Raw genomic sequence first — 56703 nt, 5'->3', positions numbered from 1 at the left:
TGGCCCGCGAGGGGCTGGCACATCTGGTGGCCATCCCCAAACCGGGCGACGTCATCTCGCTGCAGCAGCTCACCAGCAGCGACGCCGACGAGGACATCATCGCAACACGATTGGGCGCGGACACTGTCCAGACGCTGCCGGTTTTCGAGGACGCCGAGCACCGGCGCTGGCTGGACGAAGACCACAGCGTGCCGCTCCCCGAAGCCGGCGACGCCCCCGGCGGACGCTTCTCCCGGGCCCTGGTGCGTGAACTCCTGGGGTACGTCGTGCCACTGGGGCACGGCGAATGGCGGCAGGACTGCACCGCCGCCAATCAACCACCCGCCGGATGGCAGGACGAGGCCAGGCTCGCCGGAATCGTCCTGCTACCCCACACCACCGGGCCGAAGGGACCGGCGGGTCCGGCCCTGGGGAAGCGACGGCTAACGCTTCACCACGAGTTGGGGCTGGTGACCGAGCGGCTGTCTTGACCGCACGGCGTGGGTGACCCCAATCGCAATCCGGCAGTGTAGCGCCGCACGTAAGGACCTTGAGGAAGTTTTCCGAAGCAGAGCATCTGCGACCAAACAGACGGCTAGCATCTTCCTTGTCGCGGTCCTCCTGACGGGTAATCAGGAAGACCGCGACCACCCCCGCTCGCGCGGGGAGTGGAACGTCGAGCGGTGAGTCACCCGCGCCACACGTCCGGACCGGGCCACCTCCGCTATGCGGAGAAGCGCGCACTCCGTTCGGTGCGTGTCTCGATCCGGCCTCGTACTCGCCTTATACCAGCCTGCCTCATACCAGCGATGGGACATCATCCCCATGCCCGCCGAGCCGTTACCCTCTTCTCCCGACCTCTACGACCTCCGTACCGAGCCGTGGTGCCCGGTCTCAAGGCTGCCCACCGCCGACGAGCCGGCGGGCTCACGCAGCGTGGGCTTTCTGGAGCTGTTCCTGCAGGCGCACCTCTTCAGCGGCCTCGCCGTCGCGCTGCCACCCGCGGCTTCGGGACTGTTGAGGGTGCTGTACGCGATCGCTGCGCGGATTACGGGCCTGCACGAGGCGGAGGGCGTGGAGGAGTGGACCGATCGGCGTTACGACCTGCTGGACGGTGAGGGGCGGTTCAACCCGGAAGCGGTGAGGGCGTACTTCGCCCGCTATGGCGACCGGTTTCGCCTCTTCGATTCCGAGTGGCCGTGGATGCAGGATCCGAGGCTGCGCGGTGAGTGTCCCAGCAGTTCGGGCGTCAACAAGCTGGTCTTCGCCCGCCCGGCAGGTAACAATCAGGTCTTTTTCGGGCATTTCGCTGATGGTGAACAGGTGCCGCTGTCCTCGGCGGACGCGGCGCTGCACCTGCTGGCACAGCTCTACTACGGGCCTTCCGGCCAGTGCACGCCGCGGACTGTGGCGGGTCAGCGGTTCGGCAATTCCTACGCCGGTCCGCTGCGGAAGGTGCTGTCCTATCATCCGGTCGGGCGCTCGCTGTTCGAGACATTGCTGCTGGGTCTTCCGTATCCGAACCGGTGGCCGCCGGAGCGGGGCGCGGCCCCGGACGCCTGTCCGTGGGAGCGCGACGAGCTGCCCGATCCGCTCGCCGTACCGACGGCGCCGACCGGTCCGCTGTCGGCCCTCACCGAGCAGTACCGGCACGCGGTTCTCCTCACCCCTGCTCCCGGGGGCCGCAGCGTGGTGGATGCGCACATCACGTGGGCACTGCGCGTCAACCGGCCCCCGATCGAGGACCCGTACCTTCTGTGGGACGAGGGCAAGGACCTGCTCAAACGCCCCCGGGAGGCCGACGCGGACCGGGCGCTGTGGCGCGATCTTGACGCGCTGGTCACCGAGACCCGCAACGACTCCGGCCACCGGCCCTACGCGCTGAGCGACCTGAGAAGCCAGCTGCCGCCGGAGGTCGAGGACTCGGTGCGGGTGCAGTCCCTCGGTTTCGATCAGGACGGCCAGACGCGCGACCGCACGTACTTCGCCAGCTCCACCCCGCCGCTGTTCAACCTGCTGCGGGTGTCGGACGACCCGGCGGACCACGCGCTCAGGAATGGTCTGCGGGAGGCCCGCGACGCTGCGGAGAAGGCGGCCGGCCGACTGGAATACGCGTTGCAGACCGCCTGGCGGGCCTACACCAGCCCGTTCGAGAAGGAGCGCCCTGGTGGTACCGCCAAGGACCGGCGCAAGCGCGGCGGACCCTGGCCCGCGCCCGCGCTGGCCGCGTACTGGCCGGCGGCCGAGCAGCAGTTCTGGCAGTCGCTGGGCGATGGGGTCTTCTCCGGGAGCGCCCAGGTTTACGGGCGGATTGCGCTGCGCGAGTACGACGCGGTGACTCTGCCGATCGCCGCCACCCCGCGCGGAGCGAAGGCCCGCGAGGAGGCTCGCGGGCTGGTGAGGAGCCTGCTGCGCGCTCCCGACAGGCCCTGAGTCCGCACGTGTCAGCTCCCAGTAGCTCCGGCGGCGCCTGACCCCAATCGTCCTGGCCTTCCGAACGCCATCTCCTCGCCGGTGACCACCGCCTATGCGGCGACCCGTCCGGCCAAGCCCTGCAGTGTCCCGACCATTACACCCACGGTGGAACCGATGAGCGCAACGACCCCATCCCCGAGCCGTGCCCCGGCTGATTCCCAGACCGAGAAAGTGACTGGAGCGCCCGCTGAGGAGCAGCCCCGGCCGAGGGATCCCGAGTTGGTGAAGTATGACGAGTTCGCGGACCGGGTGCGCCGGTTGTGCCGTGAGTCGCCGGGGGCGCAGTCCGCGCTGCGGGCGGGGCTGGGGAAGCCGGTAACCGACGTCCCCGCCCGTATGCACGCTGCACTGCTGCGCCCCGGGTTAATCCGCGAGGACCCGGAGCGCCGGGGTTACGCGGACAAGGAACGCGCGTACTACGCGGTCGCAGCACTCATCGCCGCCCGCCCGAGGGCTCAGCGCCTTTCCCAAGCACCCGGTGGACCGGACACCGGCACAGCAGAAGACAGCCTTCGCGACGGCGCCGCCCCGGTGGTCTCCTCGGAAAACGGCGGGGACGGCACCGAACCGGCTGCGCTCAACACCATTCCGGATGCGGCCAGTGCGGCGTTCCGTCCGCACGGCACCAGTCTCGGTGAGAGTTTCGCGCTGGCTGTCGGCCGTCGCGATCCTGATCAGCTCAAGTCGGGCGCAGCCGAATCACGGCTGCATCTGCTCGTGCGTCAGGACCTTGACGGTGCCCACAGGATGCTGCCCAGCGTCTTCCGGTGGCTGGGATCGTCCGGTGTCGTCCCGGACTACGCCTGCCTGTTGCACGATCTTGCGGCGTGGCGTTATGGGCGCGACGCGATTTCCACGCGGTGGCTGCAGGAGTTCTACCGGTCGCTTCGCCGTCAGGAGGCCGCGGCCGAGCAGAATTCCGCGCCCCCCGGCACGTAGGGAGCGGACAGGAAGTTGGCCGGCTGCCGTCTTCTGCCGACCGCGTGTTGGCCCGGGCCCGGATCAACCGCAACCGTAGCCCCGACCCAGCCCGAATCCGTACTCGCACCGAATCCGTACCCCTGTCTCCGTTCCGACCCGAAGGAACTCCGCGATGTCAACCAGCTCCGCCGCCACCCCTGCCCAGGCGCCCCGCTTTCTGGACCTGCATGTCGTGCAGACCCTGCCGTACAGCAACGTCAACCGTGATGATCTCGGTTCGCCCAAGTCGCTGACCTTCGGCGGCGTTACCCGTACCCGGGTGTCCAGCCAGGCGTGGAAGCGGCCGGTGCGGATGGCGGTGGAGGAGACCATCGGGGAGAAGGCGCTGCGTACCCGGCGACTGCCGGAGCAGGTCTTTCGCGAGCTGGTCGGACGGGGCTGGCCGGAGGACCTGGCCGCGCTGGCGGGCGCACAGGTGATCCGTTCGACGGAGACCAAGCTCGCCTTGGAGAAGGGCGACCGCACCACCGCGTCGCTGCTGTTCCTGCCCGACAGCGCCGCGCCCGCGCTTGCGGACATCGCCGAGGAGCACCGGGAGGCACTGGCCAAGGCCCTTGGCAAGGCCGCTGCCGCCAAGCCGCTGCTGCCCAAGGACGCCGTCCACGAGGTTCTGCGCTCCCGCAACGGCTCGATCGCACTGTTCGGGCGGATGCTCGCGGAAATCCCCGGAGCCGGGGTCGACGGCGCGGTGCAGGTCGCGCACGCGTTCACCACGCATGCCACCTCCGTCCAGGCGGACTTCTTCACCGCCGTCGACGACGTCAACCAGTGGGCCGAGGACGCCGGCAGTGCCCATATGAACACTGGCGAGTTCAGCACCGGCGTCTTCTACCGCTACGCCACCCTCGACCTGCGCGACCTCGCCGCGAACGTCACCTCCCTGACCGGCCCGCAGGCCCCCCAGACCACACCGGCCGGGACCGAAGAGACCGCCGACCGGGACCTGGACACCCTGCGGGAGCTTGCCACCGCCTTCGCCACTGCGTTCCTGGGCACGGTGCCCGGTGCGAAGAAGACGTCCACCGCGCCGCACACCCACCCGGACCTGGTGTATGTCGCGGTACGGCCGGACCGGCCGCTGTCGCTGGCCGCCGCGTTCGAGGAGCCGGTACGGGCACGCGAGCACGGCTGGGGCCTGCCGTCCCGGCAGGCGCTGAGCGAGTACGCGGCCCGTATCAACCGACTGCTGGGCACCACCGAACTCCCCTACGCCGCCCACGCCGGCCTGGACGACAAGTCCCTGCCCGGTCTGGGCGCCGTGGCCGACTCCTACCCGGCCCTGATCGCCGGCGCGGTCGCCGCCGCCTACCCCGCCCGCGGCGCCGTCGAGGCGGCAACGGCGTGACCGGCTTCCTCCTCCACCTTGCCGCACCCCTGCAGTCCTGGGGCGAGCACAGTGCCTTCACCCACCGCGACACCGCCGCCCACCCGACCCGCTCCGGGCTGATCGGCCTGCTCGCCTCAGCTCTGGGCATCCCGCGCGCCGAGGCCGTCGCAGACGGAGCGAATGGCGAAGCGCTGTTCGCCCGGCTGACTCGGGTCCGCTTCACCGTGCGGGTGGACCGGCCCGGCACCGTCATGGGCGACTTCCACACCGTCGGCGGCGGCTACCCGCAGCATCTGACCGTGCCCACGGCCAAGGGTGCCCGGCGGGGCGCTGACGCGGCGACCATCGTCTCCACCCGCCACTACCTGTCCGACGCCGCGTTCACCGTCGCGGCCGACTTCACCGACGGTGATCTGGCCCAGCGTTGCGCCGACGCCGTGGCCGCGCCACGCTGGCCGCTGCATCTGGGCCGCCGCTCCTGCCCACCCGGCGGCCTGTTGCTGCTGCGGGCGGGCCTCGACGACCCGGCCGCTGAACTGAGCCGCGTCCCGCTCGCCCGCCGCCCCCCGTACACGACACCGCCCTCCGGCACGGTCGACATCCGGTTCACCAGTGACCAACCGTTCCCGGACGTTGAAGCGGACACCGCCGCGGCAGCCGGTCCGGTACACCTCGGCGGCTCTTCGGCGCCCGTCACGGTAACCACGCTGAACGACGAACCGGTCCGACTCACCGCTCGCGACCGCGTCCACCGGGCCCGTCTCGCCCACAGCACTACCCGGCCGCTGCCCGTGGATCTGTGCAAGGGCTACGGCACCGCCTACCTCGACGCCATCGCCGACTACCTGCACCCGCAAGGAGCCACGCCGTGACCCCCACCGACACCCCGACGGCAACCGCCGTGCGTACCGCGGCTGCCGTCGATCCGGCCACCGGACAGGCCTGGCTGACGCGGTTGCTGCTCAACCCCCGCAGCCGCGCTGTACAGCGCGATCTGCGCAACATCGCCGACCTGCACCGTACCGTCATGAACATCGTCCCCGACGGCCTCGGCGCAGCCCCCCGAGCACAGGCCGGAGTCCTCTTTCGTCTCGAAGCCGACGGCGCGGGCGAACCCGTCCTCCTGGTCCAGACCCGTACCCGGCCCTCGACCGACCGGCTCCCCGCCGGTTACGCCCGCGCCGAGGTACGACCCATGGACGCCCTGCTGACCGCACTGCGCCCGGGCCTCCTCGTGCGCTACCGACTCGCCGCCAACGCCGTACGCCGCTGCGGACCCAACAGCACCGCCGGCCGCTGGAAACAGGCCATCCCGCTGCACGGGCCGGAAGCCGACCAGTGGTGGACCGACCGCGCGACCGCCGCCGGCCTGGCCGTACGCACCCTGGTGTCCAGGTCCGCCGACCCCGCCACCACCTGGCACGCCCCCGGCCCCCGTACGATCCCGGTCCCCACCCCACCCTCCGCCCCCGGTACGAAGCCCGGCGCCGGGAGGCGTACCGACCGCCGTATCGACCGGGCGATCACCCTCTTCGAAGGGACCGGGGTCGTGACCGACCCGGACACGCTGCGCTCCGCGCTCCTGAACGGCATCGGCCGCAGCAAGTCCTACGGCTGCGGCCTGCTCAGCCTCGCCCCCGCTCACCCGGGAGCCTGAATTCCGCCATGGCTGCCAACCGCACCCACACCCCAGACTCAGCGCGCCGCCGCGTCGCCTCACCCACCCTGGCCATGCTTCCCCGCGTCGGGGACTCCCTGTCCTTCCTCTACGCCGACATCGTCCGCATCGTCCAGGACGACACCGGCGTCTGTGCCGAAACCACCAGCGACGACGGCGACATCACCCGCGTCTACCTGCCCACCGCCTCGCTCAGTTGCGTGCTGCTCGGCCCCGGCACCTCCATCACCCAGCCCGCGCTGGCCACCTTCGCCCGGCACGGCACCACCGTGGTCTGCACCGGCTCGGGCGGCGTCCGCTGCTACTCCGGCACCGTCTCCCCCTCCCTGACCACGCGCTGGCTCGAACACCAGGTTCACCAGTGGAGCGACCCCGACCGCCGACTCGCCGTCGCCCGGCAGATGTACACCTCGCGCTTCCAGATCGCCGTCCCCGCCACCACCACTCTTGACCAGTTACGCGGGATGGAAGGCCAGCGCATGAAGGCCCTCTACAAGCTCCTCGCCCAGCAGCACCGCATCGGCCGCTTCCGCCGCGCCTACGACCCCGACTCCTGGGACAGCCAGGACCCGGTCAACCTCGCCCTGTCCTCCGCGAGCACCTGCCTGTACGGGATCGTCCACGCCGCCCTGGTCGCCCTCGGCTGCTCACCCGCCCTCGGCTTCGTCCACCAAGGCACCCAACTCGCCTTCGTCTACGACGTCGCCGACCTCTACAAAGCCGAACTCACCGTCCCCCTCGCCTTCTCCCTCCACGACTCTCCCAACCCCGAAGCCGCCGCCCGCCGCAGCTTCCGCACGCAGCTACGCCTCTACAGACTCCTGCCCCGCATCGTCGCCGACGTCCAGGCACTCCTCGCTCCGGGCGAAGCCGAGCCCATCGCCGACGGCCACGCCGTCGACATGGTCGACCTCTGGGACCCGGAAGCCGGCTCCGTGCCGGCCGGCGTCAACTACGCCCCACAGGAGACCCCCGATGGCCCATGACCAGGCCCCGCGTTCCAACGGCGCGACAGCCGAAAGGGCAGAGCGACCATGCCGACCATGACCGTCCTGGCCACCACCGCAGTCCCCGACCACGTACGCGGCGCCCTCACCCGCTGGATGATCGAACCCACCCCCGGCCTCTACGTCGGCACCCTCTCCGCCCGCGTCCGTACCGAACTCTGGGCGGTCGTCTCCGCCTCCATCGGCCCCGGCGCCGCGGTACTCATCCACCCCGAAGCCAACGAACAGGGCTTCACCCTCCACACCGCCGGCGACCGCCGCCGCACCCCCCTCGACTTCGACGGCCTCACCCTCATCGCCTTCCGCCCCCAAGACGAACAACCCCCACCTTTGGGACCTGCCGACCACTGACCACGCTCCCCAACTGCCAACCGCAGGCGGGCAAGGTCCGCAGTGGGACTTCTGGCTCATCGGCTTGGCGCCCCACGCGGGGGTAGAACTCCGTCGTGACGGCGTACCCGTAGTCGCGCTCCGTCGGACCACCCCCGCCTGCGCGGGGAGAACTCGCGGTGGTGCCAGATCTGCCTGAGCTGCGCCGGACCACCCCCGCCTGCGCGGGGAGAACTCCAACGCGGCCTACATGCGGCGTGCGTTCGTCGGACCACCCCCGCCTGCGCGGGGAGAACTCGCCTACATGGCGAACGGCCCGTGGAACACCCGGACCACCCCCGCCTGCGCGGGGAGAACCCCGCGGCGCCAGCGGGCTTGCGGTGCTTGGCCGGACCACCCCCGCCTGCGCGGGGAGAACAGACTGCGGTTCCGCGACGTCGACATGCGGGACGGACCACCCCCGCCTGCGCGGGGAGAACGCGACGTGGCGCACCAGCCAGGCCAGGCGGGGCGGACCACCCCCGCCTGCGCGGGGAGAACGAACGCGACGGGATTTGAACCCGCGGCCTCTCCTTCTAGCGGGCCCGCCCACGGGCGGCCCGGGCGCCGAGCGCTCTGCCAAGCTGAGCTACGCATTCCCTGGGCGGCACGATACCGGGCCGGTCAGTGCGCCATGCAGAAGCAGAAGGATCCGAAGCATGTGTAGCAGGCCGGCCGGTCACGGCACCGGCACGACTGGCCGCAGTCGACGGGCTCCGTGTGCTGGGTGACCGCGGCCGGGTCGGTCGGGTCGTACGCGCTGTGGCAGTTCCGGCAAGGGACGGGATCGGCGGCCGTGGCATCGAAGCGCACCAGGTGCTCCGGCCTGTCGGCTACGGGCGGCTCCTCGCCGGCGAAGACCGGTTCGCCGACGCCCATCACGCGGTACCAGCCGGGCCGGGGTGCGATCCATCGCTCGCTGCTCATGGGGCCAGTATTCACGGTCGCGGGCAGCGGCCGTGGTGGGTCGTCAGGTGTGACCGGCTCACTCATCGCTGAGGGTCTGCATGGGCAGGTTGAGGGTGCGGGTGGGTGGCGGGTAGTCGGCGTCGGGTCCGCTGGCGAGGAGGGCGAGCGTCCAGGTGGTGACGGTGTGCTCGAAGTCCTGGCGGGTGCCGTGGTAGTCGTCGGCGGCGGCCGTGATGTAGCGGGTCATGGCGGTGCTGTAACGGGTGGCCTGGGCGGTGCAGGTGAGGCCGTCACCGAGGAGGGCGTCGAGGGCCAGGTACCAGGTGTGCAGGTAGCGGGCGTACTCGCGGAGCATGACGCGGGTGGCGCCCTGACCGAACTCGGTCTCGTGGTCGCGCGCGGACTCCACGGTGAAGGAGTCGAAGCAGTCGCGGATGCCGCTGCCGGCGACTGCGGCTTCGTAGACGTGGATGGCGACCAGCTCACCGGTGGTGAGCGGGGTCGTCTCGAACTCACAGGTGCCGATGTCCAGCACGGTCGGGGTCCTCACTTCTCGGTGGTGCGGTCGGTGGGTTCGATGCCCTTGAACCGGAGTTCGGCGTAGATGGTGGCACGGGACAAGCCGGTGATGGCGTGGATGCGGCGGATGTTGTGGAGTCCCGCGAGCCAGAGCTGGACGGCGATGCGCTGGAGGGCGGTGGATGCCTGGTCGCGCTGGTGGCGCCACTCCTCGGCGCTTTCGGTGAGTTCGGAGATGCGGTCGTCGGCCGGGCCGGCCCAACCGGTGGCCTTGTCCCTGAGTTCTTCGGCGCGGACCGCGCCGCACTGGACGATGAGGCGGGTGTAGATGTCGGGGAAGGGGACCTCCTCGCCGTGCTGGTCCTCCTCCTGGGCGAGCAGTTCGGCCAGGGCCCAGGATTCAGTGGGCAGGCGAACGTCGAGGTGGTCCAAGCCACGGTTGGTGCGGACGACGTTGATGTCCGCGTTCAACCGGCGGCTGGCCGCGATGGAGCGGAGGCGTTCAGCGTAGCGCTCGGCGTTGGTGGGGGCGATGAACGGGCCGATGCGTACGGGCTTGGCGCCGGGGATGTTGATGGCGACGGCCGTGGGGTCGAGCATGGTGCTCCTGTCGTAGGGGTGGGGGACGATGCGGGCCGCAGTCGGCCGAGACCGTCGGGGCGCAGAGGCGTCGCACCTCTTCTCCCATGTTCACAACGATACATGCATTCCGTAATACACATCAACCGACTGCATGGATGCAGCATCCGGCCGGGTATGCGCAACTCAGCGTTGACGGTGATCCGGCGCACGGTCGGGGCACCGCGCAGAAGCCGAGATTGATCTAGTAGTCCTCGCCGGTCGGCTCGCTGCCGTCGCCGTCGTCCTCGTAGAGGGAGTCACCCATGTCCTTCAGGTGGGCGTCGTCCATGGCGTTCAGGATGGCGTCCTCCACGCCGGGAGCGAACGCGCTGCCGTGGTGGTCCATGCCCTTAGTAACGAACTGGCCGGGGCGGAGGTGTGCCGGGTTTGGCGGTTCGTCAGGGGTGACCGCCGGTAGCCTTCTATAATTTCCCTTTATAGCAGTCTCCCTGTCCTGGAAAGGATATCTCCCGTAGTGAAGGTCAAGCAGATCACTTTGGATGACGAGGAGATGCCGGAGCGGGTCCTGCTGGACTGCTCACACGACGAGGCCGTGCTGATCGCCGCCCTACTCGGTAGGCAGGACGCGGGCGACCTGGCAGCCGTGGTCCCCCACGGCGGCCGCCTCGGCGCCGAGGTCTACGACGCCCTGGCCGGCTCGGTGTTCAACCGCTTCTACGACGACGGAGTCGCCGGCGCCGTTGATGCGATCCGGCGGCGGCCGTGAGCGACGACGGCGAGGTGGTCGACGCGGAGCTGGTGCCTGACAGCGAGGTGCTGCCGGCCGACGCCGTGGTGCTGGCGCCGCAGCCCGGAAGCCGACCGGCGGTGGACCGGCACACGATCCTACGGCCGGGGCAGGCACTGCCGACCGAGGCCGACCAGCCGACGTACACCGAGGCGGACCTGTACGTCAGCGAGGAGACCGCGCGGCTGCTGGATGAGGAGAGCGAGGCGGCGAACACCGTCTCGACCTACAAGTCGCAGCGCAAGAAGTTCCGGGAGTGGTGCGCGGCCAACGGGAAGGTCGCCTACCCGTGCACGACCGCGGTGTTCGTCGACTATGTCGGGCACCTGATCGAGGCAGAGGTCGCGCCGAACACCGTGTCGGTGGCCATGTCGGCGGTCCGGACCTGGATGCCGGAGGACAAGCAGCCCGGCACTCGGGAGGCCCGCGGCATGCTGCGGAAGTACCGCAAGCGGTGGAACAAGATGGTCGGGGTGAAGAAGGCCCCCGCGATCACCGACGCCATGATGCGGGATATGCTGGCCACTTGCGATCTGCGGCACCCAGTCGGCCTGCGAGACGCGTGCATGCTCGTCCTGGGCCGCGGCGCGCTCAACCGCCGGATCGAGCTGGCGGACCTGTCCATCGCGGACGTCACCATGGAGGACGCTGGTGTGGAGCTGCTGATCCGCACCTCGAAGACCGACCAAGAGGGGCGCGGCGAGAAGACGTTCATTCCCGCCGAGGACGATCCGCTGCTCGACCCGGTGCGCCGCACCAAGGAGTGGCTGGCCATGCTCTACGCCCTGGGCGTGCGGGAAGGGGCGTTCCTGCGCGCGCTGACCGTGGCTGGCACCCTGCAGTCCCGGGCTACCGCCAGTGTCCGTGGCGACTACGTCACCGGTGCTGCCGTCAACGGCTGGGTCCGCGGCCGCGCCTGCCGCGCCGGCATCGAGGGCTGGGAGAAGGTGACCGCGCACGGGCTGCGGCGCGGCGGAGCGCAGGCCATCGCGGACGCTGGCGGCGACCCGACCAAGCAGGGCCGGTGGAAGGCGGGCTCGGCGGTGGTGAAACGCGAGTACCTGGACCGGGCTCAGTCCCGGGCGGAGAACCCGTGGCTGATCGTGCAGGAGGCCAAGCGCCGCGCGGCCGAAGGCAACTGAACGCCTCGGTCGCCGGCGCCGCCCTGATCTTCGGGCGGAAGCTCCTATAGATCGTCAAGCGGTCTGTGGGAGCGGTTTAGTGGTGTGGATCATGTGGGGTAGGTGGCGGTAGACCTCGCGGGCGACGAACCGTTTCAGGCATCGGATGATGTCCTTCTTGGTCATGCCCTGAGCGATGCGGCGGGCGACGTACTCCTGGGTGCGCTGGTCGTACTTCATGCGGACCAGCACGATGGTGTGCAGCGCATTGTTGGCCGCGCGGTCTCCGCCCCGGTTGAGCCGGTGGCGGTTGGTGCGGCCGGAGGAGGCCGGGACCGGGGCGGCCCCGCACAGGTGGGCGAAGGCAGCTTCCGAGCGGAGCCTGTCGGGATTGTCACCCGCGCTCGTCAGCAGCTGCCCGGCGGTCTCGGGTCCGACTCCGGGCAACGCGACAAGCCTGGGGGCGGCCTGGGTGACCAGCGGCCCGATCTCCCGGTCCGCTTCCTTGATCTCCTCATCAAGTGCCTGGTAGCGGCGGGCAAGCCGCCGCAGTGCGGTCTTCACCGCACAGGCAGGATCGGCCAGCTCGCCTGTGGGACGGGACCGGGCCAGCGTGTCGACCAGTTCGCGTGCGGACAGACCCCGCAGCCTGTCCCGAACGCTGGAAGGAGCCGTGACGACCAGGGTGCGGATCTGGTTGATCGTCTGGGTGCGGGCCTTGACCGCGCTCTTGCGGACCACCCGCAGGACCCGGATCGCCTCCACGATCCCGTTCCTCGACTTAGGCACCCCGCCCGCTCGGCCGGACACAACCGCGGTCGCCGCCGCATAGGCGTCGATCGGGTCCGACTTGCAGTTGTCCCGCCGTGCCTTGCGGTCCGGCCGGTCCACCTCCACCACGGTGACGGCGTTGGCGGTCAGGAACCGGGCGATCTCAGCGCCGTAGGCACCGGTCCCTTCGATCCCGACGGCCAGGACCTCGCCGTGCGACCTCAGCCAGTCCAGCAGCCGCTGGTAGCCGGCCGGAGTGGTCTCGAACTGCGCGGTGGCCAGGTGCCGGCCGATGCTGTCGATGACCGCTGCCTGGTGAAGGTCGGTGTGCGTGTCGATCCCGCCGACCACCACTATGTCCTGTGCTGCCATGCTGTTGTGTGTCGCCCTTCCAACGCGCACCGATGGGAGGGCGCGAGCCGGTCGGGCAGACGGACAAGACAGTGATGGGACCTCTGGCCAGGCTCCTGACTTGTTGAATCGACCCCGGATGCTCGGTCTGCAGCCGTAGCGTCCAGGGTGCCGGTCGGCACGGGCCCGCAGTGCTCCTTGCCGCCCTCGGGCTGGCTCACTGATAGCGTGCCGCCGCCGGCCGGCACCCGCGCGGTGTGGCTCGACAGAGGCATGAGGTGACGCTGTGACTTCAAGTCAGGGTGCCCACCGCACTCCCCTTCCTGTCTCATCGAGTGCGAGGGCAACAGCCGGTGTTCCTGATCGGTGTCGATCCCCACAAGTCGTCCCACACCGCCGTCGTCGTCGACTCCGGAGGCCACCAGGTGGCCCAGCGCCGGTTCGTCGTCAACGCCGGAACCTTCCGCCAGCTGATGCGCTGGTGCGAGCAGTGGCCCGACCGTCGCTTCGCGGTCGAAGGTGCTGGCGGTCTGGGCCGTTCGCTCGCCCAGCAGCTGGCCGCCGCGGGCGAGAACGTGGTCGACGTGCCCTCCACCCTGTCGGCCCGGGCCCGGCTGCTGGCCACCGGCGGAGACCGCAAGACCGATGCCAAGGACGCCCTGCACGTCGCCCAGGTCGCCCTCTTCCGCCATGACCTGCGCCTCGTGGTCCAGGAAGACCAGACCACGATCCTGCGGCTGCTGACCGAGCGGCGGGACGATCTGGTTCACGAGCGCACCCGCGTCCTCAACCGACTCCACGCCGTCCTGCGCGATCTCCTGCCCGGTGGAGCACCCACCGGCCTGTCGGCCGACAAGGCTGCCGCCTTGATGAAGGGCATCCGCCCCGTGACGGCCACCGACAACTGCCGCCGGGACATAGCCCGTGACCTGCTGGCCGACCTGCGCAGACTGGACCGGCAGGTCAAGGACAACGAAGCCGAAATGCGCGAGGCCATCGCGGCGACCCGCACCACGCTGACCACCCTGCCGGGCCTGGGCACGGTGCTCGCCGCGAAGGTCCTCGGCCACATCGGGGACATCAGCCGGTTCCCCACCGAGCACCATTTCGCCAGCTATACCGGTAGCGCGCCCCTGGACGCCTCCAGCGGCAATAACGTCCGCCACCGGCTCAACACCGGCGGCAACCGCGCGTTGAACTCGGTCCTGCACACCATCGCCGTCTGCCAGATCCGCGACGGCGGGCGTGGACAGGACTACTACCTCCGCAAGATCAGTGAGGGGAAGACCCCTTCGGAGGCCCGCCGGGCCCTGAAACGACGCCTGTCCAACGTGGTCTACCGGATCATGAAACGAGACCAACAAACCCGCCTCGTTCAGGCCGCTTGACACACAGAGGCGCTATGAAGTCACAGAAGCCCGACCGGCCACGCGCCAAGCGGCACCGCCCGGCAGGCCGACGATTCCGCCGGAGGACAACCGAAGCGTCAGTCAGTCGGAGAGTCAGGCCCCGGGCGATGCCATGGCCAATCCTCACTGTCAGTCGAAGCGGTGCGGCCCCTCGTGGGCCGCAGGGTGCTCGCACGTCCAGATGCCGTCGGGGTCGGGCTCCTCGCAGAACGGGGCGGAGACGATCTCGTACGTGGATGGGTCCGTCCCGGCGGGGGCGTCCCACATCACCCACCAACCGGTGGTGTTCTCGCCGCCGTCCTGAACCTGGGCGAGCCAGGCGTGGCGCCCGGTGTGGCCGGCCTTGAACTGGCACCCGTCCGCGTCCACCGTCTCGTTGGCGGCGTCGGGCAGATTGTCGAGGCGTTCGATCTCGGCGGCGGTGATGGCCGCGGCCGCGATGCACAGTCCGGTTGCCATGGCGCGGAGACTACCGACTCGGCGGGAGTGCTCACGCTTGGGGCCCGGGCCCGGGTGTCTCCTTCTGATCTTCTGCTGGCCCCGCCGCGGGTTCGGCGCCCTTTTGCCGGCGGGCCTGCCGGGTACCTCCGGTTCCCCGGTTCTGCGCTACGTCGAGTGCGGCCCAGTCGGGTTCGTCGCCGGTTCCTACGTCGTCCCGGAGTTTGGTGACGGGCAGACCTGCGGTGCGGGCGCGGGTGGCCTGCCCGGTGTCGTAGGTGAGGATCCGTACGCGGCGGCCGGCCAGGGCCTGGATGGCCAGGGCGCGGTCGATGATGGACCACCCCCGCCTGCGCGGGGAGAACCTCCGGGATCGCGCCCCTCCCGCCCTTCCATCCGGACCACCCCCGCCTGCGCGGGGAGAACTGCGGCAGCGTCATGCCCTGGGCCAGCAGGGTCGGACCACCCCCGCCTGCGCGGGGAGAACGGGTCCCAGAGTTCCGGTCCGCGCGGCAGCACCGGACCACCCCCGCCTGCGCGGGGAGAACGTAACCGGCGAGCTGGGCCGCTCGCCAGTCCTCGGACCACCCCCGCCTGCGCGGGGAGAACTTCGTCAGTGCGGGCGTGAGCAGCCCGGTCGACGGACCACCCCCGCCTGCGCGGGGAGAACGACGACCTGGACCCGACGACCGGAGCCGACGGCGGATCACCCCCGCCTGCGCGGGGAGAACGTCGCAGCAATCCTGAAGGCGTCACCAAGGAACGGACCACCCCCGCCTGCGCGGGGAGAACTCGATCTGGGTGGTGAGGAGGGTGTTGACGACCGGACCATCCCCGCCTGCGCGGGGAGAACCCCTTTACGACCTGCGCTTTTCGAGGAGCTTTGCAACTCCTTGACTTGGTTGCCGCTGGCTCATGGGGCCAGTTTGGCAGACGTTAACGCGCGGCAGGTCGTGCGGCCGTTGGCTTTGTGGAAGTCGTACATAGGCGCCCTGCAGAAGACAACTACGGGTGACTTCGCGAAGGTCGGCGCCGGGTCGTCTTCTAGGGGGTTGGGTGCGACTCCGCTGCCGCTGGCCGAACCGCCGTGCGGGCATGCCTCGTTTGCCTGCGTCGCCGGGCAGCCGCGGAGTTCAGGGGAGCGCGTGGGGAGCGCGGACGTCTTCGAACGTGGCAGTACCGGGCATCATGGACAGGGATGGGACGTGCCTTCTGGCCGGGTCAAACGCGATCTGACAGCTCTGCACGGCACAGGGCAGCATAATCGCCCGCGTACTCGTAATGCGTAGGTCTCGGATTCGAATCCCGAGGACGGCTTCACCGAAGCCTGGGTCGGAGCACGGGGGAGTGCATGCGGACGGCGGGTCCCTACCGAACTACCTTGGGTGATGGCTTCTTTACGGAGTTCCGGACTGCGCTGAGGACCTCCGGCGATCGCTTGTCCTTCGTGAGGTAGCCACGTGATGTCATTGGCCCACCAGGGCGTGGGAGCGATCGCTTGCGTCGGGGCCGACCGCTGCTTCGGAACCCCAAGCATGCATGGGACGTGCGGGTCCTACCGAGGTAGAACGTGCGAATAATGCTGTCTTGATCACTTGGTACTGGCCAGTCGCCTCGGCTCCGGTCCATGATTGTGCTGCTCAAATGCGGTAGCCGTCGTCCTCGCAGACGGCGGAGGATCCCAACTGCTGGGCGGCCGCTACCGAGCACGTGTCCTCGATGTGGCCGCCGCTCTTCGGGCCGGCGGAGGATCGCAATTACATCAAGGTGAACGTCAGCGGCATCCAGCCGAGCGATGGCTGCCGTCCTCTGGGACGGTGGAGGATCGGAACGACTCGTTCATGAAGCGCCTCGCGGACTTCTCCATCGGGCGGCCGCCGTCCTTCGAGACGGTGGAGGACTGCAACTCCCCCATCGGGATCGTTCTGGATGCCAAGGAGACCGTTGCTGCCGTTCTTCGGGTCAACGGAGGGTGCAACTCACAGGCCCACGGTGCGACGCTCGGAGGACGGGAGGTCGCCCTTGGGGATGGCGGGCAACAGCGCTTCGCGCCTCGGCGGGGTGTCTGGGGCCGAGCGTGGCCGCCGTCCTCCAGGCCAGCGGAGGATCCCAACAACACCTAATACGCCACCCACGCGAAGGAAGAGTCTCAGATGGCCGCCGCCCTTCGTGCCGGCGAGGATCGCAACGCGCAGAACGGCTTCGTGGGGTCGGACGCTGGCACCACGTGGCTGCCATCCTTCGGGTTGGCGGAGGTTCGCAACCGCAACGGCGCCGAGCCCGGCGGGATCACCAAGGTGTGGCCGCCGCCTTCGCGGTCGGCAGCGGATCACAACGACGACACCGTGCTCTCTTGTACTGGCGGCGCCACGGTGGCCGCCGTCTTTGTGGACGGCGGGGTAGCACAACATCAGCAGGGCCACATCGCGTACGACGTTGCCGGAGTGGTCGTTCGGTGCTGATGCCAGCGCGATGGACGTGATGGTGTCACCCGTGACAGCGCGGTCTTTGTTGTGATCCTCGGTCGCTCCGTGGGAGCGACCGGCGCCATCGAGTGTTCGAACCGAAGGATGGGTATAGCTTGGTTGCGATTCTCGGCTGTCTTGTCGGGCGAATGCCATTGCGGTCCGACTGGCGGCGGCAGCCGTTGGGATTCCTGGGACTGAGTCGGGCAGTCGTAATCAGGGTTCGGGTGTCAGTCGAGGATGCGGGTGAGGGTGATGCCGTCGGGGAGGTCGGTGTCGTTGATTTCGGTGGTGTAGTCGTCGTAGGAGCGGGTGGTGGGGGTGCCAGTGGGCTTGACGTTGATGCGGTTGAAGAGTTGGTGTGCGGGGGCCTTGCCGTAGGCGTCGTTGTGGGTGAAGACGTACAGGCCGCGCAGTGTCATTTCGCCGCGGCTGGAGGCGCGGTCGTGTTCGAGCATGAGGGTGAATGCGCGCCAGAAGACTTCGAGGTCGTCGCTGGTGACGCCGGTGCGTTTGGCCAGGGGGGCGGAGAAGTGGCCGGTACCGAGGTAGAGGCCGTAGGGGACGATGTGCTTGCTGCCCATCTCGGTTTCTTTGGTCTTGAGGTCTTCGGTGCGGGTGGGGGTGACGCGGGTGATGCCGATTTCCTGGGGCGTGATGGGGTCGATGGAGCGGGAGAAGCTGATCTGGACGGGGCCCTGGACGCGGCCAGCGGTCTTCTCCTTTTTGCCGGTGGTCATGACGGCGCCGAACATGCGCACGTCGAAGAAGTTCTGGCACATCCAGGTGCGGGCGGTGATGGCGTCGGTGGCTTTGCCGTCGGTGTAGGCCCGTTCATGCTGGGCGTTGAGGGCGACGCCGGATTCGACGTAGATCTCGTAGCCGGGCACGCCTTCCTTGAGCAGGGCGGTGGTGTTGCGGATTTTGCGCTTGATGGCGACATCGGTGATGAGGCCCTGCATGCTCACGGGGTCGATGCGGGGCATTCCGCCGGCGTCGGGGTCGCCGTTGGGGTTGCCGTCGCGGACGTCGATGAGGAAGACGAAGTCGTGCTTCTTGGCGGGGTCGAGGTGTGGTTCGGTCACGATGGTTCTCCTGCTGGGCTGGGCGGTGGGTGTGGAGTTCACTGGGCGGGGGTGTCGGTCGGTGGCGGGTCGAGGACCAGGTCGGCGTCGTCTTCTGTGGCATTGCCGGCCTCGTGGGCGGCGTTGGCGGCGCTGGCGCGGGCGAAGTCGTCGGCGCGCTGGTGTTCGTAGCCCAGGACGAACGCTCCCTGGTGGGGGATGGGCAGGACCGCGGGGATGTCGTCGCCGAGGAGGCTGAAGATCGCGCCGAGTTTGCGTTCGAGTGCGCTGGCGGTGGTGGGTCGCTTGCGCCGGATCTGGCCGAGGTGGTTGTTGGCGCCCACCCGGAGGTTGGGCAGGACAGAGCCGGGGCTGGTCATGACGGTGCCGAAGTACTTGTCGCGGATCGTGGCGTTGACCTTGCGGTCGGCGATCTTGCCGGCGGTGTACTGGATGCTTTCCAGGGTGGCGAACAGGCGTCCGCAGACGTAGCCGGGGTTGGTGTTCTCAGGGTTGAGGCCGGGCATGGCCAAGTCCTCCAGGGCGTGGGCATGGGTGCGGATCAAGGCGAGTCGCAGCAGCGCGGTGCGGGCGGTGTCCGGGTGCTGGTCGGCGCGGATGCGCTGCAGCAGCCGGGGCAGGATCCACGCTGGTGGCGGTGTGCCGTGCAGAGCTGTGGCGTACAGGGCGGCTTCGAGACCGACCGGGATGGTGGCGGCTACGTACTTGTCGCCGCGCCGGTCCCACCGGGAGGCTGCCAGGGACAGGCGCCAGACGGAGAAAACACGGTCCTGGCCGCGCCAGCCGTCGTGGATGCGGTGGTCGTCGAACCACCGGCCCAGCCGGATCTTGATCTCGGGCAAGGGCACGTCGATCCAGTCCTTGATGACGGCCCGGCCTGCGTTGAGCCCGAGGGTCAGGGCATGGAAGTCGTTGGGGTCTGTGGACCGCACCGCCCGTTCCTTGGCGGTGCGGGCCGCGTCCATGAGGTCGGCGACCTGCTGGGGCTCGGGGTCGTCGATCTGCTGCATCCAGCTCGTGTCGGCCGGTTCCCTGGTCCACCACATGGTGACGAAGTCGGGGCCGCGGTGCCGGTTCTGAGGGTCGACCAGCAGGGCGTTGAGGGCGTTGACGGCGGAGGTACCGCACTGCTCGCACACGGGGGTGCGGGCCAGGCCCGCGCTGACGCCGGCGCGTCCTTGGGCGGGGGTGTTGATCGAGACGACGGCGGATCCGTTGACATCGCCGCCTGGGGGGATGGCGCCCTTGCGGATGGCTTCGGGGAAGGAGTCCAGCAGCAGCCCTTGTGCGCCGCACACCAGGCACGTGCCGGTCTGACCGCGGCCGGTCTTCAAACTCCGAACGTGCTCGGCCCAGAAGTTGGTGACCGATTCCTGCTCGTGCACCCAGCGGCCGTCCAGGGTGAAAGCCATCAGGTCGCCAGCGTCCAGGATGTCGGGAAGCGGGTGCGGGGCGCGTAGGAAGTCCAGGACGGCCTGCGCCGCGGGGTCGCCGGGGACGGTGGCTGCCCACTGTTCGGTCAGGGCGAGGAATGCGGCCTTGTACTTGGCGGCCTTAGCTGCGTCCTTGGCTGAGGCCTGGCCGGTCTTGGGGTCCTTGCGGGGGACACCCAGGACGTACTGGGCGGTGTCCGCGAGCAGGAGCGGGGTGACGGCGCTGGTGCGGTGGACGTGCGGTGCAGGACGTAAGACGCCCCGGTCCTGGACTTCGCCCTTGGCTGCCCGCGGGGGGCGGATGCTGTCCAGGGAAGCGCCCCGCTTGTGCAGGGTGATCTTCCAGGCGATCTGCTTGTGCCGGTAGTAGGCAGGGGGCGGGTCATCGCGACGGGCGTTGTACTCGACGAGGCGGTGCAGGAGCATCAGGCCCCCTTGCGCCAGGACGCCTTCGGCATGTCGACGTCGTCGGGGCCGAGCGGGTCCCGGACCTCCAGCACGCCGTGCTGCAGACGGGCGTTGAACCAGTGGTAGCGCTCGCCCTCGTCGGTGTACTCGATCGAGTGGAGCATCACCCCCAGTTCGTCATTGCGGTCGATCGGAACTCCGTCCACCGGCGCGGAGCCGGTGGGCCCGAAGTACGCGGCGAACTCCCGCGTGCCCAGGAAGGGCTGCGAGAAGCACTGGCCGCGCTCGACACGGCGGCGGAGCTGGTCGCGGTACTTCGCAGCCGGGGCGTCGGCATGCGGCGCCAGCTTCATCTGGGCGTGCACACGGTAGGCGACATCCTTGAGTGCCATCGTGTTGCGCTGGTCCCGGTCGGTCTCCACGTCGTACCGCGCAGTGCGGTCGGTCTGCAGCCGGCGGACCTGGTCCAGGCTCACGACGGACTTGACCTCGTTGCGCCGCACCGCGATCCACTCGATGGGCGCCAGGACCTCGATACGAGTGATCACGTAGTGGAACTCCGGCTTCCAGAAGATCGCCTCCAGCAGCCCGGTCATCGCCGACGGCGTCGGCACTGGGTAGCTGACGCGTTCCACCTTCAGTTCTGGCCGGGTGAAGCAGGCCAGCGGCCCCCACACCTCGACCGATAACGGCGTCTGACGCCACGAGCCTGAGCTGGCCACGGGCGCACTCCTCTCTTCAATACGAAAGCCCACGACTACACAGCGATGCCCTTAAGACGCTATCGCAGTGGCGGTGGCGATCTGGTGCCAACGGGGTAATTCCTCCGAGACGTGCTCAGGGTGGCACGAGGCACTGACAACGCACCGGTGGCCGACCCCCAGAGGGGCCGGCCACCGCATCCCTACTACTGCTTCCGCCCACAGCGACGCTCTGTTGCGATCCTCACCGCTCCTACTGGAGCGGTGCCGGACGAGTACGGTCACACGCTGCCTCGTCACCTCCGATCTTGTCTGACCCCGGTGATAACCACAACGTTCCGTTCCGGGACCGGTCATGCCCAGGTGACCGCCACTGCCACAGGGCAGGGCGGACAAGTTGCGCGCAGGCGGCGCGGCGCGGGCCTGGCTGGTTGCAGCGAGCCTGTCAGTGGCTGGCACTACCGTCAGATTCCATGGACGACCTCTTAGCCCACAGCAGCAATCGCCGCGGCAACCGCCATCGCCTGACCGACCATCTGCGTGGAACCGAGAGCTTGGCGTACCGGTTCGGCTCGGCCTTCGGCGCTGCAGACCTGGCTGGGTATCTGGGCCTGGTGCACGATGTCGGCAAGGGGTACTGCTCCTGGCAGAACGGCCTGCTGCGTGCCGAAAGCGAAGGCGGCCGGGTCGGTCCCGACCACAAATCCGCGGGGACCCATCTGGCGGCCAAGGTTCTGCCCTTCCAGTTCGCCGGCATTGTTGAAGGCCACCACGGCGGCCTCCGGAACAACGCGGACCTGAAGAATCTCCTCAAGGAACTCCGGTCCGACCTTCCCGCCCACGTCAGTGAAGCCATAACGCGCGTCGCAGCCCTGGTGCCGCAAATCGAGCGGACCTCCGAGGTCCCGCTCCCGTCCTGGGCCACTCCCACGGCACCCCACGCCGAGATCGATCTGTTGATCCGCATGGCCTACTCAGCGGTGGTCGACGCCGACTTCCTCGACACCCGCGCCCACTTCTCCAGCCGTGCGCCGCGCGTCCGCGACGACGCTGACATGGAAGCCCTCGCGCAACTCTTCGAGATCCGTCGCAAGGCTGCGCTCGCCCAACGCCTGCCGTCGCCCGTAGACACGATCCGTGAGGACATCTACCAGCAGGCCATGCAGGCTGCCGATGGTGAGCGCGGCATCTACCGCCTCCACATCCCCACCGGTGGCGGCAAGACCTTCGCGGGAGCCGGCTTCGCCCTGTGCCACGCCCGCCGGCACGGCATGCGGCGCGTCATCGTCGCCGTCCCGTTCATCTCCATCACCCAGCAAAACGCCGATGTCTACCGGGACATGCTCGACCCAGCCACCGGGCTGCCCAACGTCCTGGAACACCACAGCTCCGCCAACCCCGAACGAGGCTGGGCCCGCCTCGCCGCCGAGAACTGGGACGCACCCTTCGTCATCACCACCACCGTCCAGCTCTTCGAGTCACTGTTCGCCCACACCCCGGCCCGCATGCGCAAACTCCACCGCCTCGCTGGCGCGGTCATCGTCCTCGACGAGGTCCAGTCCTTGCCCGACCGGCTCCTGGTACCCATCCTCTCCGTCCTGCGGACCCTGACCGAGCGTTTCGGCGCCACAGTCCTGCTGTCCTCTGCTACTCAGCCGGAATTCTGGGCCACCAATACCCTGAAAGGACTGCCCGAACGCACTGTCATCGACGCACCAGCACAACTGTTTAAGTCTCTGCGCCGTGTTCGCTATGAATGGCGCAACAACGTCACCCTCACCGACATTGCTACCGAAGCAGCTCAGCACTCGCGCATGTTGATGGTGGTCAACAGCACCAAAGACGCCAATGCCGTCCACCGTCACCTCGGCGACGACGCGTACCACCTGTCCACCCGCATGACGGCTGGCCACCGCCGTGACACCATCAACGAAATCCGCACTCGCCTCAAGCAGGACGAAAGCGCGCAGGTACAAGTCGTCTCCACGTCGCTGATCGAAGCGGGAGTTGACCTGGACTTCCCCACCGTCTACCGGGCCTGGGCACTTCCCGAATCCATTCAGCAGGCAGCGGGGCGCTGCAACCGCGACGGCCACCTCGAGTACGGCACTACGATCGTCTTCCACCCCACCGACGGCGCCCAGCCCCACGACAGGCCCTACCAGCTAGCCCTCAGCGAAGCCCGCCACCGCTTCGGCAAGAACATGGCAGACCCCGACAATCTCGAAGCCCTCGCCGAGTACTACGCCGCCCGCTACAGCGCCCAAGCCGGATCGCACACCACCGATACTGCGGGCGGTCTCGGCGAACCTATTGAAAAGCTACGCACCCAGCTCCACTTCCCTGCCGTAGCCGAAAACTTCCAGATGATCAACGACCGGACAGTGTCAGTCGTTGTCCTCGGCGACCAACTCGACTCGCAAACCCGCGCCCAAGCGCAAGCGGCGATCGACCTCCTACGCAGCGGCCAACCCACCGGCCCGGAAACCCTCCGCACCCTCCAACCTCACACAGCCAACATCCCCTCCAAAGAAGCCGACACCGCCCTGGCCAACCGCCACGCCACTACGATCACCGACGACCTGCTCCAATGGACCGGGGCCTACCACCACCGCCGCGGCATCGAACCGCCGTTCTCGGCACAGGCACATTGATGCCTCGTTTCGGGTAACGGTTGGTCACCGGCCCCTGGCATGGTCGAAGATCGCAACTCCTCACTGGGGCGCGGAGCGCAGGGGGTAGTGGGGCGGCCGCCGCCCAATGGGACGTCGGAGGATCGCAACACCTTGGTGACGCACGTATCGACCACGGTCAGCGGATTTGGCCGGCGTCCGCGGGGACGGCGGAGGATAGCAACGAGTGGCTTTAGGATCACCTCGTTGGGCACTCGGTTGTTGCCGCCGTCCTCAGGGACGGCGGAGGATCGCAACGCTGCCGCGTGCCGGATCGAGTACGGCACCGATCCGGGTGGCCGGCGTCCTCTGGGACGGCGGAGGATCGCAACCTCGGCGGCCCCTGGGGTGTCGCCTTCGGCGCGGCCGTGGCCGCTCTCCTCTGGGACGGCGGAGGATCGCAACTGGTATCCGTCGTGCCAGCACACCCCCGCTCACGGGTGGCTGCCGGTCTTCCGGGGCGGCGGAGGATTCAACGCCCGACCACAGCGTCGGCGTCGATCGCTTACAGATTCCTCTTGCCAACGGCTTCCGCTATCACGAGAAAGCAGTTTCACCAAATCCCGCGTTCTCTGGATTCTGATCGTGCTCGCCAATCGTCACACGTGTGCCCTTTCGACGTGACATGCGAGAGGACGAATCGCCCGCTGCTCAGACAGCGCTGAACAGGAGACACGCGATGCGCAATGCGCCCAAGCCTGCCGTGGAGGCTGCGTTCCTGAACGCTCAGAACGCCGCAACGTACATGGGGATCTCGGTGAACACCCTGTACGTCTGGCGTCACCGACGGCAGGGTCCTCCCAGTTTCCGGATGGGGCCGGGCGGCAGGCTGATGTATCGCCGAGACCTGCTCGATGCATGGCTCAGTGAACAGGAGCAGGCAGACTCGCGATCGAATCCGATCCTCAACCCGTTGAATCGGGCGCCGCGACAGCGGGAGCGGCGCCGTGCTTGCTGAGCTGCGGGAACAACCTTGATAAGGCAGCAGCACCGGGAATTTCATGCCCACGTGGATCGTCTGTGTGTCCGCCAGCGAGGCCGACTGCGTAGTGAGAACTGCGGTCGGGGCAAGGAGAAGTGACGTATGGCGGGCTATGTCGAGGATCGGTGGCTCAAGAAGCGGGCCAACAAGGAGACGGGGAGACGTGAGCGGACGGCGCTGTGGGGCAAGTGCACTCGCTATCGGGTGAAAGGTATACCGGGAGTCCGCGATCGGTCGTTCGATACGGTCGCGGATGCCAAGGCGTGGCTGGCCGAGGCGCAGACTGACGCTCGGCGGGGGGACTTTGTCGATGTCCGCGACGGTGCGATCAGCCTGCGTGAGTACGTCGAAAAGCACTGGTGGCCGTCACAGGTACATCCGGCTCAGACGCTGGAGAGCATGAAATACCGAATATGGGGCCACGTGCTGCCGTATCTAGGGGAGTTGGCGCTCAAGGACATTGGTGTGTCCGAGTTGCGCAAGTGGTCGGCGGATGTGCAGCGTGCGGTCGGGCAGGGGACGGCGAACCTCGCCTGGGTGTACCTCAAGGCGATCATGCAGGCCGCCGTCGAGGACAAACGGCTGTTCCGCAACCCGTGCAAAGGGAACAGCTCGATCAAGCCGCCGAGGAAACCCGAACGCAAGGCCCGCGCTTGGCCGCAGGGTCGCGTTGATGCGGTACGAGCAGCGCTGTCCGACCGATACCAGATCACGCTCGACCTCGGGGTCGGGTGCGGGCTGCGCCAAGGCGAGGCATTCGCCTTGAGCCCGGCCGATGTCCACAGCGACTTCCTGCACGTGGAACGGCAGATCCTCATGTACAAGTCGCAGTTGTACTTCGGCCCGCCCAAGCGCCGTAAGGAACGAGACGTCCCACTGCCGGAGGCGCTCGCCAAGCGGATCCTCGCGCACCAGGAAAGGTTCGTGCCGATCGAGGTGACCCTGCCCTGGCTGGATCCGGAGGAGCCCTCCCTCGATCGTGAGAGTCGGCGCAAGGTGACCGTGCCGCTGCTCGTCTATACGGGGCGACGTGGCGCCATCAACCGGACCACCTGGAACACCAAGGCATGGAAGCCAGCCCTCGCCATCGCGGGAGTGATCCCGCCACTGCCTCAGCGGCAGCCGGGGGAGAGGCCGTCACGCGTGTGGGAGCCGAGCCGTGAGCACGGCTTCCACGTCCTGCGTCATACGTACGCCTCCGTGATGCTCGAAGCCGGAGAGTCGGTTGTCTCGCTCGCGAAGTGGCTGGGACACTCGGATCCGGCGTTCACACTCCGGACGTACACGCACTTCATGCCGCAGGCCGGCGCTCGTGGCATGTCGGCCATCGAGGACTGGCTGACGGATCTCGGCTGAAAGTCCCAGAGAAGTCCCAGGGAGCGGGAACGTCCGCCGCAGGCCCGTAAAAGACCAGGTCAGAGGCGGTCTGCTTCCCTGGTGGAACGGAATCCGGCGTACAGCCCGACTCGTCTGCCGCTTTCTTGTGTTTTCCCCGGGAAGGGGCTCTGACCTGCAGCGGAGCCCCTTCCCGGGCTTTCAGCCGCTTACCGCTTCGGGCGGCGAAAACTCAAATGCCGTGGCCGCTGCCCCACGTACCGCCGTCGTGGCCGCTCGGGTTCCAGGGATCACCGAGGCCGGGTGTCTCGCCGCTGCGCAGATACTGCGCGTCGGAACCGTACGCGGCGGACCGTGCCTGCTCGGTCCAGGCGTCGGCCAGAGTGGGGGCGGGCACGGTCTGGGTCGACGACATCATCGGCGGGGGTGGTGATGTGGGTGGGGGGACGGTGAGGCTGCCGTAGCGTTCCATGCGCTGCCAGCGCAGGCGGGTGCCGGCCAGGGCGGTGACCACGGACTGGATGACGACCAGGTACATGAGTTGCCGGTAGACGAATTGCTGGAGTGGCAGTGTCCACAGCGGCTTGGGGGATTCTCCGTCGAGCCGGAAGGCGTACATGCCCATCGCGAGCTGCACGGCGAGGAAGCCGAGCCACAGGGCGGCGATGCGGACCGGGTCGAGGAAGATCAGCCCGTAGATCGCGAACAGGTCGACGACCGGGGCGAGCAGGGGCAGCAGGACCTGGAAGAGCAGGAGGTAGGTCAGGCCGCGGCGGCCGAGTTTTCCGGCGGCGCCGGACCTCAGTACGGCGCCGCGGTGCTTCCACATCGCCTGCATGGTGCCGTAGCACCAGCGGTAGCGCTGCTTCCACAGCGCGCCGAGGGAGGCCGGTGCCTCGGTCCAGGCGATGGCGTTCTCCTCGTAGACCACCCGCCAGCCGTCGCGGCAGATGGCCATGGTCAGGTCGGTGTCCTCGGCGAGGGTGGCGTCGCTGACACCGCCGACCCGGGTCAGGGCGTCGCGGCGGAAGGCGCCGACCGCGCCGGGCACGGTGGGCATGCACTGGCCGAGGTCGAACAGCCTGCGGTCGAGGTTGAAGCCGACCACGTACTCGATGTGCTGCCAGCGGCCCAGCAGCCCGCCACGGTTGACGACCTTGGCGTTGCCGGAGACCGCACCCACCCGCGGGTCGGCGAAGGGCTGGACGAGGGCGCGGACGGTGCCGGGTTCGAAGACGGTGTCGCCGTCGACCATGACCAGCAGGTCGTGCGAGGCGGCGGCGATGCCGGTGTTCAGGGCGGCGGGCTTGCCCGCGTTGGCCTGCCGGATCACCCGCACCCCGGGCAGGCCCAGGGACTGCACGAGGTCGGCGGTGCCGTCGGTGGAGCCGTCGTCCACGACCACGATCTCGACCGGGTGGTCGGAGGCGAGCAGGGAACGCACCGCGGCCTCGATGCCGGCGCTCTCGTTGTACGCGGGCACGATCACGGTGACCGGTGCGGTCATCGGCGGGCCCCATGCCCGGCCGCGCCGGCGCAGGTGGCGGCGGGCGGCCAGCAGCACCGCGACGGCGCGCAGCACGGCCAGTGCGCCGGCGGCGTACATCAGCCAGCCGATGATCCGGATCACCCAGGCGCTGCCGGTCAGCGCCGCCAGCAGGCCCCGGCCCAGCCAGTGGTCGCCGCTGCTCGCCGCGGCCATCGGCGTACTGATCCCGACAGCGGCGGAGACGGTGGTCACGCGGAAACCGCGCGCGGCGAGCTGCGGCAGCAGCCGGTCCAGGGCCGCCACCGTCTGGGAGCGGTCGCCGCCCGCGTCGTGCATGAGCAGGACCTGCCCGGCGGTGCCGTGCGGGGTGGCGTTGGCGAGGATCCGGGCGACGCCGGGGTGCTTCCAGTCGTCGCTGTCGAGGGTGGTCAGCACCGTCAGGTAGCCGGCCGCGCCGGCCGCGCGTACCGCGGTCCAGTCCTTGTCGGTCAGCGCGTCGTTGCCGGCCGAGTACGGGGGCCGCAGCAGCGAACTGGTCCGCCCGGTGGCCCCGGCCAGCGCGAGTTGCGCCTCGCGCAGTTCCACCGAGCGCTGCCAGCCGGGGATCTTGCCCAGGTTGGCGTGGGTGAAGGTGTGGATGCCGATCTCGTTGCCGTCGGCCAGGATCTGCCGGACCAGCCCGGGATGGGCGGCGACCTGGGTGCCCACGACGAAGAAGGTGGCGTGCACGTGATGGCGGCGCAGCACGGCCAGGATCTTCGGCGTCCACACCGGGTCCGGGCCGTCGTCGAAGGTCAGAGCGACCGTGTGCGCCTTCGGACGGGCGGTGCGGCCGGTCACCCCGTCGACCACCGGCCCGCCGTGCGCCACCGCCGCCGGCACCCGCCCCGCGGGCCCGCCCCCCGCACCCGCACCGTCGTCACTGATACCGAACATGTGCTGCGTGTAGCCCTGCAACAGCAACGCCACGCCCAGGGTGAGCAGCAACGTGGTCAGCAACAGCCAGTGAGTGCGCAGCGGACGAGTACGGACGGCACTGTGGCGTTTCCTGGAGCGCTCGGTGGGCGGCGGTCCGGCAGAAGCGTTCGTCATGGTGTGGATTCCTTCACAGCGGTCGCCCGGACTCAGGTGTGGCCGCGGCCGGTGTGACTGGGGGTGGTGGGTACGGGGTGACTCGCGGTGCTCCTGCCGTGCGTGACCGTGGCGGTGGGCGACACCGTCGTCATGGCCGGCGCGGAGGCCGTGGGGGACAGCGCCGGCGTCGGCGAGGTGCCGCCGATGGCGGTGGGCTCGGCACCGGCGGCAGCGGACCCGGCGCCCGCGGCAGTGGGCTCGGCACCGGCGGCTGTCGGGCCTGTGCCCGTGCCCGCTGTGCCTCCTTGCGAGCCGGTTGCCGCGGTGCCGTGGCCCTTGCCGGGCGCCGCCGCGCCGCCCGGACGGTGTCCGCTGCCGCCGGGGTGGCGCCCGCTGGAGTGGTGGCCGGCGGCTTCGGGCAGCGGAAGATACGGCGAACTGATAGTGGGGCCGCCGAACGCCGAACTCAGCAGCAGGGCGATGTAACCCGCGGCCGGTACGACCAGGAACCGGCCCAATCGCCGTACTGTCCGTTGCCGCCGCCCGGAGGCGTCGACGAACACCGGTCGCGTGGCGGCATGACTACCGCCGACGCGGCGCTCGGGAGCGTCGGCCGCCGTATCGGCGCCAGAGGTCGTTTGCACAGCGGCGCACCATACAAGGGGAACCCGGTCGTTGGCGAAGCCGACCACATTTCCGTATATGGGCAGGTATTGCCGGTCGGTTTTGCGGTCGGGCCATGGGCGCAGTGGTGGTGCGGCCGGCCGCCGTAACGATTTTCCGGAGCGCTGCGCTTTCGTATGTGAGTCGTGTGGAAAGCGGTTGAGCATTCGGGAGAACGCGATGGCCGAGCACATGGCGAGCGTCCCGCCGGCGACCGCGCTCGGCCCCCGGCTCGCGACCGGCGCCGTGGCGATGGCATGGGGGAAGGGCGGTATCCGGCTCGACTGCTCCCCGCTCAACCTGACGCAAGGCGGTCGAACGGTATGAGAACGGACCCGAGGACAGCCTGCGCCCGTTCGCGCTCTCCGTGGTCGTCCACACCTTGATACGACTCCCGCGGGGCCCTGGACCCGGGGCTCGGGTCCCGCGGGTCACCCGGTGCAGGCGGACATTCCCCACGGACGATCGCCTCACACGCCGCGAAGCCCGCCTTCGGACTGGCACACGAGTGCGCGGGAGCTGCGCCGTTCGGGCAGGTCAGGGGAGGGCGACGTAAGGGGCGAGGAAGTCCCGTGCGGCCGGGGTGTCGAGCCGGTAGGCGACGTTGGTCGCGTAGCAGGGGGTGTCCCCGGTGATGGTGGTCGCGGTCAGGACGAGCCGGCCGCCGAGGGTGGCGAAGTTCGGGCCGCCGGAGTCGCCGTAGCAGGCGCCGCCGTTGCCCTGCGGCTCGGTCATCGCCAGCCGTACCCAGGAGTCGTTGAGGGCGTCGAAGGTGACCGGCGCCTTCATCCGTACGCCACCGCCCGGGTGGGTCTGGCCGCCGGGGCCGCGCTGGGCCTCCTCGGTGCCGTACCCGGCGACGAGGAAAGGGGTGTCGTTGAGCTGCTGGGGCCCCAGCGCGCTCAGTTCGCCGGCACTCGGGAGCGTGGCGGGGGTGAAGGTCTAGCGGGCCGCCACGGCGGCGGCCGGCAGTTGGATCACCGCGATGTCGTGCGGGTCGGCGGACGGGCCGGGATACGCCGGGTCGGTGTGCGCGGTCCCCTCGACGCCCACCGCGGTGCCGATCGCGGCCGGGTCACCGGGGTGCGCGGCGGCCGCGGTGTCCAGCGCGGACTGCACGTCCTGGTCCAGCGACACGTAGAAGCGCACGCCGGCCGGCCAGTCGGTGGTGCAGTGCCCCGCGGTGAGGAAGGTGTCGCGGTCGACCATCGTGCCCGAGCAGACCCAGTCCACCCGGTCCGGCGTCGCCGGGTTCCCGTCGTCGTCCCACTGCGCGATCAGGGCTCCCACCTCGGTCCGCTCCGGGGCGGGGGTCGCGTTGTACGAGTTGATCGCCGACGCAGGTGCTGTCAAGGCCATGACAGCCCCAAGTCCAAGTGCCAGCGCTGCCGCACCGACTCCGGCGCGCCTGCTCGACGTCCGCCATGCTGCCCTTCGCAACGACACCGTCAGCTCCCTCAGTTGAACCGCCGGACCCGGCGGTGTCACCGAAACCTCGCGTGCCGAGCACGCCGTTCCCCCTGGTCGGCTGCCGCTGTCCGCTTGAAGCGTGAACTGACTTCACGCGAACGAGGGAAGTGTGAGGCTCCGTGCGTCCACACGCAACCCCCCATGCAAATCAGGGCATTTGATGCGCATGGTGAGAAGAGCGGCGGCGGTTCCTCCGGAAGAGCCGCCCTGCCACGTGGCAACGAATCGGCGGACGGGTCGGGTAATCCCGGCGCGTATGCGCGTTTCCACCGGCGAAGTCATCGACGCGACCTGGCGCAATTAAAAGGTTCTCCATTGATCGGCAGTCGCGACCCCTCGTGGCTCGCCACGCCCCCCACATGCTCGGAGGGCCGCTTATACGGCCAGGTCACGGCGGTGTCAACGCCCCCTCGGGTGCCGGGATGAGGAGACGCGGGGACGGCCGCGTGCGGGTTGCACGCGTCATCGCTCCCGGCTCTTGACCGGGAATACGCGTGCTCGCTACTTTCTCGTCGGCCAAGCGCTGCTGGACGCGAGCGGAAACGGCGCACCTTTCCATCGGGAAGGTGCGATGTGTTCCTTTTGCATTCCCGTGGGGCTCCGGTGCATCGACCGCATTTCTCCCGAGCGCGCGTCATATCCCCCCGCACCGCCCCATGCCGGCGCTGTCCACCGACGGCCGCCGGTCGGCAACCCCATTCGACCCACACCCTCGAAGGGACCCACGTTGCTGACTGCCTCCCTCCTCGACCGGATCACCCGGCGCCGCCGTATGGCGGCGGCCGCCGTGTCGGCCGCGGCCCTCGCCGGGGCCGCACTCCTCGCGGCCTCCCCGGCCGGGGCCCAGGTGCCCGAGACCGCGACCCACCCCGACCACATCGCGTCGGCGCACGCCGCAGGGCCCGCCGCTTCCGGCACGAGCAACCTCGTGTACGGCGGCGGCCCGATCGTCACCAGCCCCACGATCTACATCGTGTACTGGGGCTCCCAGTGGGGAACCGGATCGACCGTCACCAACGACCCGTCGGGCGTCGCGCCGCTCCAGCTCTCCTTCTTCCAGCACGCCTACGGCAACGGCGACACCTGGTCCAACTCGGTGACCCAGTACTGCCAGGGCGTCCCGGCCGGGACCACCCAGTGCAACGGCGCCGGGACTCCCGTGGGCCACCCCGCCGCCAACCCCGTCGGCGGCACCTGGCTGGACAGCGGCGTCACCGCTCCCAAGCGGGCCAGCCAGTCGCAGATCGCCGCCGAGGCGGTGCGGGCGGCAAGCCACTTCGGCGTCACGGGCACGAACGTCGAGATCATCGTCGACTCCCCGCACGGCGTCACGCCCAGCGGCTTCGGCACCCAGTACTGCGCCTGGCACTCCAGCACGACGGCGAGCGGTTCCTCCCTGCCGTACACCAACATGCCCTACGTGCCCGACGCGGGAACGGCGTGCGGCTCCGGCTTCGTCGCCACCAGCGGCGGCGTGAACTCGGCCACCGAGGGCGTGACGATCGTGGGCGGCCACGAGTACGCCGAGACGGTGACCGACCCGGTGCCGAACAGCGGCTGGCTGGACTCCGCCGGCGCGGAGAACGGCGACAAGTGCGCCTGGATCTCCAGCGGTCAGGGCGCGTCCGCCGTGGTCTCGATGAACGGCGCGAGCTACGCGGTCCAGTCGCTGTGGAGCAACAACTTCAACGGCGGCGCCGGCGGCTGCGTGGTCTCCTACACCAGCGCCACCAACCAGCACTGACAGCGCCTCACCTCGTGCTGTCGAGGTGACCGCGAGGCCCCTGGGGCCGTCCGGCCGATCGGGCGGACGGCCCCAGGGCTGCCCGTCGCCCCGGAGGGGAATCACCGATGCCACAGTCCCGCCCCGCTCCGTCCCCCGCTGTCCCGGGTCCCGGCCACAAGGGCAGTCTGCGCCCGGCGGTGGTCCTGCCGACGGTTGCCCTGCTGGCCGGGGCACTGGCCGTAGGCTGCTCCGGAACCCACCGCACCGGCGCGTCGCCCTCCGGACGGCCCGCCGCTTCCGCCGCCTCCCTCACGCCTTCGTCCCCCGCCGGCACTCCCGCGGCGACCTCCTCCGGGCCGACCACGGCCACGGACTGCGAGCAGCCGCCGCCCGCCGAGGTGCCGGGCGCGGCCGGAGCCCTCACCGAGGCCGAGTCCGGCACGTACTGCCTCGCCATCGGGCAGCAGCTCGATGTCTTCCTCACCGCCCCCGGCGGCCACAAGCCCGGCGCGCCCCGCTGGACGCCGATCGCCACTTCCGCGCCCCATGTCCTGTCGCCGCGCAGCAGCGGGATCCTCACCGCGCCCGTCGGGGTCACCCCCGGCATCTTCCAGGCCCTCGATCCCGGCACCGCGGAGTTGACCAGCAACGTCCCCGGTACCGACCGCACCTGGCACGCGACCGTCGTCATCCGCTGACGCCTCCCGTACGGCACGTACACCGGCAACGACACGTTCAGTGCGGTGCCGGTCGCTCCGCCGGACGCGTTCGACGGAACTCGGACGTTTGCGCGGCCGAGGGCGGGTAGCCGACAGGGGACCGCGGGCTGTCCTGGGACGGCCCTCATGTGCCGCGGATGCGACGGACGACCGATGCAGGGGAGCGAAGGTCCCGCTCGCGCCCGGTGGTGGCGACACCGTCGGCCCGGCAAATGCCCCGGTCCAGTCACCGCGGCTGGCCACCGACGCGCTAAGGAGTGCGGCGCTGTGATGCTGGCTGATCGCTATCGACTGGACGCGCCGCTGGGGCGCGGCGGAATGGGTGAGGTCTGGCGGGCATGGGATCTGCGCCTGGGCCGGCCGGTGGCCGTGAAGGTGCTGGCCGGATCCGCGGAGGACGCGGTGGCCCGCTTCCAGCACGAGGCCCGCATCGCCGCACGCCTCAGCCACCCGCACGTGGTGGGTGTGTACGACGCCGGGACGGAGGGCGGCCGCAGTTTCCTGGTGATGGAGCTGGTCGCCGGCCGCAGCCTGGCACAGGAACTGCGCGAGGAAGGGCCGCTGCCCCCCGCCCGGGTGGCCGAGGTCGCCGCACACACCGCCGCGGGACTGGCCGCGGCGCATCTGCGCGGAGTGGTGCACCGGGACATCAAGCCGTCCAACCTGCTGGCGGGCGCGGACGGTTCGGTGAAGATCGCGGACTTCGGCATCGCCCGGGGCGTCAACGGTGAGACCACCGCCGCGGTGACCTCGCCCGGCGCGGTGCTCGGGACAAGCTTCTACCTGTCCCCGGAGGCGGCGGCGGGAGGCCGCGCCGGGAGCGCCGCGGACGTCTACGGCCTGGGGTGCACGTTGTACGAGCTGCTCACCGGGCAGCCGCCGTTCACCGGCGAGCACCCTGTGGTCGTGCTGCGCCGGCATGTGGAGGACGCGCCCGTACCGCCGCGGCGGCTGCGCCCGCAGACGCCGGGGGAACTGAACGCCTACCTGCTGCGAATGCTCGCCAAGCAGCCCGACCTGCGCCCCACCGCCGCGGAGGCGGCCGCGTGGTTCGCCGAAGACATCTGGCAGGGCGAACTGCCGGGCGGCGCCGAGGACTTCGACGCCGCGGAGCCCGCATTCCACGGCTCTCTCGCGGCGGGCGCCGGGGCCGGGGCGACCGCGCCGGAGCGTACGCGGGCCCGGCGCAGAGCGCCGGCCGCCGGGGCGATCACCGCAGCCGCCGCGATCGCCGCCGCCGCATTGGCTCTCGCCTCTCCCGTCGCCGACGGCAACTCGCCTGCCGCGCCCTCGCGCACGGTGCCCTCTCATGCGGTGTCGAGTCAGGGCGCCCGCGGCACCGCGCAGTCCGGCGCCGCGCCGGCCGCCGCCGGTCCGGCCCCCGCAGCCCCCGCTGCGGCGAACCGCCCACAGGCGGCCGCGACGGGCCCGGCCTCCCCGAAGCAGACGACCGGCACCATGCCGACGGCGCCCACGGCCACCCCGACGTCCTCGCACTCCACTTCCCCCCGAGGGCTCCCCTCCCGGTCCACTCCCGTCTCCGTCCCACCGGCCTCGGCGCCCAGCGCCGCGACGCCCCCACCCACCCCCACGGGCGGCGCGACCGCCCCGACCACCGACCCCACGACCGACCCCACGCCGGCAACGCCCCCGCCCACCACCCCCGACACCACACCGCCCGCCGACGGCCGGTAAGCCACGTAGGCGCCGGGCGGAAGCTGCGCGCACGTCCGACGTCCAGCAGCAGGCATCCACCGGCACCGGCAGCGTGGCCGCCGGGCAGGCCCACGGGGTGCCCGAGGTCGGCACCGTGGCGGGAGGGAGGCCCGGCTCCGGATCAGGCCCGTTCGACGGACAGGTCGAGGAAGTGCGCCGAGCACGAGATGCACGGGTCGTGGTTGCGGATCACGCGCTCGCACAATGCCGACAGTTCGGCGTCGATCGCGTCACCGGAGCGCAGCCGCCGCTCGACGGAAAGTCGTACGTCCTCCTGGATCGCGCCCTGGTTCTGCGCGGTGGGCGGCACGAGATCCGCTTCGGCGACGGTCCCGTCGGCGGCCAGCCGATAGCGGTGGTACAGCAGCCCGCGCGGCGCCTCCGTGGCCCCGTGCCCGGTACCGGCCCGCGGTGGTGCCTCCACGCAGGGCAGTGGAGGCGGACGGTAGGCGTCGATGAGGCGCAGTGCCTCGTCGGCCGCGTACAGCACTTCGACGGCCCTGACGACGATGCTGCGATAGGGATTGCGGCACGCCGTGCCCTGCCGCGGGTCGCCGAGCCCGGCCTCGCGCGCGGCCCGTACGGCGACGGGCGAGAGCCATCGTCCGCTGATCGCATAGCGGGCGAGCGGGCCGGTCAGGTGGCGGCGTCCGTCGAGCCGGGAGTGCAGCGCGGTGGAATGGCCCTCCTGGTGCTCGACCACGTGCGCGCGGAAGTCGGGCAGCGCGAAGGTGCGGGTCGGCAGCGACCTGTCGCTGTCCGGGGGGAGGGCATGCGCGCCGGGGGCGTCCATGACGGTGGGGATGCCGCCCTCGATGGCGTACGTGCCGGGACGGGCGAGCGCGAGCAGTTCGTGATCGCAGGCCCCGTCGGGGAAGTCGAAGCCGGCCACCCAGCGCACGGTCTGTTCGGCGTCCTCCCGGGCCTGCTCCAGGCGGGCCGCGAGAGGGCGCAGCTCGGGGGCGGTCGGGACGCGGTGGAAGCCGCCGAGCCGGACATTGACCGGGTGGATCGCCCGCCCGCCCAGGAGTTCGACGATCGCGTTGCCCGCCTGCTTGAGCCGCAGCCCGCGTTCGACGTCGGCGCGGTGGTCGCGGGCGAGGTCGAACAGACTGTCGGCGCCGAGGAAGTCGGGAGCGTGCAGAAGGTAGATGTGCATGGTCTGGCTCTCGATCCACTCCCCGCAGTACATCAGCCGCCGCAGGGCCGCGAGCTGTCCCTCGACGGCGACCCCGCAGGCGTCCTCCAGCGCCTGGCAGGCACTCATCTGGTACGCGACCGGGCAGATCCCGCACACCCGTGAGGTGAGGTCGGGAGGTTCGGTGTGACCGCGTCCCCGCAGGAACGCCTCGAAGAACCGCGGAGGTTCGTAGATCGCCAGGTGCGCCTGCTCGACCTCGCGGCCGCGGACACGGAGCCGCACGGCGCCCTCACCCTCCACCCGGGCCAGGGAGCCGACACCGATCACCCTGGTGCCGTCCGCGGTCATCGGCCCTCCTCCGCACGCGAGGCCGCCGCGAACTCCGGGGCCGCGGCGTTGAAGGTGCGCAGGATCCGCACCACGTCCAGGGTGTCCATGCCGTCGCGGCGCAACAGCGGGACGAAGGCGGGGAAGTTCGTCGAGTACGAGGGGCCGAAGCAGCCGTAACAGCCGCGCCCGTACGCCGGGCACAACGCGCCGCAGCCCGCGTGGGTGACCGGGCCCAGGCAGGGGGTGCCGTGCGCCACGGTGACGCACACGGTGCCGCGCCTCTTGCACTCGAAGCAGACGCTGTGCCGGGGGACGTCGGGAGTCCGGCCCGCCAGGTAGGCGGTGATCACCTCGATGAGCTGCCCGCGGTCGATGGGGCAGCCGCGCAGCTCCAGGTCGACCGGCACATGCGCGCTGATCGGAGTGGAATGCGCCAGTGTCGCGATGTAGTCCGGGCGGGCGTAGACGACGGAGAGGTAGTCGGTCACATCCGTGAAGTTGCGCAGGGCCTGTACGCCGCCGGCGGTCGCGCAGGCGCCGATGGTCACCAGGCGGCGCGAGACGCCGCGGATGTGCGCGATCCGCTCGACGTCCTGCTGTGTGGTGACCGAGCCCTCGACCAGCGACAGGTCGTACGGCCCGGCACCGGTGTCGCTCGATGCCTCCAGGAAGTAGGAGATCCGGACCGCGCCGGCCAGGGCCGGCAGCTCGTCCTCGCAGTCGAGCAGCGTGAGCTGGCAGCCGTCGCAGGAGGCGAACTTCCACACCGCCAGGGTCGGCCGGCGGTCGGTCGCCGCGGCCTGTCCGGTCGTCCCCGTGGCCGGTCCGGTCGTCCCCGCGGGCTCGGGCCCGGGCACGTCACAGCTCCCTGACGGACAGCAGTGGCCGGGCCCGGTCCCAGGGCACCACCGGCCCGGCCAGGCACAGCAGGAGGGGGCCGAGCTGGCAGTGCCCGCAGTGGCCGGTACCGCAGTGCATCGTCCGCTCCAGCGACACCTGGATCCGCTCGGCCGGCACCGAGCGGTGCACGAGTTCCCGGGCGGTGGCCCGGATCATGACTTCGGGACCGCAGACGAACGCGGCCGTCCCGGCCGGAGCGACAGCGGCCCGGTCCAGCAGCATGGTGACGACGCCCACGTCTCCGCTCCACCCCTGGGCGGGACGGTCCACGGTGGTGAGGACCCGCGCCCCGGCCTCCTGCCATTCCCGTGTCTCGCCGGGCCGGAGCAGGTCCCGCGGGCCGCGCGCCCCGATCAGCACGGCGACCTGCCCGTACCGCTCCCGGGCCGCCAGTACGCGGCGCACGACCGGGCGCAGCGGCGCGAGGCCGATGCCGCCGGCCACGATCAGCACGTCGCCGTCGGCCGGCACGTCCCAGCCGGTGCCGAACGGGCCCCGGACTCCCACGGTGCTGCCCGCCGCGGCATTCCGCAGGGCGCCGGAGACGGCGCCGACCGAGCGCACGGTGAGCGTCAGGCGGTGACCGTCCACCGCACTGACCGACAGGGGAATGTCACCCGCGCCGAAGGCGTACACCATGGCGAACTGCCCGGGACAGAATTCCGGGAGCGGCGTGCCCGACGGCTCCAGGACGATGCCGGCGGTGTCCGGCGTCTCGTCCGCGGTCCGTACGACGCGGTACGGCAGCGGCAGCGTGCCCGTCATGAGCGCCGTCATGCCGGGCTGCCCTCGGACGGTACGTGCGGGACGCCGTAGAGGTCCAGGAGCCGGATGCGGCACGCCCGCAGCCGTCTGCCGATCGCCACCGAGGCGACGCACCTGGTCAGTTCCAGGCCGAAGGCCGGATCCTCCTCGATGGCGGCACGGACGGGAGGCGCGTCGAATTCGTACGCCTCCACCGGCTCGCGCACCTGCGCTCCCAGATGCCAGCGGTAGGGCTCGAACAGCCACGACCAGCCGAGCAGTTCCCCCGGGCCCAGCGTCTCCATGACGACCGAGCCCTGCCCGGGGACCTGCGCGTCCAGGGCCACCAGGCCCGACCGCAGGATCCAGAACCGCAGGGCCTCCGCGTCCTCGTCGAAGACCCGCGCGCCGGCCGGGAAGGAGCGGTCACGGGCGAAGGCGAGCAGCCGATCCCGGTGAGCGGCGGACAGCGCGCCGAGGAACTGCTGTCCGGCGGTGGTCACGGCGCCTCCGGCGCGGATCCCGCGGCCACCCCGCCGTCGCGTTCGCGGGCCAGGGCGTGGGCCTCCTCGGTGATGTCGATGCCCACCGGGCACCAGACGATGCAGCGGCCGCATCCGACGCAGCCGGAACTCCCGAACTGGTCGTACCAGGTGCCCAGCTTGTGCGTGGCCCACTGCCGGTAGCGGCTGAGCCCCGTGGCCCGGACCGGACCGCCGGGCAGGTGGGTGAATTCCAGGTCGAAGCAGGACTCCCAGCGGCGCCACCGCTCCGTGTGGTCGCCGGTCAGGTCGGTGACGTCCTCGGCGGTGGTGCAGAAGCAGGTCGGACACACCATGGTGCAGTTCCCGCAGGTCAGGCACCGGGAGGCGACGTCCTCCCAGCGTGCGGCGGTGAGGGTTTCGCGCATGAGGACCTGGAGGTCGACCTGCGGCATGGTCCTGCCCATGCGGTCCGCCGCGGCGGCGACCGAGGCATGGGCGGCGTCCTGCGTCGCGGTGTCGGCGGGCCGGGACGGCACCTCGCCCAGCAGCGACTCGCCCTCCTCGGTGCCGGCCCGCACCAGGAACCGGTGTCCTGCCGAGTCGATGACCTCGGTCAGGGCCAGGTCGTAACCCGGCCCGGCGGCCGGTCCGCTGTCCATGGAGACGCAGAAGCACGTCGCTCCCGGCTCGGTGCACTCCGCGGCCACGACGAAGGCGCGCTCCCGGCGGCGCCGGTAGGCCGGATCCGGGTACCGGCCGCCGCTCAGAACACGATCCTGGACCGCGATCGCCCGCAGGTCGCAGGGGCGTACGCCGAGGAAGGCGTACGACGGTGACGGCCCGGATTCTGCGGAGAAGACCACGCTGCCGTCGGCGTCGCGGTCGGCGCTCCACTGCCTCTCCCGCTGTGGATGGAGGAAGGACTTCCAGGACTGCGGGCCGGCGCTGTGCGCGAAGGCCGCACCGTCCCGGCGCGGTGCGAGCCGGTACCGTCCGGCCTCGTGTGCCACGCCCCACCCGTACGGGAGGTCCGCTCCGCCGGTCACCTCGGCGAGGACGATCGCGCCGTCCCGGACGGTGGGCCCGATGACCGTGCGGCCGCGGGCGGCCAGCGCCCGGATCAAGGCGTCGAGGCCGACCTTGTCGATCACCGCGGCACGGTACGTCACCGCCATCGCAACCTCCCGGGCACGCTGGTCCTGACCTGCTCCCCGGCCCGCCGCCGAGGGGCCCCACCAGCGGCCAGCCTGGCGGGAGGGCTCGCCGATCGGCGTGACGACATCCTCGGGTTACTCCCGCTGCCGCCGTTACGTCGCCCGTACGGACCCTTCCCGCCCCGCCCCGCTGTCCGGAGAGCGCCGTCGGCCCTGACAGTGAGCGCCATGGACACGTCCCCCGCCCCGAACCCCGGACGGATCAGCGTGATCGGAATCGGCACCCGGTTCCGCCATGACGACGAGGCCGGCCGGGCCGTGGTGTCCGCACTGCTCGCAAGAGCGTCCCCGCTGCCCGAAGGGACACGGTTGCACATCAGCGACGGTGATCCGGCCCGGCTCGTCTCCCTGTGGGAGGGCGCGGATCTCGCTGTCGTCGTCGACGCCGCCCGTGCCGTACCCGGGCGGCCGGGACGCGTGCACCGGCTGGAACCCGGCGGCGGTCGCGCGGTCCCGGCGGCAGGCACCGCCGGCTCGCACGGGCTGGGTCTGCGGGACGCCATCGCGCTGGCCACGGCGCTCGACCGGTTGCCCGCCCGGCTGATCGTCTACGCCATCGAGGCCGGCGACATCGGATTCGGCACCGGCCTGTCCCCGGAGGTCGCCTCGTCGGTGGGGACGGTGGCCGACACGATCGCGCGGGAGTTGCGGCGCGCGGGCCCTCTGCCCACGGCGCCTCGGCACGGATGAGCCGGCCGGACTCCGCATGCGCCGCCCGCGGGTCCGCGGTACTTCGTCTCGGCTCACGGGGACTCCAGCCGGTCGAGAGCTGCTTCCTCGGCGACATCAGCCTGCCGGTCGTGGCCCGGGCCGAAATTCGCCTTCTCCACCGTGGGGTCCGTACGGCCGAGCGGGGCGGTCTCGCTCGCGGCATGAATGTCTTCGTCTAGTCGTGGGAAACCACCGCGACCGGGCACGCCACATGGTGGACGATGCCATGGGTGGCGGGCCCGATGTGCACGGCGCCGGGGCCGCGTCGCCTGCGCCGTCCGACGATCATCAGGTCCGCGGCCCGCCCCTCCTCCAGCAAGGTCTCGGCCACCGGGCCCGCGACGACTTCCCCGAGGGCCTGGACACCGGGATGCCGCGCGCGCCACGGCGCGAGAAGGTCCGCCAGTTTCCGGGCCCGTTCTTCGCGCAGCTCACGCGCCAACCGCGGATCGAGGGCGGGGCCGCCGTATCCGTACTCCCTGCGCACGTCCCACACGTGGACCACCCGAAGAAGGGCGCCGCGTGCGGCGGCCTCCTCGAAGGCGAAGGCAACGAGCGCGTCGCAGGGGTGATCGAGATCGGCGCCGAGCACGATCCGGCCACCGGGGGTGTCGCGGCCGGCCGCCGACCGGACCAGCACCACCGGCCGATCGGCGCGGGCAAGCACGTGGAGGCCGACCGAACCGTAGAGGAACCCGGCCACCGAGCCGAAACCGCGGGAGCCGAGGACGACCAGGTCCGCGGTCGCGGCCGCCCGCAGCAGCACCTTCATGGGGGTGCCGTGAGCCTGTTCCAGGGTGACGGTCAGCGCGGGATACCGGTCGGACAGTACTTTGGCGACCTCGCCCAGCCGGCTCTCCTCCCACAGGCGGATTCCTTCCGGATCAGGCGAGAACCGCACATGGCTCGTCGGCGCCCGCCACACATTCAGCAGGTGCACCGCCGTGTCCCGCATCATCGCTTCCTCGCCCGCCCAGTAGGCCGCCGCCATGCTCTGCGGGGAACCGTCGATTCCCACCAATACGTGCCGTGTCATACCGGTCACCGCCTTGTCGTGGCCGCGCGGCTGCGCGCCGTACCCAGGCTCGGCCAGCGGCCTTCCGGGCGCCATACGGACGACTGTGTCCGGGCGTACCAGCGGCAAGGAGGCGCCTTCCGGCCCCGGCCCCGCAGGGCCTTTGGTCCCTGTGCCCGGGCCCCGGCCGGCCCTACGACGCGGCAGGCCGGTCCCGCACGGTGGAGGTGACGTACTACGTGCCATCCGAGAGGCGGGATCGTGATGAAGCACCGGACGGTGGGTGACCTGATGACCCACACCGTTCACCGGGTCCACGCGGACACCCCCTTCAAGGAGATCGTGAAACGACTTGCCGATCACGACATCACCGCGGTACCGGTCGTGGACGGCGAGAACCGGCCGCTGGGCGTGGTCTCGGAAGCGGACCTGCTGCGCAGTCAGTCCGGCCGGCCGGACCCCTCGGGCCTGCTGGCCGTCCTGGACCCCGCGCGGGACGCCGGCCCCCACCCGGCAGCCACCACGGCCGGTGAGCTTTCGGCAACGACCCGGGGGCGACGGCGGGCTCACCGCGCGGGCGCGCGCCCGGCCCATCGCCGCTGGGCCGGATGGTCCCCGGCATGCACCGGTCGGCCCACGACGCCGCCTCGCGGAGGCTGCCACGGTGAAAGTGAAGAACCGAGCACCTGAGAAGGCGGTGCAGTCATGAAGCAATCGCTGATCATCGGCATCGACGGCTCGGACCACAGCCTGCGGGCGGTCGACTGGGCGGTGGCGGAAGCGACCCGGCGCGATCTTCCGCTGCGGCTGGTGCACGGCTCGCTGTGGGAGCGCTACGAGGGGGTTCGACCGGGGTTCGGCACCGAGCGTCCCGCCGAGCAGGTCATGGCCGAGCACGTCGTCGCCTCCGCCGTCGAGCGGGTCGAGCACATCGCCCCGGGGCTGGAGGTCTCCTCGGTGATCGTTCCGTCCGATCCTGTCCAGGCGTTGCTCCGGGAAGGGCAAGGGGCCTTCGCGATCGTCGTGGGCACCAGGGGCCGGGGGACGGTCGCCGGAATGCTGCTGGGATCCACCGGCCTGGAGGTGGCGGCCCACTCGCCGTGCCCGGTGATCGTGGTGCGTGGCGAGCCGGGCCGTGAGCTGAGCCGGGTGACACTGGGAATCGGTGACGACGGCAAATCGTCGGCGGCCATCGGGTTCGCCTTCCGGGAGGCCGAGATCCGCGACGCCGAACTGTACGCCGTCCACGCCTGGCACCATCCGGCCGACGAGCTTCCCGGAACCCGGCCGGCGACGGCGGAGGTTCCCGAGAAGTACGCACAGGACGCCGAGCAGGTGCTCGGCGGTGCCCTGCTCGCGGCGGCGCAGGAATTCCCGAAAGTCGACGTGCGCCGGGCGACTCCGGAAGGGCGGGCCCACCAGGCGCTGATCGAAGCCTCCACGGCGAGCGACCTCCTGGTGGTCGGTGCCCGCCGCAGGCAAGGGGCCGCCGGCGCGGTCGGCATGCAACTCGGCCCCGTCAACCACGCCGTGCTGCACCACGCCGCATGCCCCGTAGCGGTCGTGCCGCAGGAGCAGTGAGCCGCAGGCCTCGCGGGAAGGACCAGCGATGACCCACCCGCACCTGCGGGGGAGCGGGACCCGGGTGCACGCCCCGGGTCCCGCTACCGGTGGCACCGCGGGGCGCTGAGGTCACGGCATGCCGGCGCCGTGCGGTCCGTACAGGTCGAGCAGCCGGATGCGGGCACTTTGCATGCGGTGGGCCGTGATCTCGGCGACCCGCCGGGCCAGGGCTTCACCGAGTTCCAGGTCGGCCCGGGCCAGGGCGCGCACCGCGGTGGCGTCGAACTCCTGGGCACGTACGTCGCTCTGCGCTTCGGCGCCCAGGTGCCAGAGGTAGGGCGGGAACAGCCAGGAGCAGCCGAGCAGGTCGCCGGGACTGAGGACCTCGACCGGAGCGGGCCGGCGCCCGGGCACGGGAGTGTCCAGGACGACGGAACCGGTGTGGATCACCCAGAACCGGTCGGCCGGCCCGCCCTCCTCGAAGATCCGGGTACCGGCCGGGAATACCACGTCCTTGGCGAGGCCCAGCAGCCGGTTGCGCCCCGAAGCGGGCAGTGCGGCGAACAGATGGGTGGCGGGGGTGGTTCTCATGACGATGCCTCCGGAGTTCGCGGAGGACGACATCCCGGCGGCGGTTCGGGGCACGCGGGGAAAACTCGTCCTATAGCACCGTCTCACCGCGCCGTCGCCGTGTGCAGGGCTGCCCGGGGTAGCGACCGGGGGCCGTTCGGCCCGCTGCCTGCGCCCCGGCCCGGGCGCGTCAAGAGGTGCTCGGGCTTCCGGTTCACGACGACAGGTGGACGAGGGTGCCACCACCGCCACGCGGAGACGGCGCGGCGAGACCGGCGAGACGACCGGCGAGACCGCGGACAAGGGCGGGCCCAGGGCGTGCGGTCAGTGCGCGAGGGAGAAGTAGTTCTCCTCTTCCTGGGTGAAGTGCAGCCGCAGGACGCTGTACAGGCCGTAGAGGCAGGCGCGAAGGTCGTCGAGTTGTTCGGGGCGCAGGCGCCCCTCGGAGTCGGCGAGTTGGAGGTGGGTGCTGATACGGCGTGCGAGGCGGTGGATCTCGGTGTGGGCGCGGCTCATGGTGGCGGTGGTTTCGGGGCCGCCGAGAGCGGAGGCAAGAGCGGGGTAGAGCTGGTGTTCCTCGGCCATTTCGTGGGGCAGGAGGCGTTCGCTCAGGAGCCGGTCGACGTGGCGGACGGTGGCCAGAGCGGTGGGATCGGCGGTGTCGGTGAGGTGGTCGGCGGCCTCGCGGACGGCTTCGACGACCTCGCGCAGGTCGTCGTGCTCGGCGGCGAAGCGCTGGATGAGCTGTTCCGTCGCCGGTTCGACGGTGACTTCGGCTGCGCGGTCCAGGCGCAGGGCGCGCAGGGCGTTGAGGATGACGGCGACATCGATGGCTTCCTGGAGGAGCGCGCCGACGGCCGGCGGCAGCAGGCCGAACGCGGCGGCGACCATGGCGGCCAGTGACATCGCCATTCCGGCGAGCGCGCTTTGCGCGGCGATGCGCCGGGCGCGGACGGCTATGCCCGAGGCGTCGGCGAGGCGGTCGACCCGGTCGGTGGTCAGGACGATGTCGGCGGCTTCGGAGGAGGCGCTGGAGCCTCGGGCGCCCATGGCCACGCCGACATCGGCGGCGGCCAGGGCGGGGGCGTCGTTGACGCCGTCGCCGACCATGACGGTGACGGCTCGCTCACGTTCGGCGCGGACCGCGGCGACTTTGTCGGAGGGGGTCTGCCGGGCGCGGACGTCGTCCAGTCCCAGGACGGTGGCGATCTCCCGGGCCGGCTCGGTGCGGTCGCCAGTGAGCATGAGCAGGCGCTGGATGCCGGCCTGGCGCAGGCGTCGCAGGGTGCGCGGCGCGTCGCTGCGCAGAGGGTCGCGCAGCAGCAGGGCTCCGGTGAGCCGGCCGTCGACGGTGAGCCAGGCGACGGCGGCGCCGTCGAGGGTGGCACGGTTGTCGGCGGCACGTGCCCAGCCGGGCAGGGGTGCGCCGTCGTGCTTTCCGACGCTCACGGACATGGTGCCGATGCGGCCGGTGGCGCCGCGCCCGGGTTCCTCCTCGACGTCGCGGACCGGCTGCAGCTCAAGACGGCGGGCGTGGGCTTCGTCGGTGATGGCGCGGGCCAGGACGTGGGGGGAGTACTGGTCGACCGATGCGGCCAGGGCGAGGATCTCGTCGGGGGCGCGGCCGGGGGCGCGGCCGGGGGCCGCGGCGATGTCGAGCACGCGGGGCCGGCCGGTGGTGAGGGTGCCGGTCTTGTCCAGGACCACTGTGCGGGCGCGGCCGAGGGTCTCCAGGGCCGCGCCGTCGCGGACCACCACACCCTGGCGGGCGGCGCGGGACAGGCCGGAGACGATCGCGACAGGCGCGGCCAGCAGCAGCGGGCAGGGGGTCGCGACCACCAGGACGGCCACCGCTCGCACGGCCGAACCGCTGACCAGCCATGCCACGCCGGCCACCGCCACGGACAGCGGCAGGAACCAGGCGGCGTACCGGTCGGCCAGGCGGACCACCGGGGCGCTCTCGGCGCCGGCCTGCCGGGCGAGGCGGACGATTTCGGCGTACGTACTGTCCTGCTCGGTCGCGCCGGCCCGCAGCTCGAAGGCGCCGCCGGCGTTGACGCCGCCGCTGCGCACGCTCTCGCCCGCACCACGTTCCACCGACAACGACTCGCCGGTCAGCACCGACTCGTCCAGCACCGCGGTGCCGTCCTTGACGCGCCCGTCGACCGGAACGACCTCACCGGGACCGACGACCAGCAGGTCACCGACCCGCACTTCGGCCAGCGGCACCGTACGGACCTGGTCGCCTGTGCGGCGGCGGGCCGAACGCGGGGCGTGCTCCAGCAAATGACGCAGGTCGTGCGTGGCGCGGCGCTCGGCTGCGGCGTCCAGCCAGCGGCCTGTGGCGAGCATGAGCGCGATCAACGCCCCGGCCAGATACTCACCCGTCGCCAGCGTTCCGCCCAGCGCCAGGACGGCGATCAGATCGACCCCGGCCCGGCCACGCCGCAACGCCCCCAGCACCCAGGCCACAGCGGGCACGATCGCCACGACGGTGCCCGCGGCCCAGAAGGCGTCGGCGAGCGTTCGCACCCCGGCCGGCCACGCGATGCCGCCCGCTGTCAAAGCGGTGGCGGTGACCGCAAGCAGCACCGGCTCCGGCGAACGCCGGATCCAAGCGCCCGCTCCCCACACCCCCGCACGTTCGCCATCCGGTTGTTTCACCGTGCGCTCCGTCCTCCTGCGCCAGGTTCCTGGCTCCAGTACATCCCGGGGGACGGTGACCTGCCAGGGCACTTCGGACCGGCCTGCCGGGCCGTACGGGGTAACAGGACGCCCGCTTGCTCGCACTGCACCCGCGACCCCGGCCTCGGCGGGTCGTCATCCCGCGGTCGTGGCGTAGTGGCCCGGGCGGGAGCCGGAGACGCGGTGGAAGGCGTTGCTGAAGGCGCTGGCGGAGCCGTAGCCGACGCTGCGTGCCACTTCGTCGATCGGGCGGCCGCGGGTGAGGGCGTCTTTGGCCAGGGCCATGCGCCAGGTCAGCAGGTAGGTGATCGGGGTGGTCCCGACCAGGAGGAGGAATCGTTGCGCGAAGACGGATCGGGACAGGTGGGCGGTCGCGGCCAGGTCGGCGACCGTCCACGGGCGGCGGACGTCGGCGTGGACGGCGCGCAGTGCGGCGGCGATCTGTGGGTCGTGCAGGCCTGCGAGCAGGCCTTGCGGCGGGGTGTCGGAGGGTGTGCTGCGCAGCGCCTCGACCAGGACGACCTCCACCAGGCGCGGCATGACCAGTGAACTGCCCGGGCGGTCGGCCGCCGCTTCGTCGCCGACCAGGTCGAGCAGGCGGCCGATGCGTCCGGCGCCGCTGTCGGTGCCGCGCAGGTGGCTGAGCCGGGGGAGCAGGCCCATCAGCAGGTCGGCGTTGGCGGTCTCCAGGATGAAGTGGCCTCCGACGAGGCGGACGGGGTCCGCGGCTCCCGAGCCGAGACGGACCTGGTAGTCCGGGGAGGCGGCGAGCAGCGCTTCGCCGTCCGCGGGCGGCACGCCGGGGGCGCTGGCCAGCGCGAAGGCCGGCGGTCCGCACATGAGGAGGAAGTCCCCTTCGGCGAGTTCGAGGACGGGGCCGAAGCCGGTGAGGCAGCACCGCCCCTGCGCCACCATCGCGAAGTTGACGTCCGTGGTGGCCGGGAAGCCGATGCCCCAGGTACCGGCGGCTTCCATGCCCTTCCAGAACACGGCACGGGGGCGGATGAGGTCGACCAGGTCGGCCAGCGGATCAGTCACTCGGACGCTCTCTCATCAATCGCGGACCTCCGATTATAGACCGTCCCGCACCTTGGATTGCAGGCTTGGAGGCATGACAGAGCGAGAGCACCCCACAGTACTGATCACCGGAAGTTCGTCCGGTTTCGGCCGGGAAGCGGTGGCGTTGTTCCGTACGCGGGGCTGGAACGTCGTTGCCACCAGCCGCACCCCGGATACCGGCCCGCAGGCCGATGACCTCCTCGTCGCCGCGCTGGACGTCCACGACACCGACTCCATCGACACCGCCCTCTCCCGGGCCGTCGAACGGTTCGGCCGGCTGGACTGCGTGGTGAACAACGCGGGACAGGGCCTGCTGTCGGTCTTCGAGAGCACCCCCATGACGGCCGTGCGCCAGATGTTCGAGACGAACCTGTTCGGCATGATGGAAGTGACGCGGCGTGCCCTGCCGCACCTGTCCGCGCGGGGCGGCGGCCGGGTGGTCAACGTGGCGTCCGGTACGGGCATCGTCCCCGAGCCGTTCATGTCCGTCTACGCGGCGACGAAGTTCGCGGTCGAGGGATTCTCGGAAGCCCTGCGGTACGAACTGGCCCCTCGCGGCATCACCGTCAAGCTCGTCGAACCGGGCCTGGTGCGCGGAACGAACTTCATGGACACCACCACCGCCGCCTCACTGGCCGTCCCCGTGCCCCCGGCCTACCGGGACCACGTGAACCAGGCCATCGCCCGATACATGGAGCCGTCCTCCTTCGACCTGGCCACACCCGCCACGGTCGCCGAAGCGATCGTCACCGCGGCCACCGACACCACGTCCCAGCTGCGATACGTGATCGGTGAGGACATCGAAGCGACAGCGCGCATGCGCCGCGAGACCAGCGAGAAGCAGTACAACGACTGGGCACTCGCGACCTACGGCGGCGAGCAGCGCTGACCGCGGGGCTGCCCGGAATCCCGGGGCGCCGGTCCTCAGCCGACCTCCCGCACCCTCGCGGCGGTCCGCTCGGCGAGCTCGCGGATGCCCTTCGCGGCATTCTCCGAGAGCTCGCCGAGTACGGCGTCGGCGGCGGCAAGGAGGGCCCGGGCCTCCTCGGGGCGGCCCGCGTCGGCCAGGGCCAGGGTGAGCCGGTAGTGCTCCTCGGCGATGAAGCGGCCGAAGTTGACCCGCTGCCAGTGGCGCAGCGAGTCGGCGGCCGGGGTGGCCAGGGCGTCGCGCACGGCGGCCAGGCTGTCCGCCGCCTGCGGCAGCCGGCCCGCCTCCCGCTCCAGGCGGGCCAGGTCGCGTCGGGCCGAGGCCCGGTTCCATGCCGTCTCCTGAAGCGCGGCGTACAGGCGCTGGGCGCGCAGCGCCTGGGGAAGGTCGCCGAGTTCCTCGAAGTCCCGGGCGAGCCGGCTCAGCGCAGCCGTGGCCAGGGTGTGGGGCGCCTCGGGGCGGCGGAGTCTGCCCTGGTCCATGAAGATGTGGTCGAGTTCGCGGATCAGTGTCACCCGCGCGAGCTCCGTCATCCCCTGGTCCCGCGCCAGGCCGGTCCAGGTGGAGACCGGCTCGTCCGACGGGTCCGTCCCGAACATCGACTCGTCGAGCGCCCGAGCCCACTGCCGCAACTCGTCCGCGCTCGCACCCGGTTCCGGAATCTCGCTCAGGCCGCACGCGGTGTCGAAGTCCGTCTTCCGGACCTCGAGCAGCAGGGGCAGATCCGCGGTGTCTCCGCGCAGCCCCACCAGCACGGCCGCGAGCCGCAGTTCGTCCGTCATCGAGGACCGTGTCTCGTGCCGCAGCAGATGCCGCAGCAGGTCCGGATCGCCCTCGGCGCGGTCGAACTGCGCGGCCCGCAGGGCGATCCGGCGCCGCACCGGGTCCTCGGCGACGTCACGCCACGCCGTGCGGTCACCCTCCCGCAGCCGGGCGAGATCGGCGCGGCCCGCCGCGAGCACCGGCTCCCACAGCGGGGGCCCGGCCGGGCCCATCCGGTCGTACGCGCACCCCTCGTCCGCGTTGAGCAGGACGAAGTCCGGCTCGGTGCGCAGCAGCGCGGCACGCAGCCTGCCCACCAGCTCGACCGGGGAGCGTCCCGGAAGCCCAGCGACGCACGCAGCTCGGCCCGCTCCTCGTCGATTCCGTAGTACTCACGGATCTCGTCCTCGGTCTCCGCGACGCACGCAAGGATCTTCTCCTCGCCGTCGTCCGGCGACAGACCTACGTAGCCGCGCCAGCCGGGCAGGCCGATCACGAGCTCCAGGGCCTCGTCGACACTGGAGCCGATGATCCCCGCGGCGCCCTCCGAGTCGGCGTAGAGCACCGAGCCGTCCGCGCACACGAAGTACGTACCGCCGGTGTCGTCCCCGGCCAGCGTCTCCAGCGGGCCGCCCGAGGCGAGGCGGACCTCCTCCACATGGCCGTGGGCGGCGCGGTCCAGGTCGAAGTCGAAGGGGAAGGCGGCCAGTTCGGCCAGGCGGCGGTCCTGCCGCAGCAGCCGTAGCGCGTGATCGGTCACGTCACAGAAAGTAACACCGGTGCGCCGCTCGGAGCAGCGGGCGAGGCGGTGGAAGGCGTACGGCCCCACTCGTCCGCCGCCCCGCTCCGCAGGCCGGCCCGGGTATCCGGGGGACGGCCGAAACGGTGGATCCGGAGCGGCCGATGTGGGTCTCACCAGGGGCGTTCCGTTCGGCTGCCGGGCATCCGGCTGACCCTGCGGCTGCGTACGGGCGCCGAGCGCTTGATCGTCGGAGGGACCGAGCCGCCCTCCGCATCGGGCGGCAGTGCTGCGAGCGCTATTGGGGTTGCACTGTGCGTATTACCGGGTTGGGGCACGCTGGGCTGTACGTCGAGACGGCCGCGGGGTCGGTGCTGTGCGATCCATGGGTCGCTCCGGCCTTCTTCGGGTCGTGGTTCCCGTTTCCGGACAACAGCGACCTGGACTGGGACCGCTACGGCCGGGACGCCGACTATCTGTACGTGTCCCACCTGCACCGGGACCACTTCGATCCGGTGACCCTGCGCCGTCACGTACGCAAGGACGTCACGGTGCTGCTGCCCGCCTACGCCACCGCCGAGCTGGAGAACGAGCTGCGGGCACTGGGCTTCACGAACTTCCTGCGCACCCGCGGCGGCGTGCCCGTCGAGCGGGACGGGCTGCGCATCATGATCACCGCTCTGACCGGGCCGGGCGACGGGCCGATCGGGGACTCGGCGCTGTCACTGGACGACGGGGAAACGGTCCTGCTGAACCAGAACGACGCCCACCCGCTGGACACCGCCGCGATTCTCGAATTCGGCGAGGTCCACGCGCACTTCCTGCAGTTCTCCGGCGCCATCTGGTGGCCCATGGTCTACCGCATCCCCCACGAGGCGAAACGGCAGTTCGCCGAGCGCAAGCGCCAGGGACAGTTCGAGCGGGCGGTGCGCTACATCGAGGCGCTCCAGGGCGTCCACGTCTTTCCCAACTCCGGACCGGCCTGCTTCCTCGACGAGGAGCTGTTCCATCTCAACGGCACCGGCCGGGACCAGGAGAGCATCTTCACCGACCAGCGGGAGTTCCTGGAGCAGCTGGCGCAGGTACGCCCGGAGGTCCGGGCGCACCTGTGGCTGCCGGGCACGGTCGCGGAGGTCGGCAAGCGCGACTGCGAGGTCGTCCACCGGCACGCCCCGGAGGACATCGACTACCTGTTCGACCACAAGTCCGAGTACCTGCGGTCCTACGCCCGCCGGCGGCAGCCGGAGCTCGACGCCGAGCGCGCCGGCCGGGCCCCGGCCCTGCCGCCGGACGAACTGCTCGCCGCGCTCAAGCGCTGGTGGGAGCCCCTGATGGCCATGGCCGACCGGATCTGCGCCGGCGTCGGCGCGCCCCTGCGGCTGGACGTCGACGACATCTCCGTCGTCGTCGACTTCCCCGCCCGGCAGGTCCGGCTGTGGGACGGCGAACCCTGCCCCTACGTGCTGTCCACCGCCGGGGACCTCGTGGCCACCAACATCGCCGCGCGGGAGGTCGACTGGTCCAACAGCCTGCTGCTCTCGCTGCGCTTCAGCGCCGAACGCGTCGGCCCCTACAACGAGTTCGTCTACACGTTCTTCAAGTGCCTGTCCGGAGAGCGCATCGAGTACGTGGAGAACTACTACGCCTCCGCCGACGACGACGGCGAGGACGTCGTCATCGACGACTGGCAGGTCCAGCGCCGCTGCCCCCACTTGCGCGCCGACCTCTCCCGGTTCGGCACGATCGAGTCCGACGTGCTCACCTGCGCCCTCCACGGCTGGCGGTTCGACCTGACCACGGGGGAGTGCCTCACCTCGGACGGCCACGAGATCCGGGCCTCCCGCACCGCCCCGGCGCCTCAGCCCGCGGCGCCCGAACCCGCCGCGCCCGAACCCGCGGCGCCGTAGCCCGACCCCGGACGGACGGCTCCGGGCCGTCCGTCCGGTCAGTCCCAGACGGATTCGGAGACGGGGCGCCACTTCTCGTCGGACTCGGCGAGGGCGGCCGCCCCGGCGCCTGCGTACTGGACCGCGTCGCGGCCGAGGAGAAGACGGACCGGGGCGTCGTCGCGACCGGCCAGCTCGACGACGGTGCCGGCGATCCGGGCGGGGTCGGCGGAGTGGGCCGCCGATGCCTCGCGGTCCAGGCCGCGGAGCATGTCGGCGAAGGAGCCGACCGTCGGCCGGTAGGGCTCGCTGACGGGCGGGATGGTCATGGAGGAGCCGGCCCAGTCGGTGCGCATGCCGCCCGGCTCGAGCACGGTGACCTTGATGCCCAGGGGTGCGACCTCCTGGGCGAGGACGGTGGAGAAGCCGCCCACGGCCCACTTCGCGCTCTGGTACGCGGCCAGGCCCGGCGAACCGATCCGGCCGCCGACGGAGGAGACCTGGAAGATGTGGCCGGAGCCCTGCTCGCGCAGGATGGGCAGCACGGCCTTGGTGACGTGGAAGACGCCGTAGAAATTGGTGTCGATCTGGGCGCGGAAGTCCTCGACCGTGGCGTCCTCGACGGAGGCCAGATCGGCGTAGCCGGCGTTGTTGACGACCACGTCGTAGCGGCCGAAGGCGGTCAGGCCCTCCTGGACGGCGCTTCGCACCTGGTCGTAGTCGGTGACGTCGAGGGCGACGGGGTGGACGCGGTCGCCGTAGCGGGCGACGAGGTCGTCGAGCTGTGCGGGCTTGCGGGCGGTGGCGACCACCCGGTCGCCCGCCTCCAGGGCGGCGACGACGACGGCGCGGCCGAGACCGCGGGAGCTTCCGGTGACGAACCAGACTTTGGACATGGGGATGCTCGATTCCTGTGGCTGCGAGTCCCGTGCGGAAACCTGTGCGGAAAGGGACGGGTACACGGTGACGGCAGCGCGTAAGGCCAGGTCAGACAGCCTTCGCGCACTTCGGGCCGCCTGCCCGTCGCGATGTCCCCAACGTAAGACACCGCCGGTCTGATGTCAAAAGACCGTAGGTCTGTAACATGGTGGGCATGACCACTTTCCAGCGGGCCCGCAGTGAGGAGCAGCGCGAGATCCGGCGCCGGGTGATCCTCGACACCGCCGCCGCCATGCTCGACGAGATGCCGGTCGGCGAGGTCAGCCTGAACGAGCTGAGCCGCCGGGTCGGGCTCGCCAAGTCCAATGTGCTGCGCTACTTCGAGTCGCGCGAGGCGATCCTGCTGGAACTGCTGGACCAGGCGTGGCAGGAGTGGACCGCCGGCCTGGCCGGACCACTGGCGGCCGGCGTGGACGCGCAGGCCCCGGTGGGCGAGCGCGCCGAGCAGTTCGCCGCCGCCGTCACCGCCTCCCTCGCCGACCGCCGGGTCCTGTGCGACCTGCTCAGCGCGCAGGCCGGCGTCCTGGAGCACAATGTCTCGCCCGAGGTCGCCGCCCGCTACAAGCGGGCCGCCGTCGCCAACGTGGCCGAACTGGCCGCCCTCACCCGCGTCCACCTGCCCGAACTGGGCGACGCCGCCGGCTCGCTGGCCGCATCCGCGATCATGGTGATCGGCGCGGTGTGGACCCACGCCCGCCCGTCGCAGGCCATGCTCGCCGCTTATGCGGCCGACCCCTCCCTCGCCGTGCTCCGGATGGACTTCGCCGCCTCCCTGCGGCAGATGCTGGCCACGCTCACCGCGGGCACCCTGGCCCGTACCGCCGCGTCCTGAGCAGTTCCGTGAGCGCCGCTTTCACGGAAGAACGGGTCACTTCTTCATCACCCGCCCGTCAATGCCCGCCCCGGCACAACACATGCAGCGCGTACCGTAAGGTCACTCGTATTCGCTTCCGCTTTTTGATCCGGATTGCTTCGCCGCGCGTTTTTCCGGCCGCCGCCCGGGAATGAAGTACGCGCCGGATCACGGCACAGTACGCCCGGACGGGCCGGGGGGACGGCTTGTGTCGGCCCGCGCCGGGCATGTGCGGAAGTGGGGGAGACCAGAGTGGGCGACCCAGGACGCCAGGGCACTTTTGTGCCGAAGGTCGTTGTGGCCATCGATTTCGGGACGCACGGCTCCGGGTTCGCATGGGCGACCGTGTCGAACCTTCAGGACATCACCAATCACCGCTACATCGCCTACCAGGACTTCAAGGGCAGCGGTGGCGGCAGCAGTTCCTATCCGAAGGATCTGACTGCGGTCCTGGTGGACGGGCACGGCACGCCGCGGGAATTCGGGTTCAAGGCGCGCGAGCGCTGGCAGAGCGAACTCAACCAGGGAAATCCGAGCGGTTTCGGATACGCCACCAGGTTCAAGATGGCACTGCGTGCCGACGCCCCGCCGTCGGACGTACCGCGTTACCTCGGCAGTCTCGCCGGAGCCGATCGGCAGGTCGTGCGGAAACTGATCGCCGCCTATCTCGGCAACGTCCACCGGACGGCGCTCAAGGAGATCGAGGCGACCGGCTACCGGGGCATCAGCTTCACCGCCGACGACATTCGCTGGTGCATCACCGTGCCCGCGATCTGGCGGGACTCGGAGAAACGCGCGATGCGCGAAGCCGCGGCGGCGGCCGGCATACCGACCGGCGAGGAACGGCTCCTGCTGGTGAGCGAGCCGGAGGCCGCGGCCGTGTACTGCGCGCTCACCTCCGGCACCCTGCTCGGGCCGCAGCGGCCGGAGAGCCGGCTCGACGTCGACACCGCCGGCAGCCGCTTCATGGTGGTCGACTGCGGCGGCGGCACCGTCGACATCACCAGCTACCAGATCCGCACCGAGGGGGTCACCGGCGACCGCCTGGCCGAGATCGGCATCGCCGACGGCGGGCCGCTGGGGTCGGCGTACATCAACCAGCACTTCGTCGACACGGTGCTCGCCGACCGCTTCGGGGCCCAGGAACTGAAGGCGCTGACGGCCTCCCACCCCCGGGAGATCGCCAGGCTGGAGGACCGCTGGGAGGAGTGGAAGGTCGGCCTGCACTCCGAGACCGCGCCCGACGGCACGCCGACCATCGTCACGCCCTGCGACATCGAGGTGCCCGGGCGGCTCTGGGAGGCGCTGGCGCCGGCCACCCGGCAGCGCATGACCGAGCAGGCCTTCGGCGATCCGTACCACCTCGTCGTCACCCCGGAGGAGGTCGTCGCGGTCCACGAGTCGGTGGTCGGCCCGATCCTGGACACCATCGAACGCCAGCGCCGGCTCGTGCTCGACGGCGGCCCGGTCAAGGGCGTCGACCAGATCGTCGTCGTCGGCGGGTTCGCCCGCTCCACCTACCTGCGCGACCGGATCGCCCAGCGGTTCGGCGCCGAGGTCAAGGTACTGATCCCGCAGGACCCGGCGGTCGCGGTCCTCGGCGGGGCCGTGCACTTCGCGTACGACCCGGCGGTCATCTGGGGGCGCCGGTCGAAGTACACGTACGGCTACGAGTGCTCGATGTCCTACCGCGACGGCATCGACCCGAAGGGCAAGCGGCACGTCACCGAGGAAGGCGAGGAGATGTGCGCCGACCGCTTCAGGGTCGTGGTCAAGCGCGGCGAGACGGTCCGGGTCGACGAAGTGGTCGACACCAGTCTCAGGGTGACGCCCCGCAGCAGCCGCATCTTCGAGATCGGGCTGTTCGCGACCTTCAGCGACGATCCGCAGTACACCACCGAGGACGGCTGCGAGCGGGTGGGGACCGTGACCGCGGACGTGACCGGTTCGGTCGGACGGCCGTCGTACGAGCGACTGCTCGACATCTATTACGCGTTCGGCGGCACTGAGATCGCGGTCGAGACCCGGGACCGCATCAGCGACGTGCGCCGCAAGGCGACGATCGAGTTCACCGAAATGTACGGGCGCCGCGGCGGGGCGTCCGGCGGCAAGGCGGGAAGCTGATCATGGGGTACGGAAGCGACGGCTTCGATCAGGACGACGGAGCGCAGCGGGACTTCACGGCGCCGGACTCCCGGTGGTTCCGCAGACAGGACGGGCCGGACGGACGGGACGCCGCGCCTGCGTCGTCCGGGAGAAAAGGCGTGTCGCAGCGCGACCTGGAGGCCGTGCGGCAAAGGCTGCGCGCCGAGATCGCGGCGGACGTCCAGCGGCAGATCGAGTCCGCCGCCGCGCGGACCGACCGACGGCTGGACGAGGTGCTCGCCGCCGTGCGGGGCCTGTCCGCGCGGCTGGAGGCGGTCGCCCGGAACGTCGACTCGCTCATGGACGCGCTGCGCGACCAAGGCGTCCGCGACGCGATCGACGGGGGCCGCGCGACCTCCGACTTCCACCGCCGCCATCTCGACCTGGCCCAGAGCTACGGCCGGCTCGTGCAGCAGGACCTTCGGATGCTGGTACGCCCGCTGTGCCCGCGGCTGGACGGCGAGGGGGAGGCGGAACTGGCCCGGCGCCGGGCGATGGTCGTGGGCGAACTCGTGATGATGCTGTTCCACCCGCTCGACCAGCCGGTGGCCGTATCGCAGGAGGACATCGTCGCCGAACTGCGGGACCACGGCCTGGCGACCGGCGCGGTGCAGTTCCGCGCCCAGTTCGACGCGGTGTTCCGCAGGGCCGGGGAACTGCGCGACGGCGTCGCCGCCCTTCCGTTCACCGCCCACCTGGACACCGGTGTCGACCCCGCCGCGTTACGCGCGGACCAGTACCAGCCGTGGAACCGCGAACTGGCCGACACCGGACGTCCGGAGTTCGTGGTCGCCCACGCGTACGTGGTGGCCGGCGACCGGCCGCAGGCCCTCACCCAGCCGATCGTGTTCCTGGCGCCAACAGCACCGGCAGTACCAGCAGCACCGGCGGCGGCTTCATGACCGGACCGCTGAACCTGTCCGAAGTGGCCCGCGGCGTACCGCTGGTGGACGACCGGCTGCTGCTCGAAGTCCTCAACGACCTGCACACCGCCGACGACCTGGTACGGACCACGGCGCGCGAGGGCTTCTTCGCGCGGCTGCTCGCACAGGTCACCGGGCGCGCCCGCCGCCGCGACCTCGCCGTCGCCGGCGGCCTGGTCGGCGCCCAGCGCGGCACCCTGGTCTGGCTGACCGGCCTGACCGAGCGGCTCGCGGTCACCGACCTCGTCGTCGCCGAGGTCACCGACGAGGTGGGCCGGATCCGCGCCGAGGTGAACCGGCTCGACACCCGGCTGCGGTCCGCCGAGCAGGGCATCCGCGATCTCGCCCTGATCCTCGCGGAGTTGGCGGAGCAGACCGGGCGCGGACTGGCCGAACACGACGAACGGCTGCGCAAGGTGGAGGCCCGGCTGGCCGTCGACGACGCGGTGCGCCGCTGGCGCCACCCGCGC

The 56703-nt window shown here is 70.9% G+C and carries 53 protein-coding genes, 1 pseudogene and 2 CRISPR repeat arrays (2 of these 56 cut by a window edge); of the genes and pseudogenes, 28 read left to right on the top strand and 26 right to left on the bottom strand.

Annotated elements, in window-relative coordinates; genetic code table 11:
• The 8 genes from ITX44_RS26245 to cas2e form a co-directional block, all read left to right on the top strand.
• A protein-coding gene (locus ITX44_RS26245) for a CRISPR-associated endonuclease Cas3'' (RefSeq protein WP_205359857.1) crosses the window boundary here: on the top strand, positions 1–470 show its final stretch. It extends 2482 nt beyond the left edge of the window; 470 of the gene's 2952 nt are visible here — the last part of the coding sequence; its start codon lies beyond the left edge, outside the window; the stop codon is at positions 468–470.
• 334 nt (positions 471–804) lie between these two features.
• Entirely contained in the window at positions 805–2412 is a 1608-nt protein-coding gene (gene casA, locus ITX44_RS26240) for a type I-E CRISPR-associated protein Cse1/CasA (protein WP_205359856.1), read from the top strand.
• Between the two features lie 264 nt (positions 2413–2676).
• Entirely contained in the window at positions 2677–3393 is a 717-nt protein-coding gene (gene casB / locus ITX44_RS26235) for a type I-E CRISPR-associated protein Cse2/CasB (RefSeq protein WP_205359855.1), read from the top strand.
• 154 nt (positions 3394–3547) lie between these two features.
• A complete protein-coding gene (gene cas7e / locus ITX44_RS26230; RefSeq protein ID WP_205359854.1) occupies positions 3548–4780 on the top strand; it encodes a type I-E CRISPR-associated protein Cas7/Cse4/CasC in 1233 nt (410 codons plus the stop codon).
• Positions 4777–5634 (top strand): type I-E CRISPR-associated protein Cas5/CasD, encoded by an 858-nt coding sequence (gene cas5e / locus ITX44_RS26225; protein ID WP_205359853.1) that lies wholly within the window; start codon positions 4777–4779, stop codon positions 5632–5634. Before cas7e ends, cas5e begins: the two co-directional genes overlap by 4 nt.
• A complete protein-coding gene (locus ITX44_RS26220) occupies positions 5631–6419 on the top strand; it encodes a type I-E CRISPR-associated protein Cas6/Cse3/CasE (protein ID WP_307795490.1) in 789 nt (262 codons plus the stop codon). Before cas5e ends, ITX44_RS26220 begins: the two co-directional genes overlap by 4 nt.
• 8 nt (positions 6420–6427) lie before the next feature.
• Entirely contained in the window at positions 6428–7426 is a 999-nt protein-coding gene (gene cas1e / locus ITX44_RS26215) for a type I-E CRISPR-associated endonuclease Cas1e (protein WP_236061632.1), read from the top strand.
• Positions 7427–7474: 48 nt separating this feature from the next.
• Positions 7475–7798, top strand: a complete 324-nt coding sequence (gene cas2e, locus ITX44_RS26210; RefSeq protein ID WP_205359852.1) for a type I-E CRISPR-associated endoribonuclease Cas2e — start codon at positions 7475–7477, stop codon at positions 7796–7798.
• Between the two features lie 124 nt (positions 7799–7922).
• A CRISPR array of direct repeats spans positions 7923–8317; the repeat unit is 29 nt; unit sequence CGGACCACCCCCGCCTGCGCGGGGAGAAC.
• Here the strand turns inward: cas2e and ITX44_RS26205 are convergent.
• The 5 genes and pseudogenes from ITX44_RS26205 to ITX44_RS26185 all read right to left on the bottom strand — a co-directional run bounded on the left by ITX44_RS26205 (position 8317) and on the right by ITX44_RS26185 (position 10211).
• Positions 8317–8415 (bottom strand): annotated as a pseudogene (locus tag ITX44_RS26205). It overlaps the preceding feature by 1 nt.
• A gap of 25 nt (positions 8416–8440) precedes the next feature.
• Positions 8441–8743 carry a hypothetical protein gene (locus ITX44_RS26200; RefSeq protein WP_205359851.1) on the bottom strand — a complete coding sequence of 101 codons (303 nt, stop codon included), beginning with the start codon at positions 8741–8743 and terminating at the stop codon, positions 8441–8443.
• 58 nt (positions 8744–8801) lie between these two features.
• Entirely contained in the window at positions 8802–9275 is a 474-nt protein-coding gene (locus ITX44_RS26195) for a hypothetical protein (protein ID WP_205359850.1), read from the bottom strand.
• Entirely contained in the window at positions 9272–9844 is a 573-nt protein-coding gene (locus tag ITX44_RS26190; protein ID WP_205359849.1) for a hypothetical protein, read from the bottom strand. Before ITX44_RS26190 ends, ITX44_RS26195 begins: the two co-directional genes overlap by 4 nt.
• Before the next feature lie 223 nt (positions 9845–10067).
• Positions 10068–10211 carry a hypothetical protein gene (locus ITX44_RS26185; protein ID WP_205359848.1) on the bottom strand — a complete coding sequence of 48 codons (144 nt, stop codon included), beginning with the start codon at positions 10209–10211 and terminating at the stop codon, positions 10068–10070.
• A gap of 129 nt (positions 10212–10340) precedes the next feature.
• On the opposite strand from ITX44_RS26185, the gene ITX44_RS26180 reads away from it, so the two are divergent.
• Both ITX44_RS26180 and ITX44_RS26175 read left to right on the top strand, forming a co-directional pair.
• Complete coding sequence (locus tag ITX44_RS26180) at positions 10341–10592, top strand: hypothetical protein (protein WP_205359847.1); 252 nt, start codon at positions 10341–10343, stop codon at positions 10590–10592.
• Positions 10589–11755, top strand: a complete 1167-nt coding sequence (locus ITX44_RS26175; RefSeq protein ID WP_205359846.1) for a site-specific integrase — start codon at positions 10589–10591, stop codon at positions 11753–11755. The genes ITX44_RS26180 and ITX44_RS26175 overlap by 4 nt, the downstream gene beginning before the upstream one ends.
• A gap of 54 nt (positions 11756–11809) precedes the next feature.
• Here the strand turns inward: ITX44_RS26175 and ITX44_RS26170 are convergent, their stop codons facing one another.
• Entirely contained in the window at positions 11810–12877 is a 1068-nt protein-coding gene (locus ITX44_RS26170) for an IS110 family RNA-guided transposase (RefSeq protein WP_205359845.1), read from the bottom strand.
• 332 nt (positions 12878–13209) lie between these two features.
• Between ITX44_RS26170 and ITX44_RS26165 the strand changes: the two genes are divergently transcribed.
• Entirely contained in the window at positions 13210–14244 is a 1035-nt protein-coding gene (locus ITX44_RS26165; RefSeq protein WP_205359844.1) for an IS110 family RNA-guided transposase, read from the top strand.
• 150 nt (positions 14245–14394) lie between these two features.
• Here ITX44_RS26165 and ITX44_RS26160 read toward each other — a convergent pair whose 3' ends face one another.
• Positions 14395–14724 carry a hypothetical protein gene (locus tag ITX44_RS26160; protein ID WP_205359843.1) on the bottom strand — a complete coding sequence of 110 codons (330 nt, stop codon included), beginning with the start codon at positions 14722–14724 and terminating at the stop codon, positions 14395–14397.
• Between the two features lie 315 nt (positions 14725–15039).
• A CRISPR array of direct repeats spans positions 15040–15556; the repeat unit is 29 nt; unit sequence CGGACCACCCCCGCCTGCGCGGGGAGAAC.
• Positions 15557–16856: 1300 nt separating this feature from the next.
• Here ITX44_RS26160 and ITX44_RS26155 point away from each other — a divergent pair.
• Positions 16857–17165, top strand: a complete 309-nt coding sequence (locus ITX44_RS26155) for a hypothetical protein (protein ID WP_205359842.1) — start codon at positions 16857–16859, stop codon at positions 17163–17165.
• A gap of 233 nt (positions 17166–17398) precedes the next feature.
• On the opposite strand, the gene cas7c is transcribed toward ITX44_RS26155, so the two are convergent.
• Genes cas7c through cas5c form a run of 3 tightly spaced genes read right to left on the bottom strand, consistent with a single transcriptional unit; the run spans position 17399 to position 20816 of the window.
• Positions 17399–18253 carry a type I-C CRISPR-associated protein Cas7/Csd2 gene (cas7c, locus tag ITX44_RS26150; protein ID WP_205359841.1) on the bottom strand — a complete coding sequence of 285 codons (855 nt, stop codon included), beginning with the start codon at positions 18251–18253 and terminating at the stop codon, positions 17399–17401.
• Positions 18254–18291: 38 nt separating this feature from the next.
• On the bottom strand, positions 18292–20112 hold the full coding sequence (cas8c, locus tag ITX44_RS26145; RefSeq protein ID WP_205359840.1) for a type I-C CRISPR-associated protein Cas8c/Csd1: 1821 nt from the start codon (positions 20110–20112) through the stop codon (positions 18292–18294).
• Positions 20112–20816, bottom strand: coding sequence for a type I-C CRISPR-associated protein Cas5c (cas5c, locus tag ITX44_RS26140; RefSeq protein ID WP_307795489.1), 705 nt, complete (start codon positions 20814–20816; stop codon positions 20112–20114). The genes cas8c and cas5c overlap by 1 nt, the downstream gene beginning before the upstream one ends.
• A gap of 452 nt (positions 20817–21268) precedes the next feature.
• Between cas5c and ITX44_RS26135 the strand changes: the two genes are divergently transcribed.
• The 3 genes from ITX44_RS26135 (at position 21269) to ITX44_RS26125 (ending at position 25805) form a co-directional block, all read left to right on the top strand.
• Positions 21269–23449 carry a CRISPR-associated endonuclease Cas3'' gene (locus tag ITX44_RS26135; RefSeq protein ID WP_205359838.1) on the top strand — a complete coding sequence of 727 codons (2181 nt, stop codon included), beginning with the start codon at positions 21269–21271 and terminating at the stop codon, positions 23447–23449.
• Between the two features lie 697 nt (positions 23450–24146).
• Positions 24147–24425 carry a helix-turn-helix domain-containing protein gene (locus ITX44_RS26130; protein ID WP_205359837.1) on the top strand — a complete coding sequence of 93 codons (279 nt, stop codon included), beginning with the start codon at positions 24147–24149 and terminating at the stop codon, positions 24423–24425.
• Positions 24426–24551: 126 nt separating this feature from the next.
• A complete protein-coding gene (locus ITX44_RS26125; RefSeq protein ID WP_205359836.1) occupies positions 24552–25805 on the top strand; it encodes a tyrosine-type recombinase/integrase in 1254 nt (417 codons plus the stop codon).
• 211 nt (positions 25806–26016) lie between these two features.
• On the opposite strand, the gene ITX44_RS26120 is transcribed toward ITX44_RS26125, so the two are convergent.
• Together ITX44_RS26120 and ITX44_RS26115 are read right to left on the bottom strand one after the other, a co-directional pair.
• Positions 26017–28365 (bottom strand): bifunctional polysaccharide deacetylase/glycosyltransferase family 2 protein, encoded by a 2349-nt coding sequence (locus ITX44_RS26120; protein ID WP_205359835.1) that lies wholly within the window; start codon positions 28363–28365, stop codon positions 26017–26019.
• A gap of 32 nt (positions 28366–28397) precedes the next feature.
• The gene (locus ITX44_RS26115) at positions 28398–28865 is read right to left on the bottom strand and encodes a hypothetical protein (protein WP_205359834.1); all 468 of its coding nucleotides are present in this window, start codon (positions 28863–28865) and stop codon (positions 28398–28400) included.
• A gap of 304 nt (positions 28866–29169) precedes the next feature.
• Here ITX44_RS26115 and ITX44_RS26110 point away from each other — a divergent pair, with 304 nt between their 5' ends.
• Positions 29170–29337: a hypothetical protein gene (locus ITX44_RS26110; protein ID WP_205359833.1), complete on the top strand. Its 168-nt coding sequence runs from the start codon at positions 29170–29172 to the stop codon at positions 29335–29337.
• Positions 29338–29547: 210 nt separating this feature from the next.
• Here ITX44_RS26110 and ITX44_RS41490 read toward each other — a convergent pair whose 3' ends face one another.
• Positions 29548–29799, bottom strand: a complete 252-nt coding sequence (locus ITX44_RS41490) for a hypothetical protein (RefSeq protein WP_236061630.1) — start codon at positions 29797–29799, stop codon at positions 29548–29550.
• 153 nt (positions 29800–29952) lie between these two features.
• Positions 29953–30369: a trypsin-like serine protease gene (locus ITX44_RS41485; protein WP_236061628.1), complete on the bottom strand. Its 417-nt coding sequence runs from the start codon at positions 30367–30369 to the stop codon at positions 29953–29955.
• An 838-nt stretch (positions 30370–31207) separates the two neighbouring features.
• On the opposite strand from ITX44_RS41485, the gene ITX44_RS26100 reads away from it, so the two are divergent.
• The 3 genes from ITX44_RS26100 (at position 31208) to ITX44_RS26090 (ending at position 34620) form a co-directional block, all read left to right on the top strand.
• Positions 31208–32224 carry a hypothetical protein gene (locus tag ITX44_RS26100; RefSeq protein ID WP_205359832.1) on the top strand — a complete coding sequence of 339 codons (1017 nt, stop codon included), beginning with the start codon at positions 31208–31210 and terminating at the stop codon, positions 32222–32224.
• Positions 32225–32331: 107 nt separating this feature from the next.
• Positions 32332–32904 carry a hypothetical protein gene (locus ITX44_RS26095; protein ID WP_205359831.1) on the top strand — a complete coding sequence of 191 codons (573 nt, stop codon included), beginning with the start codon at positions 32332–32334 and terminating at the stop codon, positions 32902–32904.
• A 291-nt stretch (positions 32905–33195) separates the two neighbouring features.
• Positions 33196–34620: a serine/threonine-protein kinase gene (locus tag ITX44_RS26090; protein ID WP_236061682.1), complete on the top strand. Its 1425-nt coding sequence runs from the start codon at positions 33196–33198 to the stop codon at positions 34618–34620.
• Positions 34621–34762: 142 nt separating this feature from the next.
• On the opposite strand, the gene ITX44_RS26085 is transcribed toward ITX44_RS26090, so the two are convergent.
• From ITX44_RS26085 to ITX44_RS26065, 5 genes are all read right to left on the bottom strand, one after another.
• The gene (locus ITX44_RS26085; RefSeq protein WP_205359829.1) at positions 34763–36130 is read right to left on the bottom strand and encodes a Ni/Fe hydrogenase subunit alpha; all 1368 of its coding nucleotides are present in this window, start codon (positions 36128–36130) and stop codon (positions 34763–34765) included.
• A complete protein-coding gene (locus tag ITX44_RS26080; protein ID WP_205359950.1) occupies positions 36127–36885 on the bottom strand; it encodes an NADH-quinone oxidoreductase subunit B family protein in 759 nt (252 codons plus the stop codon). The genes ITX44_RS26085 and ITX44_RS26080 overlap by 4 nt, the downstream gene beginning before the upstream one ends.
• A gap of 85 nt (positions 36886–36970) precedes the next feature.
• Complete coding sequence (locus ITX44_RS26075; RefSeq protein ID WP_205359828.1) at positions 36971–37777, bottom strand: FAD/NAD(P)-binding protein; 807 nt, start codon at positions 37775–37777, stop codon at positions 36971–36973.
• Positions 37778–37785: 8 nt separating this feature from the next.
• Positions 37786–38259, bottom strand: a complete 474-nt coding sequence (locus ITX44_RS26070; protein WP_307795488.1) for a Crp/Fnr family transcriptional regulator — start codon at positions 38257–38259, stop codon at positions 37786–37788.
• Positions 38256–39416, bottom strand: a complete 1161-nt coding sequence (locus ITX44_RS26065; protein ID WP_205359826.1) for a 4Fe-4S dicluster domain-containing protein — start codon at positions 39414–39416, stop codon at positions 38256–38258. Before ITX44_RS26065 ends, ITX44_RS26070 begins: the two co-directional genes overlap by 4 nt.
• A gap of 207 nt (positions 39417–39623) precedes the next feature.
• Here ITX44_RS26065 and ITX44_RS26060 point away from each other — a divergent pair, with 207 nt between their 5' ends.
• Positions 39624–40145 carry a hydrogenase maturation protease gene (locus tag ITX44_RS26060; RefSeq protein ID WP_205359825.1) on the top strand — a complete coding sequence of 174 codons (522 nt, stop codon included), beginning with the start codon at positions 39624–39626 and terminating at the stop codon, positions 40143–40145.
• A 196-nt stretch (positions 40146–40341) separates the two neighbouring features.
• Here the strand turns inward: ITX44_RS26060 and ITX44_RS26055 are convergent, their stop codons facing one another.
• The gene (locus tag ITX44_RS26055) at positions 40342–41277 is read right to left on the bottom strand and encodes a universal stress protein (protein WP_205359824.1); all 936 of its coding nucleotides are present in this window, start codon (positions 41275–41277) and stop codon (positions 40342–40344) included.
• A 168-nt stretch (positions 41278–41445) separates the two neighbouring features.
• Between ITX44_RS26055 and ITX44_RS43095 the strand changes: the two genes are divergently transcribed.
• Positions 41446–41871: a CBS domain-containing protein gene (locus ITX44_RS43095; protein WP_205359823.1), complete on the top strand. Its 426-nt coding sequence runs from the start codon at positions 41446–41448 to the stop codon at positions 41869–41871.
• Positions 41872–41886: 15 nt separating this feature from the next.
• Positions 41887–42762 carry a universal stress protein gene (locus ITX44_RS26045; RefSeq protein ID WP_205359822.1) on the top strand — a complete coding sequence of 292 codons (876 nt, stop codon included), beginning with the start codon at positions 41887–41889 and terminating at the stop codon, positions 42760–42762.
• 111 nt (positions 42763–42873) lie between these two features.
• Here the strand turns inward: ITX44_RS26045 and ITX44_RS26040 are convergent, their stop codons facing one another.
• The 3 genes from ITX44_RS26040 to ITX44_RS26030 form a co-directional block, all read right to left on the bottom strand.
• On the bottom strand, positions 42874–43335 hold the full coding sequence (locus ITX44_RS26040; protein ID WP_205359821.1) for a Crp/Fnr family transcriptional regulator: 462 nt from the start codon (positions 43333–43335) through the stop codon (positions 42874–42876).
• Positions 43336–43638: 303 nt separating this feature from the next.
• Positions 43639–45948: a heavy metal translocating P-type ATPase gene (locus tag ITX44_RS26035; RefSeq protein ID WP_205359949.1), complete on the bottom strand. Its 2310-nt coding sequence runs from the start codon at positions 45946–45948 to the stop codon at positions 43639–43641.
• A gap of 186 nt (positions 45949–46134) precedes the next feature.
• Positions 46135–47037, bottom strand: a complete 903-nt coding sequence (locus ITX44_RS26030; protein WP_205359820.1) for an AraC family transcriptional regulator — start codon at positions 47035–47037, stop codon at positions 46135–46137.
• A 73-nt stretch (positions 47038–47110) separates the two neighbouring features.
• Between ITX44_RS26030 and ITX44_RS26025 the strand changes: the two genes are divergently transcribed.
• Positions 47111–47947: an SDR family oxidoreductase gene (locus ITX44_RS26025; RefSeq protein ID WP_205359819.1), complete on the top strand. Its 837-nt coding sequence runs from the start codon at positions 47111–47113 to the stop codon at positions 47945–47947.
• A 35-nt stretch (positions 47948–47982) separates the two neighbouring features.
• Here the strand turns inward: ITX44_RS26025 and ITX44_RS41470 are convergent, their stop codons facing one another.
• Together ITX44_RS41470 and ITX44_RS41465 are read right to left on the bottom strand one after the other, a co-directional pair.
• Positions 47983–48867, bottom strand: a complete 885-nt coding sequence (locus ITX44_RS41470) for a hypothetical protein (RefSeq protein WP_236061626.1) — start codon at positions 48865–48867, stop codon at positions 47983–47985.
• On the bottom strand, positions 48765–49508 hold the full coding sequence (locus ITX44_RS41465) for a hypothetical protein (protein WP_236061624.1): 744 nt from the start codon (positions 49506–49508) through the stop codon (positions 48765–48767). Before ITX44_RS41465 ends, ITX44_RS41470 begins: the two co-directional genes overlap by 103 nt.
• A gap of 308 nt (positions 49509–49816) precedes the next feature.
• Between ITX44_RS41465 and ITX44_RS26015 the strand changes: the two genes are divergently transcribed.
• Complete coding sequence (locus ITX44_RS26015; RefSeq protein ID WP_236061623.1) at positions 49817–51394, top strand: Rieske 2Fe-2S domain-containing protein; 1578 nt, start codon at positions 49817–49819, stop codon at positions 51392–51394.
• A gap of 38 nt (positions 51395–51432) precedes the next feature.
• On the opposite strand, the gene ITX44_RS26010 is transcribed toward ITX44_RS26015, so the two are convergent.
• Complete coding sequence (locus tag ITX44_RS26010; protein WP_205359817.1) at positions 51433–52269, bottom strand: SDR family NAD(P)-dependent oxidoreductase; 837 nt, start codon at positions 52267–52269, stop codon at positions 51433–51435.
• Positions 52270–52466: 197 nt separating this feature from the next.
• On the opposite strand from ITX44_RS26010, the gene ITX44_RS26005 reads away from it, so the two are divergent.
• The 4 genes from ITX44_RS26005 to ITX44_RS25990 all read left to right on the top strand — a co-directional run.
• Positions 52467–53144 carry a TetR/AcrR family transcriptional regulator gene (locus ITX44_RS26005; RefSeq protein ID WP_205359816.1) on the top strand — a complete coding sequence of 226 codons (678 nt, stop codon included), beginning with the start codon at positions 52467–52469 and terminating at the stop codon, positions 53142–53144.
• A gap of 273 nt (positions 53145–53417) precedes the next feature.
• Complete coding sequence (locus ITX44_RS26000) at positions 53418–55289, top strand: Hsp70 family protein (RefSeq protein WP_205359815.1); 1872 nt, start codon at positions 53418–53420, stop codon at positions 55287–55289.
• A gap of 2 nt (positions 55290–55291) precedes the next feature.
• On the top strand, positions 55292–56212 hold the full coding sequence (locus tag ITX44_RS25995) for a hypothetical protein (protein WP_205359814.1): 921 nt from the start codon (positions 55292–55294) through the stop codon (positions 56210–56212).
• Positions 56209–56703, top strand: partial view of a diguanylate cyclase regulator RdcB family protein gene (locus ITX44_RS25990; protein ID WP_205359813.1) — the beginning only. Its footprint extends 507 nt past the window's final position; only the first 495 of its 1002 coding nucleotides appear in the window; it begins with the start codon at positions 56209–56211; its stop codon lies off the right edge, out of view. Before ITX44_RS25995 ends, ITX44_RS25990 begins: the two co-directional genes overlap by 4 nt.

Origin of the sequence: Actinacidiphila acididurans (assembly GCF_016918855.1) — a bacterium.
In the GTDB taxonomy this organism is placed as follows: domain Bacteria; phylum Actinomycetota; class Actinomycetes; order Streptomycetales; family Streptomycetaceae; genus Actinacidiphila; species Actinacidiphila acididurans.
Note: the sequence above shows the minus strand (reverse complement) of the source record. Positions and strands in the feature narration are given on the sequence as shown.

Bases quoted from the DNA above. Each gene is read 5' to 3' on its own strand.
- casA (WP_205359856.1), top strand. From the start codon at position 805: ATGCCCGCCGAGCCGTTACCCTCTTCTCCCGACCTCTACGACCTCCGT.
- cas7e (WP_205359854.1), top strand. From the start codon at position 3,548: ATGTCAACCAGCTCCGCCGCCACCCCTGCCCAGGCGCCCCGCTTTCTG.
- cas1e (WP_236061632.1), top strand. From the start codon at position 6,428: ATGGCTGCCAACCGCACCCACACCCCAGACTCAGCGCGCCGCCGCGTC.
- cas2e (WP_205359852.1), top strand. From the start codon at position 7,475: ATGCCGACCATGACCGTCCTGGCCACCACCGCAGTCCCCGACCACGTA.
- ITX44_RS26200 (WP_205359851.1), bottom strand. From the start codon at position 8,743: ATGAGCAGCGAGCGATGGATCGCACCCCGGCCCGGCTGGTACCGCGTG.
- ITX44_RS26190 (WP_205359849.1), bottom strand. From the start codon at position 9,844: ATGCTCGACCCCACGGCCGTCGCCATCAACATCCCCGGCGCCAAGCCC.
- ITX44_RS26185 (WP_205359848.1), bottom strand. From the start codon at position 10,211: ATGGACCACCACGGCAGCGCGTTCGCTCCCGGCGTGGAGGACGCCATC.
- ITX44_RS26170 (WP_205359845.1), bottom strand. From the start codon at position 12,877: ATGGCAGCACAGGACATAGTGGTGGTCGGCGGGATCGACACGCACACC.
- ITX44_RS26160 (WP_205359843.1), bottom strand. From the start codon at position 14,724: ATGGCAACCGGACTGTGCATCGCGGCCGCGGCCATCACCGCCGCCGAG.
- ITX44_RS26155 (WP_205359842.1), top strand. From the start codon at position 16,857: ATGGCCGCCGCCCTTCGTGCCGGCGAGGATCGCAACGCGCAGAACGGC.
- cas8c (WP_205359840.1), bottom strand. From the start codon at position 20,112: ATGCTCCTGCACCGCCTCGTCGAGTACAACGCCCGTCGCGATGACCCG.
- ITX44_RS26135 (WP_205359838.1), top strand. From the start codon at position 21,269: ATGGACGACCTCTTAGCCCACAGCAGCAATCGCCGCGGCAACCGCCAT.
- ITX44_RS26130 (WP_205359837.1), top strand. From the start codon at position 24,147: ATGCGCAATGCGCCCAAGCCTGCCGTGGAGGCTGCGTTCCTGAACGCT.
- ITX44_RS26125 (WP_205359836.1), top strand. From the start codon at position 24,552: ATGGCGGGCTATGTCGAGGATCGGTGGCTCAAGAAGCGGGCCAACAAG.
- ITX44_RS26120 (WP_205359835.1), bottom strand. From the start codon at position 28,365: ATGACGAACGCTTCTGCCGGACCGCCGCCCACCGAGCGCTCCAGGAAA.
- ITX44_RS41490 (WP_236061630.1), bottom strand. From the start codon at position 29,799: ATGAAGGCGCCGGTCACCTTCGACGCCCTCAACGACTCCTGGGTACGG.
- ITX44_RS41485 (WP_236061628.1), bottom strand. From the start codon at position 30,369: ATGGCCTTGACAGCACCTGCGTCGGCGATCAACTCGTACAACGCGACC.
- ITX44_RS26095 (WP_205359831.1), top strand. From the start codon at position 32,332: ATGCCACAGTCCCGCCCCGCTCCGTCCCCCGCTGTCCCGGGTCCCGGC.
- ITX44_RS26090 (WP_236061682.1), top strand. From the start codon at position 33,196: ATGCTGGCTGATCGCTATCGACTGGACGCGCCGCTGGGGCGCGGCGGA.
- ITX44_RS26085 (WP_205359829.1), bottom strand. From the start codon at position 36,130: ATGACCGCGGACGGCACCAGGGTGATCGGTGTCGGCTCCCTGGCCCGG.
- ITX44_RS26075 (WP_205359828.1), bottom strand. From the start codon at position 37,777: ATGACGGGCACGCTGCCGCTGCCGTACCGCGTCGTACGGACCGCGGAC.
- ITX44_RS26065 (WP_205359826.1), bottom strand. From the start codon at position 39,416: ATGGCGGTGACGTACCGTGCCGCGGTGATCGACAAGGTCGGCCTCGAC.
- ITX44_RS26060 (WP_205359825.1), top strand. From the start codon at position 39,624: ATGGACACGTCCCCCGCCCCGAACCCCGGACGGATCAGCGTGATCGGA.
- ITX44_RS26055 (WP_205359824.1), bottom strand. From the start codon at position 41,277: ATGGCGCCCGGAAGGCCGCTGGCCGAGCCTGGGTACGGCGCGCAGCCG.
- ITX44_RS43095 (WP_205359823.1), top strand. From the start codon at position 41,446: ATGAAGCACCGGACGGTGGGTGACCTGATGACCCACACCGTTCACCGG.
- ITX44_RS26045 (WP_205359822.1), top strand. From the start codon at position 41,887: ATGAAGCAATCGCTGATCATCGGCATCGACGGCTCGGACCACAGCCTG.
- ITX44_RS26040 (WP_205359821.1), bottom strand. From the start codon at position 43,335: ATGAGAACCACCCCCGCCACCCATCTGTTCGCCGCACTGCCCGCTTCG.
- ITX44_RS26025 (WP_205359819.1), top strand. From the start codon at position 47,111: ATGACAGAGCGAGAGCACCCCACAGTACTGATCACCGGAAGTTCGTCC.
- ITX44_RS26010 (WP_205359817.1), bottom strand. From the start codon at position 52,269: ATGTCCAAAGTCTGGTTCGTCACCGGAAGCTCCCGCGGTCTCGGCCGC.
- ITX44_RS26005 (WP_205359816.1), top strand. From the start codon at position 52,467: ATGACCACTTTCCAGCGGGCCCGCAGTGAGGAGCAGCGCGAGATCCGG.
- ITX44_RS25995 (WP_205359814.1), top strand. From the start codon at position 55,292: ATGGGGTACGGAAGCGACGGCTTCGATCAGGACGACGGAGCGCAGCGG.